The sequence below is a fragment of the Microbulbifer sp. NBRC 101763 genome (genome assembly GCF_040371615.1).
GTDB classification, from domain to species: domain Bacteria; phylum Pseudomonadota; class Gammaproteobacteria; order Pseudomonadales; family Cellvibrionaceae; genus Microbulbifer; species Microbulbifer variabilis.
This window is the reverse complement of the sequence record NZ_BAABQV010000002.1, coordinates 1-57,412: the sequence shown is the minus strand read 5'-3', so window position 1 is coordinate 57,412 and position 57,412 is coordinate 1. Positions and strand designations below refer to the sequence as shown.

At 51.8% G+C, this 57,412-nt stretch carries 56 protein-coding genes and 1 rRNA gene (1 of these 57 cut by a window edge); 32 read left to right on the top strand and 25 right to left on the bottom strand.

Annotated features, from left to right (window positions below; genetic code table 11):
• The 5 genes from ABWV76_RS05620 to ABWV76_RS05600 form a co-directional block, all read left to right on the top strand.
• On the top strand, positions 1-63 hold the final stretch of the coding sequence (locus ABWV76_RS05620; RefSeq protein WP_020414159.1) for a hypothetical protein. Its footprint begins 216 nt before the window's first position; the window shows 63 of its 279 coding nt (coding positions 217-279); the start codon falls outside the window, past its left edge; the stop codon is at positions 61-63.
• Positions 64-302: 239 nt separating this feature from the next.
• Positions 303-971 carry a MotA/TolQ/ExbB proton channel family protein gene (locus tag ABWV76_RS05615; protein WP_020414158.1) on the top strand — a complete coding sequence of 223 codons (669 nt, stop codon included), beginning with the start codon at positions 303-305 and terminating at the stop codon, positions 969-971.
• 11 nt (positions 972-982) lie between these two features.
• Positions 983-1,510, top strand: coding sequence for an ExbD/TolR family protein (locus tag ABWV76_RS05610; RefSeq protein ID WP_020414157.1), 528 nt, complete (start codon positions 983-985; stop codon positions 1,508-1,510).
• A 1-nt stretch (position 1,511) separates the two neighbouring features.
• Positions 1,512-2,033 (top strand): biopolymer transporter ExbD, encoded by a 522-nt coding sequence (locus tag ABWV76_RS05605; protein ID WP_020414156.1) that lies wholly within the window; start codon positions 1,512-1,514, stop codon positions 2,031-2,033.
• 1 nt (position 2,034) lies between these two features.
• Positions 2,035-3,033: an AgmX/PglI C-terminal domain-containing protein gene (locus tag ABWV76_RS05600; RefSeq protein WP_353375491.1), complete on the top strand. Its 999-nt coding sequence runs from the start codon at positions 2,035-2,037 to the stop codon at positions 3,031-3,033.
• Between the two features lie 83 nt (positions 3,034-3,116).
• On the opposite strand, the gene ABWV76_RS05595 is transcribed toward ABWV76_RS05600, so the two are convergent.
• Complete coding sequence (locus tag ABWV76_RS05595; protein WP_020414154.1) at positions 3,117-3,494, bottom strand: DUF2237 family protein; 378 nt, start codon at positions 3,492-3,494, stop codon at positions 3,117-3,119.
• Between the two features lie 2 nt (positions 3,495-3,496).
• A complete protein-coding gene (locus ABWV76_RS05590) occupies positions 3,497-4,114 on the bottom strand; it encodes a DUF2939 domain-containing protein (RefSeq protein WP_282952190.1) in 618 nt (205 codons plus the stop codon).
• Positions 4,115-4,280: 166 nt separating this feature from the next.
• On the opposite strand from ABWV76_RS05590, the gene ABWV76_RS05585 reads away from it, so the two are divergent.
• The 10 genes from ABWV76_RS05585 (at position 4,281) to ABWV76_RS05540 (ending at position 15,753) form a co-directional block, all read left to right on the top strand.
• Positions 4,281-5,027, top strand: a complete 747-nt coding sequence (locus tag ABWV76_RS05585; protein WP_020414152.1) for a hypothetical protein — start codon at positions 4,281-4,283, stop codon at positions 5,025-5,027.
• Between the two features lie 27 nt (positions 5,028-5,054).
• The gene (locus ABWV76_RS05580; RefSeq protein ID WP_282952188.1) at positions 5,055-5,738 is read left to right on the top strand and encodes an RDD family protein; all 684 of its coding nucleotides are present in this window, start codon (positions 5,055-5,057) and stop codon (positions 5,736-5,738) included.
• A gap of 6 nt (positions 5,739-5,744) precedes the next feature.
• Positions 5,745-6,716 carry a stage II sporulation protein M gene (locus ABWV76_RS05575; protein WP_353375490.1) on the top strand — a complete coding sequence of 324 codons (972 nt, stop codon included), beginning with the start codon at positions 5,745-5,747 and terminating at the stop codon, positions 6,714-6,716.
• Complete coding sequence (locus tag ABWV76_RS05570; RefSeq protein WP_353375489.1) at positions 6,706-8,283, top strand: DUF4129 domain-containing protein; 1,578 nt, start codon at positions 6,706-6,708, stop codon at positions 8,281-8,283. Before ABWV76_RS05575 ends, ABWV76_RS05570 begins: the two co-directional genes overlap by 11 nt.
• Positions 8,273-9,592 (top strand): DUF4350 domain-containing protein, encoded by a 1,320-nt coding sequence (locus tag ABWV76_RS05565; protein ID WP_353375488.1) that lies wholly within the window; start codon positions 8,273-8,275, stop codon positions 9,590-9,592. The genes ABWV76_RS05570 and ABWV76_RS05565 overlap by 11 nt, the downstream gene beginning before the upstream one ends.
• Entirely contained in the window at positions 9,589-10,593 is a 1,005-nt protein-coding gene (locus tag ABWV76_RS05560) for an AAA family ATPase (RefSeq protein ID WP_353375487.1), read from the top strand. The genes ABWV76_RS05565 and ABWV76_RS05560 overlap by 4 nt, the downstream gene beginning before the upstream one ends.
• Complete coding sequence (locus ABWV76_RS05555) at positions 10,590-11,987, top strand: DUF58 domain-containing protein (RefSeq protein WP_353375486.1); 1,398 nt, start codon at positions 10,590-10,592, stop codon at positions 11,985-11,987. Before ABWV76_RS05560 ends, ABWV76_RS05555 begins: the two co-directional genes overlap by 4 nt.
• Before the next feature lie 111 nt (positions 11,988-12,098).
• A complete protein-coding gene (locus ABWV76_RS05550) occupies positions 12,099-12,716 on the top strand; it encodes a 2OG-Fe(II) oxygenase (protein WP_353375485.1) in 618 nt (205 codons plus the stop codon).
• A gap of 166 nt (positions 12,717-12,882) precedes the next feature.
• Positions 12,883-13,341: a hypothetical protein gene (locus ABWV76_RS05545; protein WP_157533568.1), complete on the top strand. Its 459-nt coding sequence runs from the start codon at positions 12,883-12,885 to the stop codon at positions 13,339-13,341.
• Positions 13,342-13,560: 219 nt separating this feature from the next.
• Positions 13,561-15,753, top strand: coding sequence for a TonB-dependent copper receptor (locus tag ABWV76_RS05540; protein ID WP_282952182.1), 2,193 nt, complete (start codon positions 13,561-13,563; stop codon positions 15,751-15,753).
• Between the two features lie 150 nt (positions 15,754-15,903).
• Here ABWV76_RS05540 and ABWV76_RS05535 read toward each other — a convergent pair whose 3' ends face one another.
• The 5 genes from ABWV76_RS05535 to cysK all read right to left on the bottom strand — a co-directional run bounded on the left by ABWV76_RS05535 (position 15,904) and on the right by cysK (position 19,256).
• Positions 15,904-16,533 (bottom strand): outer membrane beta-barrel protein, encoded by a 630-nt coding sequence (locus ABWV76_RS05535; RefSeq protein WP_245556707.1) that lies wholly within the window; start codon positions 16,531-16,533, stop codon positions 15,904-15,906.
• 48 nt (positions 16,534-16,581) lie between these two features.
• Positions 16,582-16,839, bottom strand: a complete 258-nt coding sequence (locus tag ABWV76_RS05530; protein ID WP_020414141.1) for a type II toxin-antitoxin system HicB family antitoxin — start codon at positions 16,837-16,839, stop codon at positions 16,582-16,584.
• A 332-nt stretch (positions 16,840-17,171) separates the two neighbouring features.
• Positions 17,172-17,375, bottom strand: coding sequence for a hypothetical protein (locus tag ABWV76_RS05525; protein ID WP_353375484.1), 204 nt, complete (start codon positions 17,373-17,375; stop codon positions 17,172-17,174).
• A gap of 82 nt (positions 17,376-17,457) precedes the next feature.
• Positions 17,458-18,297 (bottom strand): 3'(2'),5'-bisphosphate nucleotidase CysQ, encoded by an 840-nt coding sequence (gene cysQ, locus ABWV76_RS05520; RefSeq protein WP_282952180.1) that lies wholly within the window; start codon positions 18,295-18,297, stop codon positions 17,458-17,460.
• Positions 18,298-18,338: 41 nt separating this feature from the next.
• Complete coding sequence (gene cysK / locus ABWV76_RS05515; protein ID WP_020414138.1) at positions 18,339-19,256, bottom strand: cysteine synthase A; 918 nt, start codon at positions 19,254-19,256, stop codon at positions 18,339-18,341.
• Between the two features lie 199 nt (positions 19,257-19,455).
• On the opposite strand from cysK, the gene ABWV76_RS05510 reads away from it, so the two are divergent.
• The 10 genes from ABWV76_RS05510 to ABWV76_RS05465 all read left to right on the top strand — a co-directional run bounded on the left by ABWV76_RS05510 (position 19,456) and on the right by ABWV76_RS05465 (position 28,989).
• A complete protein-coding gene (locus tag ABWV76_RS05510; protein WP_353375483.1) occupies positions 19,456-20,118 on the top strand; it encodes a lysoplasmalogenase in 663 nt (220 codons plus the stop codon).
• Between the two features lie 80 nt (positions 20,119-20,198).
• Positions 20,199-20,882 carry a GMP/IMP nucleotidase gene (gene yrfG, locus ABWV76_RS05505; protein ID WP_020414136.1) on the top strand — a complete coding sequence of 228 codons (684 nt, stop codon included), beginning with the start codon at positions 20,199-20,201 and terminating at the stop codon, positions 20,880-20,882.
• A gap of 41 nt (positions 20,883-20,923) precedes the next feature.
• Positions 20,924-21,301, top strand: coding sequence for an RNA-binding S4 domain-containing protein (locus tag ABWV76_RS05500; protein WP_020414135.1), 378 nt, complete (start codon positions 20,924-20,926; stop codon positions 21,299-21,301).
• Between the two features lie 85 nt (positions 21,302-21,386).
• Positions 21,387-22,880: a S1C family serine protease gene (locus ABWV76_RS05495; RefSeq protein WP_020414134.1), complete on the top strand. Its 1,494-nt coding sequence runs from the start codon at positions 21,387-21,389 to the stop codon at positions 22,878-22,880.
• Positions 22,881-22,907: 27 nt separating this feature from the next.
• Positions 22,908-23,360 carry a DUF4124 domain-containing protein gene (locus ABWV76_RS05490; RefSeq protein ID WP_353375482.1) on the top strand — a complete coding sequence of 151 codons (453 nt, stop codon included), beginning with the start codon at positions 22,908-22,910 and terminating at the stop codon, positions 23,358-23,360.
• A 126-nt stretch (positions 23,361-23,486) separates the two neighbouring features.
• Positions 23,487-24,365 carry an Hsp33 family molecular chaperone HslO gene (hslO, locus tag ABWV76_RS05485; protein ID WP_353375481.1) on the top strand — a complete coding sequence of 293 codons (879 nt, stop codon included), beginning with the start codon at positions 23,487-23,489 and terminating at the stop codon, positions 24,363-24,365.
• Between the two features lie 291 nt (positions 24,366-24,656).
• Entirely contained in the window at positions 24,657-26,204 is a 1,548-nt protein-coding gene (locus ABWV76_RS05480; RefSeq protein ID WP_020414131.1) for a phosphoenolpyruvate carboxykinase, read from the top strand.
• A gap of 226 nt (positions 26,205-26,430) precedes the next feature.
• On the top strand, positions 26,431-27,111 hold the full coding sequence (locus ABWV76_RS05475; protein WP_020414130.1) for a hypothetical protein: 681 nt from the start codon (positions 26,431-26,433) through the stop codon (positions 27,109-27,111).
• A 15-nt stretch (positions 27,112-27,126) separates the two neighbouring features.
• Positions 27,127-27,828, top strand: coding sequence for a D-Ala-D-Ala carboxypeptidase family metallohydrolase (locus tag ABWV76_RS05470; protein ID WP_020414129.1), 702 nt, complete (start codon positions 27,127-27,129; stop codon positions 27,826-27,828).
• An 81-nt stretch (positions 27,829-27,909) separates the two neighbouring features.
• Complete coding sequence (locus tag ABWV76_RS05465) at positions 27,910-28,989, top strand: AI-2E family transporter (RefSeq protein ID WP_353375480.1); 1,080 nt, start codon at positions 27,910-27,912, stop codon at positions 28,987-28,989.
• 16 nt (positions 28,990-29,005) lie between these two features.
• On the opposite strand, the gene ABWV76_RS05460 is transcribed toward ABWV76_RS05465, so the two are convergent.
• Positions 29,006-29,821 carry a bestrophin-like domain gene (locus tag ABWV76_RS05460; RefSeq protein WP_020414127.1) on the bottom strand — a complete coding sequence of 272 codons (816 nt, stop codon included), beginning with the start codon at positions 29,819-29,821 and terminating at the stop codon, positions 29,006-29,008.
• 166 nt (positions 29,822-29,987) lie between these two features.
• Here ABWV76_RS05460 and ABWV76_RS05455 point away from each other — a divergent pair, with 166 nt between their 5' ends.
• Positions 29,988-30,509 carry a peroxiredoxin gene (locus tag ABWV76_RS05455; RefSeq protein ID WP_020414126.1) on the top strand — a complete coding sequence of 174 codons (522 nt, stop codon included), beginning with the start codon at positions 29,988-29,990 and terminating at the stop codon, positions 30,507-30,509.
• Between the two features lie 67 nt (positions 30,510-30,576).
• Here ABWV76_RS05455 and ABWV76_RS05450 read toward each other — a convergent pair whose 3' ends face one another.
• From ABWV76_RS05450 to glnA, 5 genes are all read right to left on the bottom strand, one after another.
• Positions 30,577-30,909 (bottom strand): PAS domain-containing protein, encoded by a 333-nt coding sequence (locus ABWV76_RS05450; protein ID WP_282952170.1) that lies wholly within the window; start codon positions 30,907-30,909, stop codon positions 30,577-30,579.
• A 158-nt stretch (positions 30,910-31,067) separates the two neighbouring features.
• The gene (ntrC, locus tag ABWV76_RS05445; RefSeq protein ID WP_020414124.1) at positions 31,068-32,474 is read right to left on the bottom strand and encodes a nitrogen regulation protein NR(I); all 1,407 of its coding nucleotides are present in this window, start codon (positions 32,472-32,474) and stop codon (positions 31,068-31,070) included.
• A 3-nt stretch (positions 32,475-32,477) separates the two neighbouring features.
• On the bottom strand, positions 32,478-33,560 hold the full coding sequence (gene glnL / locus ABWV76_RS05440; RefSeq protein ID WP_282952169.1) for a nitrogen regulation protein NR(II): 1,083 nt from the start codon (positions 33,558-33,560) through the stop codon (positions 32,478-32,480).
• A 331-nt stretch (positions 33,561-33,891) separates the two neighbouring features.
• Positions 33,892-34,542, bottom strand: coding sequence for a DUF4124 domain-containing protein (locus ABWV76_RS05435; RefSeq protein ID WP_353375479.1), 651 nt, complete (start codon positions 34,540-34,542; stop codon positions 33,892-33,894).
• 211 nt (positions 34,543-34,753) lie between these two features.
• A complete protein-coding gene (gene glnA, locus ABWV76_RS05430) occupies positions 34,754-36,160 on the bottom strand; it encodes a glutamate--ammonia ligase (protein WP_020414121.1) in 1,407 nt (468 codons plus the stop codon).
• 320 nt (positions 36,161-36,480) lie between these two features.
• On the opposite strand from glnA, the gene thiI reads away from it, so the two are divergent.
• The 3 genes from thiI (at position 36,481) to ABWV76_RS05415 (ending at position 40,708) form a co-directional block, all read left to right on the top strand.
• Entirely contained in the window at positions 36,481-37,965 is a 1,485-nt protein-coding gene (gene thiI / locus ABWV76_RS05425; protein ID WP_020414120.1) for a tRNA uracil 4-sulfurtransferase ThiI, read from the top strand.
• A 208-nt stretch (positions 37,966-38,173) separates the two neighbouring features.
• Positions 38,174-39,982: a translational GTPase TypA gene (gene typA / locus ABWV76_RS05420; protein WP_020414119.1), complete on the top strand. Its 1,809-nt coding sequence runs from the start codon at positions 38,174-38,176 to the stop codon at positions 39,980-39,982.
• A gap of 546 nt (positions 39,983-40,528) precedes the next feature.
• Positions 40,529-40,708 (top strand): hypothetical protein, encoded by a 180-nt coding sequence (locus tag ABWV76_RS05415; protein ID WP_353375478.1) that lies wholly within the window; start codon positions 40,529-40,531, stop codon positions 40,706-40,708.
• Between the two features lie 782 nt (positions 40,709-41,490).
• Here the strand turns inward: ABWV76_RS05415 and ABWV76_RS05410 are convergent.
• Positions 41,491-42,465, bottom strand: a complete 975-nt coding sequence (locus ABWV76_RS05410) for a phenylacetaldoxime dehydratase family protein (RefSeq protein WP_353375477.1) — start codon at positions 42,463-42,465, stop codon at positions 41,491-41,493.
• Between the two features lie 254 nt (positions 42,466-42,719).
• Positions 42,720-43,238, bottom strand: coding sequence for a macro domain-containing protein (locus ABWV76_RS05405; protein WP_282952166.1), 519 nt, complete (start codon positions 43,236-43,238; stop codon positions 42,720-42,722).
• Positions 43,239-43,407: 169 nt separating this feature from the next.
• Here ABWV76_RS05405 and ABWV76_RS05400 point away from each other — a divergent pair, with 169 nt between their 5' ends.
• Positions 43,408-44,490, top strand: coding sequence for a GGDEF domain-containing protein (locus ABWV76_RS05400; protein WP_020414114.1), 1,083 nt, complete (start codon positions 43,408-43,410; stop codon positions 44,488-44,490).
• A gap of 12 nt (positions 44,491-44,502) precedes the next feature.
• Here the strand turns inward: ABWV76_RS05400 and ABWV76_RS05395 are convergent, their stop codons facing one another.
• The 8 genes from ABWV76_RS05395 to ABWV76_RS05360 all read right to left on the bottom strand — a co-directional run bounded on the left by ABWV76_RS05395 (position 44,503) and on the right by ABWV76_RS05360 (position 53,847).
• Complete coding sequence (locus tag ABWV76_RS05395; protein ID WP_353375476.1) at positions 44,503-45,270, bottom strand: VIT1/CCC1 transporter family protein; 768 nt, start codon at positions 45,268-45,270, stop codon at positions 44,503-44,505.
• Between the two features lie 27 nt (positions 45,271-45,297).
• A complete protein-coding gene (locus ABWV76_RS05390; RefSeq protein WP_282952163.1) occupies positions 45,298-46,065 on the bottom strand; it encodes a hypothetical protein in 768 nt (255 codons plus the stop codon).
• A gap of 13 nt (positions 46,066-46,078) precedes the next feature.
• Complete coding sequence (locus ABWV76_RS05385) at positions 46,079-46,660, bottom strand: hypothetical protein (protein WP_020414111.1); 582 nt, start codon at positions 46,658-46,660, stop codon at positions 46,079-46,081.
• 128 nt (positions 46,661-46,788) lie between these two features.
• Positions 46,789-48,681 (bottom strand): DUF885 domain-containing protein, encoded by a 1,893-nt coding sequence (locus ABWV76_RS05380; RefSeq protein WP_353375475.1) that lies wholly within the window; start codon positions 48,679-48,681, stop codon positions 46,789-46,791.
• Between the two features lie 144 nt (positions 48,682-48,825).
• Entirely contained in the window at positions 48,826-49,692 is an 867-nt protein-coding gene (locus tag ABWV76_RS05375; protein ID WP_353375474.1) for a mechanosensitive ion channel family protein, read from the bottom strand.
• Between the two features lie 49 nt (positions 49,693-49,741).
• Positions 49,742-50,335, bottom strand: coding sequence for a DNA-3-methyladenine glycosylase I (locus ABWV76_RS05370; RefSeq protein ID WP_020414108.1), 594 nt, complete (start codon positions 50,333-50,335; stop codon positions 49,742-49,744).
• A 182-nt stretch (positions 50,336-50,517) separates the two neighbouring features.
• Positions 50,518-51,507, bottom strand: a complete 990-nt coding sequence (locus ABWV76_RS05365; RefSeq protein ID WP_020414106.1) for an SDR family oxidoreductase — start codon at positions 51,505-51,507, stop codon at positions 50,518-50,520.
• Between the two features lie 228 nt (positions 51,508-51,735).
• Positions 51,736-53,847 carry a prolyl oligopeptidase family serine peptidase gene (locus ABWV76_RS05360; protein ID WP_282952157.1) on the bottom strand — a complete coding sequence of 704 codons (2,112 nt, stop codon included), beginning with the start codon at positions 53,845-53,847 and terminating at the stop codon, positions 51,736-51,738.
• 86 nt (positions 53,848-53,933) lie between these two features.
• Here ABWV76_RS05360 and dtd point away from each other — a divergent pair, with 86 nt between their 5' ends.
• Positions 53,934-54,371, top strand: a complete 438-nt coding sequence (gene dtd, locus ABWV76_RS05355) for a D-aminoacyl-tRNA deacylase (RefSeq protein WP_282952156.1) — start codon at positions 53,934-53,936, stop codon at positions 54,369-54,371.
• 288 nt (positions 54,372-54,659) lie between these two features.
• On the top strand, positions 54,660-55,181 hold the full coding sequence (locus ABWV76_RS05350; RefSeq protein ID WP_020414103.1) for a GNAT family N-acetyltransferase: 522 nt from the start codon (positions 54,660-54,662) through the stop codon (positions 55,179-55,181).
• A 67-nt stretch (positions 55,182-55,248) separates the two neighbouring features.
• On the opposite strand, the gene ABWV76_RS05345 is transcribed toward ABWV76_RS05350, so the two are convergent.
• Both ABWV76_RS05345 and rrf read right to left on the bottom strand, forming a co-directional pair.
• Entirely contained in the window at positions 55,249-56,244 is a 996-nt protein-coding gene (locus ABWV76_RS05345) for a YncE family protein (RefSeq protein WP_353375473.1), read from the bottom strand.
• 904 nt (positions 56,245-57,148) lie between these two features.
• Positions 57,149-57,264: ribosomal RNA gene (rrf, locus tag ABWV76_RS05340) — 5S ribosomal RNA — on the bottom strand.
• Between the last annotated feature and the right edge of the window lie 148 nt (positions 57,265-57,412).

Sequence of the window (57,412 nt, the reverse complement as noted above, 5' to 3'; positions counted from 1 at the left end):
GAATTGAAACGGGAAATTCAACTGCTCAGTGCCAAGCCGGTTATTGAAGCAAAAAATGAATAGAAAAAATAATAATACTCATCAAGCACCACAAACTAATGTAATCGTGCTTTTTTGCTGAAACTCAGCACTCCAGTGGAGCAGGGATAAGCCACCACAGGTATTTCACTTATCAGGAGATGATTGTCGAGCCCTCATCAGGCCCCACAATATTCATCAGTATCATGTCCGATGTCCATGGAATGGCCGTTTGGCAAAAAAATATCGCTAATTAAACACTTTCTTCTGTGGAGACACTCATCATGGAATTTACTCAGGCGTTATTGCGCTTTTTCCAGACTGGCGGCCCTTTTATGTACCCTATTGCCCTGGTGCTGGTTATCGGCCTCGTCATGGTAGTGGAACGCTGGATTTTTCTTTCCCGCGCTAAGAGCGCCAATCGCCGCGCTTATCTGCAGGTATTACCACTGCTACAAAAACGCAGTTACCAGAATGTATTACAACTGGCCCGGGACAACGATGCTGCGATGGGTCGCATTGCCGCCGCCGGTATTAATACCCTGCAATTCGCCAAGCGCGAGGAAAATATTGCATTGGCAATCGAAGAGGGCATCCTCGAAGCAGTACCGCGCCTGGAAAAGCGCACCAACTACCTGGCTACCCTGGCCAATATTGCTACCCTACTCGGTTTGTTAGGCACCATTATGGGCCTTATCGCAGCATTCACCGCTGTAGCCGCTGCCGACCCTGCGGAAAAAGCCACTATGTTGTCTACCAGTATCTCCGTAGCAATGAATACCACCGCATTCGGGCTTATCTCAGCAATTCCCCTTCTGCTATTTAATTCCATGCTACAAAACAAGACCAATGAAATTGTAGATAGCCTGCAGATGGCCGGAGTAAAGTTCCTAAACCTTTTGACTATGGGCCGCCCACAAAAAACGGAACAGCAGCGCGCAGTGAATGCCTGAGGGCTCTCGCCATGTTGAAATTAAATATTCGTCGCCGTGGACACGAGGAAGCAGAGCTGGACATCACCTCTTTTATGAGCCTGATGACTATCCTGGTTCCTGTACTACTGCTCAATATGGTGTTTTCCCATATTTCAGTTTTAAAACTCAATCTTCCTGGCATCAGTGATGGAAGCAGTAGTGCAACTGAACAGGAAAATCGACAGTTGGAACTGGTATTACGCACCGCACATGTTGATATCAATTACCCGGCCGGGCAACTAGTCAGGCGAGTGGAGAATACCGATGGTGAACCAGATATGGAAACTGTTTCCCTGATACTGCAGCAGATAAAGCGTAACTTAAGGGAAAAATCCATCGAGAAAGACGACTTGGTCATTCTTTCGGAAAAAGGTACATCCTATAAAACCCTGGTGGCAGCAATGGATACCGCACGCAGTTATCGAGCAGTAGTTGCCGCATCAGTCGTCGATGCCGAGTTGTTCCCACAGATTTCCCTGGGCGATGCCCCCCAGCAAACAACCGTAGCGGGGAAATAAAATGATGCTTAACGCAGCCGCCAAATTACAGGAGCGGCGTCAGCGACAGAAACGACAGCAATCGAAGCTCAATCTGGTTTCTCTAATGGACATTTTCACCATCCTGGTATTTTTCCTGTTGGTGAACTCCACTAGCGATGTACAGGTTTTGCAAACAGACAAAACCATCAAGCTACCCAAGTCCACTTCCCAGCAAAAGCCGGAGGTCACTACGGTTGTGAGGGTCAATAACCAGCAACTATTCGTTGGTGATCGCATGATCGTGGGCATTAATAATATTGATGCTGGTAAGGAAAATATTGAACCCCTTTTGAAGGAACTGGAGTACCGCGCCGAACGCGCCGGTGAACTCAGCGACGAGCAAAAGCAAAGGGGACGCTCGGTCACCATTATGGGCGACGAGCAGGTTCCCTATGAGTTACTCAAACAGATTATGCAGACCTGCGCCCAGGCAGATTACCGCGATATCTCTTTTGCTGTAGAGCAGACAGCACCAATAGATCCTGCGGGGGTGGAAAGCTGATATGAGCACTGCAACCAGCCGCTATGCCCCTTGGCAACTACAGGAAACCCTGTTGCCCTGGTCTGCTTCCAACCAGGAAGACCAGCGCTTTGTAAAATTCCTGCGTGCAGGGCTTATTGTCTTCGCCGTTTGTGGTTCCGTCATTACCTTTGCTCCAGTGCCGGAGCTGACCAGAGAACAGGCAGAACGAGTGCCACCACAACTGGCCAAGGTTATCCTGGAGAAGAAGGAACTCCCTAAGCCCAAACCCAAGGCCAAACCCAAGCCTGAGGAAAAAAAGCCTGAGGCAGAGAAGCCCAAAGAAAAACCGGAACCAAAAAAAGTCGAGAAGGAAAAGCCGAAACCGGCTCCCAAACCCGAGCCCAGCAAAGTAGAGGCACCCCCTGTTGCCACTATACAAAAGGCGCGGGAAAAAGCGGCGAGCAGCGGCATCAACGCCCTGGCCGACGATCTATTGGATATGCGTGAGAGTTTTAACACGGGTGAGGTTACCCGCGGTCAGCTCAGTGCCGGTAACGCCACTGCCGCACAAACACAGCGCAATATGATCAGCGACAAATCCAAAACTTCGAGCGGCGGTGTCAGGGCCGGGAGCATCAGCACTGACACGGGAGGCGTCTCACTGGCGGGCCGACAAACCACTCGGGTTGAGCAGGCCCAAGCGAAGGGCTCCGCCAAGCAGGCAGCCAGGAGAGTCAGGGGTGAGAAGTTGGCGCGAACCGACAATGCCATTCGCGGCATAATGGAGGCCAACAAGGCGGCAATCAATGCGATCTACGATCGTGCCTTACGCCGTGATCCCACCCTGCAGGGTAAAATTACCGTGCAGCTGGTCATTGAAGCAAACGGCACTATTTCGTCCATCAAGTTGATAGAGAGTGAGCTGGACAACCCCGCCCTGGAGCGCAAGCTGCTGGCGAGAATCCGTATGATTAACTTTGGTGCTGCGGATGTTAAAGCCACAACCCGCAATTACTCTATCGACTTCCTGCCATCCTGATCAGGATTATGGATAAATGACATTGGCACAGCGCAGCAAACCTTTAAAGCTTGTCCGCTGTGCCAATTTCTCTTACGCACTGATTAATTCAAATCTGCAGCGTATTGTCGCAGTAGATGTAGAGGTACTATCTTCAGAGCTTTCACATGGGTACGCTGTAAAAAAACTCTCGGTGCCCTATCCTGCTGCTGGGCCTCCAACCAGCGGGCGGCGCACAGGCACCAGCGATCTCCCGGAGCCAATCCCGGAAACCCGTACTCCTCAATCGGTGTACTCAGGTCGTTGCCACGGCTGCGGGAAAACGCCAAGAACTCATCATTCACTTCCACACAAACCGTGTGGGAGCCTTGATCCTCTTTACAGGTGTTGCAGCAGCCATCGCGAAAAAAACCGGTCGTCGGCTCCAGGCTACAAGGAACTAAGGGGTCACCGAATACATTAACCGAGCTGTCCATTTCCATAATTAACCCTCCCGGCCCTGGTCACTGATTAGTTCGATATCCACCAACTGCCAGTGCAGCCCATTGCGCTGCATAAGCACACGTAATTCGGCGCGATCGTTCTCGCCATACTCGGCACTCAGGTGATTGATATCAGTAAAGCGCCAGCTCATGCGTTGCCAGCTACTATTGGAAGTGCCACCTGTTTCCTGGTCATTTTCCAGGACAGGGGCAGCCTCTTGCTGAGAATCCTGGGCGAACAGCTCCCGCTCAAAAGCCTGCAAGTCCTCACCACCACGCAGTAATCTGGCAACACCTTCCGGGGTAATAAACTGTTGCAGCAATGGCCCCATAAAGAAATTGGCCCCAGCAGTCACTAGTTCATCAAATTCCTGTGGTATCGAATTGCCAATGGAGGAGCGCAGCTGACTTTGCAGGCGAAGCTTTAAATTGTCACGTAATACCGGAAAATCCACATAGCGTTCCAAGGTATCAATACTCTCTCGCCTTGTCTCAGGCTCATCTGCCACAGCCATCTGAGCTGCCCGCTGCAGCTGTTCGAGCGCATAAAAGGGCAACATCACGTAACCCGCAATCAGCAGCACCAGTACCACAGCCCCAGACCACAGTGTTTTCTTCATTATCACCTTCCTCTCAACCTATAAGTCGATTTTATGCTGAGAAAGGTTCATCACCTAATCCGCCACTGTGCTGGCGTGGCATTGTTCCCACATCGCGCCTGTGAGATATTCGCATCCAAGACTCTGCACGCCTACAAAATAAACCTTTAATGAGGACAATATAAGGATGAGTGATATCTACAAAGCTCCCGAGGCCGAGCTTGCTGGAGAGGGTGGAACTGGCGACTCTGGATCACTTGAGAAAGGCATTGCCGGGGATTATTCATTTTCTATTGGTGAAGCCATCAGCGAGGGCTGGCAGCTATCGAAAGGCAAGAAGCGCACAGTATGGTTTGCCATTATCCTCTATGTCATCGCGATTGCTGCAATCAGTTTTGTTGCCGGCCTTCTTACTGGTTACCCGGCATTTGATCCAGTAGAGGCCGGCAACGCTTCTCTCTCATCAACAATCATTTATAACCTGATCACTGCAATCGTAGGGGTTCCTCTGGTTGTGGGGATGATGATGGTGGGCATCAAGATCGCTCGTAAAGAAGAGACCTCTGGTACCGAAGTCTTCGCCCACTTCGACAAAATAGTGCCCTTGTGTGTGACTTACATCATCATGAGTATCCTGATGGCTATAGGTTTCCTTTTGCTGGTGATTCCGGGAATTTATCTGGCTGTTGCCTACATGATGGCTCTCCCCCTGGTAATAGATCAAAATCTGGGGCCCTGGAAAGCTCTGGAAGCCTCCCGCAAAGCCATTACTAAAAACTGGTTTGCTTTTTTAGGTTTCTTTATCGTATTGCTTCTTATCTACCTTGCGGGTGGTCTGGCACTGTTGATAGGTCTGATCTGGGCTATACCGCTGGCTTCTATTGCATACGGCGTCGCCTATCGCAAAGTCTTTGGCGGCCCCCAAGGGACATAATCCATTCGACCTGACAGGAGCGGTGGCTTGCTGGATACCACCTACAACGTCGAAACCCCCGAGGGAATCGACTTGCGTGCACGGGCCGCGGGGCCCGTGCCGCGAATTCTCGCCTTTGCGGTGGATTTGTTTTATCGCACATTGATACTGGCTGGGCTCGGTATAGCCCTGGCCTTTGCCGATACGGCAGGCATTGGTATCTGGCTCGTTTGCTCCTTCCTGTTGGAGTGGTTCTACCCGGTATTTTTTGAAGTGCTGCGCGGCGGTCAGACACCGGGGAAAAAAGCCTTTGGTCTGATAGTGGTAAACGACAACCTGACCCCTATTTCCTGGGGCGCCTCCATAGTGCGCAACCTGCTGCGCTTTGCTGATTTTCTCCCCTTTGCCTATGCTACCGGTGTTATCGCCATGACGATTGGGCGACACTTCCAACGCCTCGGCGACTTGGCTGCGGGCACCCTGGTTGTCTACCGGGAAGAGGACAAGGCACCCATAGCCCTGCCGGACAGCTCACCTGTGCCGCCACCACGCAACCTAAAACAACAAGATCAACGGGCCCTGGTCAGCCTGTTGGAACGCCACAATGACCTCAGTGAAGCCCGCCAACAGGAGCTCGCCAATTTACTCGAACCCATTACCCATAAGAGGGATGGCGCCGCGCTGGGTTATCTGCGCTCAGTAGGCAGTTGGCTATTGGGTGGCAGGGGCTAACGATTTATGCGACAGAGAGACTTCGAAAACCGCTATCGCGATAGCTGGGTGCAATTGGAAACCTGGTTAAAAAGCAGTGGCAAAAATACTGATGCAGCCACACTGGACCTACCCGCAGCCTATCGCGATTTATGCCAACAGCTGGCGGTGGCCAAGGAGCGACAATACTCCAACCGTCTAATTGACCACCTCAACCAGCTGGTAATGGCAGCCCATCACCAGGTCTACCGCCAGCAGACCCTGCGTCGCAAAGGCTGGCTGCACTACTTACTGTCGGGCTTCCCCCAGGCAGTGCGCGCCAACGGCCGAGTCGTAGCACTGGCCAGTGCCCTGTTCCTGCTGCCAGCACTGGTAATGGGCATCGGCACCTACAATAACGACGCACTGATTTATGCAGTGATGTCACCGGGGGACGTGTTATCCCTGGAGTCCATGTACGATCCAGGCAACCGCGTGCTGGGTCGCGAGCGTGGCTCCGACACCGATCTGGCCATGTTCGGTTTTTATATCAAGAACAATATCGGTATTGCTTTCCGCACTTTTGCCGGTGGCATCCTGTTCGGCCTCGGCTCCATTTTTTTCCTGGTTTTCAACGGTGTCTATCTCGGCGCGGTTTTCGGCCACATAACGCGGGTCGGCTTTGTCTCCACTTTTTATCCTTTTGTGATCGGCCACGGCGCCTTTGAACTAACCGCCATAGTCCTGGCCGGTGCCGCCGGTCTGCTTCTCGGCCGATCGCTGGTAGACCCAGGGCAACACCGTCGTGCTGTAGCCCTGCGCCTGGCCAGTATCGAGGCAATGAAAATCATGTATGGCACCTTCTTGATGCTGGTCATTGCCGCCTTCCTCGAGGCCTTTTGGTCATCCAGTACGGCGACTCCGATCAGTATCAAGCTGGGTGTCGGCGGCCTGCTGTGGTTACTGGTTTTTGCTTACTTCACCCTGGCTGGGCGCAGGGAGGAAAACAATGCAGGTTAAAAACCTGGCTGTGCAGGCGCGCCTACGGTCTCAGTGGGAATCCATCGACCTGGGGACGGCGCTGGCGAGAAAATATTGGCTGCCTTTATTCCTGGTGTGGCTGCTACCGGCCGCCCTGTTAATGGGTGCACTGGCAATGCTATTTCCCGGTGCTCCCGGTTGGTCGATGTTTGCTGTGTGGTGGCTTAAACCGGTTTTCGATCGCCTGCCTTTGTTTATGATCAGCCGCGCCCTATTCGGCTCACCGATATCGGCCTCGGCCGCTCTCAAACAGTTTTTCACGCAGAACCGTCACGACTGGCTGCTTTGGATTACCCTGCGCCGCCTGAGCCCAACCCGCTCTTTTGATCTGCCAGTCACCGTATTAGAGCAATCCAGTGGCAAAGCGCGCAGCACCCGTATCAGCATGTTGCACCGCAAGCATTCCAGCGCCGCCACCTGGCTGACGTTGACTGGTGTCCACCTGGAGGGGTTCTTCCTGGTGGCTGCATTTATCCTAATCTACCTGTTTATTCCCGAGCAGATAGCGGCCAACATCGATTGGCAGCCGATATTTAGAGGCGAAACTCTGGGGCTGGAGTGGATCTCTAACGTGCTCTACCTGTTTATCATGGCAGCGGTAGCTCCGTTTTACATCGTCTCGGGTTTCTGTCTTTATATAGGCCGGCGTATTGAACTTGAGGGCTGGGATATTGAAATCCAGTTCCGCGATTTGGTTCAGCGCCACCAGCGCGAACATCGGCCGCGTCAACGCGGCATTACCGGAAACTCGGCCGCATTACTCCTGGTTTTTACGCTCTCCTTCGGCTTCCTGGCTTCAGCACCGGATATAAAGGCAGACGCATTGGAGACACCTCAGCAAGCGCAACAGCACATCGATGAGATTCTCGCAGGCGAGGATTTTCACCGGGTGGAGGAGATCAGTGGCTGGCGCCTGAAGGAGAGGGAAAGCAGGGAACAGAAAATTCCCGAGTGGCTGATTGAATTTATTGAGTGGTTGTTAAACCGCTCTCCTGATGACGACAATGCCTCCACTTCCAGCTGGGGCCCTACTATTGCCCGTATCATCGAGATCCTGTTATGGATTGGTGTAATCGCAGGGGTGATCTACCTGGGCTGGCGCCATCACGACACCATCCTGAAGAATCTGCGCTGGCAGCGCAAACCCAAGCCAAAAGCCGCCGTGCCAGAAACCCTGTTCGGACTCGATGTACGCCAGTCGAGCCTGCCCGACGATGTGTGCGCAGAAGTGCTGCGCCTGTGGCAGACAGGGGAACAGCGAGCTGGCCTCGGTCTACTGTATCGAGCCACCCTGTCCCACTTGATTGAGGATTTCCAGTTTCACTTTGGCGATCATCTCACCGAAGCAGAATGTGCCCAGCTGGTACACCGGCGCCAGAGCGAGCCCGCGGAAGACCTGCCTTCAGTGACGGCTCCACTGAGCCAGTTTGTACAACAGCTCACCAGCGATTGGCAGCAACTGGCCTATGCCCACCGTAGTCCGGTCGATGCTCGGATGAGCGCATTGTGCCAGGAATGGCAAGAGGTATTCCGCAATGACAGTTAAACGTCTGTTGATCGGTATCCCACTGCTACTCTGTGCGCTGATGGTATGGGGGTTTTTAACGCTTTTTGAGCGCTACACCGAAGAGCGGGACCGCGGTTGGGCCCCGGAGGCGAGGCGCAACTGGTTCCTGGCAGCGGAGCAGTACCTGGCAGCTTTAGGATTGGAGCCTCGCCAGGCGGAAAACATTTCCGTATTGAATGAACTCTCCCCGGACGCCACCCTATTTATCTCCGATTCATCCCAGGTATACAACCCACAACGAGTGGATGAGCTGCTGGATTGGGTGAGTAGTGGCGGCCATGCCATTGTAGTGGCACGCACGGAGGGTTTTGATTTTGAGGAGCAGCGCAGCGAGGAGCGCGACTGGCTACTGGAGGCATTGGATGTCTCCATCATGGAGGGGCATGGGGAGTACTTCTTCGACAACCCTCTACAACAGCTGCTCGGAGAGGACGCAGAGCTGAGCCCTGAACAGAGCCCTGGCGAAGCCATGCGCGAATACAACCGCAGAATTGACGAAGGCGATTTCCCAGAAGAGAAAAAAGCTGAGACCAGTGGAAAGAAACCCCGCAATCCGGATGTAGGGCCGGAAGACCTGGTCAATCTACCCACAGATAATAGTGGCGAGATCCAATTGCATTTTAATGCCAGCCACCTGCTCTATCACCCAGGGCTGGACGACAATACTGTCGCGGGGGCACCGGTATTCTGGGCCAGGGTGTGGCGCGACGACGAGGCTGTGCCCTTTATACAATTCGAGCGTGGCCGCGGAGTTATTACCCTGCTGACTGACAGCGAAATCTGGCAATCTCACCGTATAGGACACTTCGATCACGCCTATTTCCTACAACTGTTAGCAGGTAATGGGGAATTTGTCTTCCTGACCCGCCCGCGCTTTGATTCTCTCAGTTACCTGGCGCGCAAGTATGCCGCAGAGTTTTTCCTCGCCGGTGCCCTGGCCCTGCTCGGTTGGCTGTTATTGCGCGCGCGCCGCTTTGGCCCCCTGCAACCGGCACCGGAAACCGCGCGTCGGTCCCTGCTGGAACATATCTCTGCCTGTGGCCACTATTACTGGCGCCATGATCGCTGCGAACAGCTATTGCGCGGTCGGCGCGCTGAACTTTTACGCCTCCTAAGGGCCACTGATGCCGATTCCACGGACCGGCACAAACTGGCTGTGAGACTCAGTGCCGCTACGGACCTAAGCGAACACAAAATCATCGCCAGCCTGTGGGGCTCACCGGCTACCAGCGAAGAAATTTTTACTGAACAAATGCGCAATCTGCAGCGAATCGAGGCAGCCCTATGAGCGATACTACCCTTCAACCAGAACAGCAAACCCACCGCGACACGCCTGACTGGCAGGCCGCCTCAGCCCAACTGCAGTTACTGCGCAACAATATCAATCGCCTGCTGATTGGCCAGGAACAAGTCGTTGACCAGGTATTGGTGGCCCTGCTGGCTTCCGGCCATGTACTGTTGGAGGGCGTGCCCGGCCTCGGTAAAACCCTATTGGTACGTACCCTGGCCAACTGTTTTGGCGGCAGTTTCCGCCGTATTCAGTTCACCCCAGACCTGATGCCAGCGGACGTCACCGGCCACGCCATGTACAACATGGGCGAGAGTCGCTTCGAAGTGCGCCGCGGCCCGGTCTTCACCAATCTGCTGCTGGCAGACGAAATCAACCGCGCGCCGGCCAAAACCCAGGCGGCTCTGCTCGAGGTGATGCAGGAGAAACAGGTCACTATCGACGGCACAGCGCTGCCTGTCCCCAGCGCCTTTATGGTGCTCGCCACACAGAACCCTATCGAGCAGGAGGGCACCTACCCTCTGCCAGAGGCGGAACTCGACCGTTTTCTGCTCAAGGTCCTGATCGATTACCCCAGCCTGGAGGCGGAGCTGCGACTGGCTGCTGCTGCCAGTAGTGGGCGTATAGAACAGCGCCTGCAGGAAAAGCCGACCGGTGAAATAACCATCGAGCAGCTGCAGCAACTACAAACACTGGTCCCCCAGATAGCCTTGGACCAGCAAGTACTGGACTATGCAGTGCGGTTGGTTCGTGCCACACGGGAGGCCACCCAGCTGCGCAGCCCAGCGGGCCCAAGAGCGAGCATTGGCTTGTTACAAGCGGCCCGCGCCAGCGCCCTGTTGCAGGGACGCGAGTTCGTTCTGCCCGACGATATCAAGGCGATGGCAATTCCGGTAATGCGCCACCGTGTCAGCTTATCCCCGGATATGGAGATCGATGGTGAAACCGCTGACAGCGCCCTGACGCAGATTGTCGATAGTGTCGAGGCGCCTCGGCTGTGACCCAAAGTGCTGCCGCCACAGAGGCACAAACTGCCCCAATTCAGCATGGTCATCCGGGACCCAGCCAACGCCTGGTGAAACTCCTCAGTTACTGGTGCCTGGCCGCTCTGGTGATCAGTATTGCGCGCATCTGGATACCCGCAGCAGTGGCACTTATCGAGACAGCTTGGTGGACAGGCGGGACCCTGCTGATCGGTGCTGCACTTTTGGACTTCCTTACCGGCCGCAGAATCACCGGGCTTGAGGGCGAACGCCGGCTGCCAAATAACCTGGCCCTTGGCGTGCGCAACAGCGCACGCTTGAAATTGCGCAACAACGGCCCGCGTACTTTACAACTCTCCGTCTGTGACAGCGTGCCACAACAACTGGCAACTACTGGTCTACCGCGGAGGGCAAAGTTACAGCCGGAACAGGAGGTCTCTGTTGAATACTCCCTGGTACCGCATCGCCGTGGTAGTGCCAATTTCGGTCGGATAGAGATCCTCGCTGATTCCCCTTGGGGCCTGTGGCAAACCCGACTATGGCTGGGTCGAGAGCAGTCAGTAAAGGTTTACCCCAACTTTCTCGGTATCTCCTCATTGCAGGCCCTTTCCACAGAGCAGACCCTGCGTATGCTCGGTTTGCACCAGCAACAGCGCCGTGGAGAGGGCATGGACTTTCGCCAATTGCGTGAATACCGCCAGGGTGACAGCCAACGCCAGGTGGATTGGCGGGCCAGCTCACGCCTGCGCAAGTTGATCAGTCGCGAATATCAGGACGAACGCGACCAGGAAATTATCTATATGCTCGACTGCGGTCGACGTATGCGCGCCAAAGACGGGGGGCTGAGTCATTTCGACCACGCATTGAACGGTTTATTATTGTCCGCCTATGTGGCAATTAAGCAGGGAGATGCTGTTGGTCTGCACGCCTTCGCCGCAGGCCAAGACAGCTCTGGGGGGCAGCTGCCACCAGTCAAAGGGGAAAACGCGATCAATCTGCTGCTGAATAATGTCTACGATCTGCACTCCGGAACCGGTAGTGCCGACTACAGCGGCGCAGCCCAACAGCTCCTGACCAAACACAAGCGTCGCTCACTGGTTATCCTGATCACCAACTTGCGCGATGAAGACAGTGTGGAGCTACTCGCCGCAGTGCGGCTTCTCACCCGTAATCACCTTGTGATGGTGGCAAGTTTAAGGGAAACCGCTGTGGACCGCCTTGCCCAAAAACCTATCGAAGACTTTTCCGGAGCTATAAAAGGGGCCGCTGCACAGGATTTCTTGCACCGACGCGCTCGCCTGCTTCAACAGTTACAGGCCTGCAATGTACTGGTTGTAGATTCACGCCCGGAGCTTCTCCACCAAGCCTTGGTGGAAGCCTACTGGTGCCTTAAGCGTAGCGGCAAAATCTAATCGGTAACCCTTTGGGGAAATTTTCCGGCCTGAGACAAGTAGCGCCAGTTAAGGGATAATAGCGATGTACTAAAAACAACAATTCCCAAACGCAGGGAGCGTAACACAAACATGTCCCGGCTCACTATCGACCAACTCGACCGCGCAGAGGTAAAAACCTCCCCTTATCCTCATTTCTACCTGGAGCGATCTCTGGCCTCTGACGATGCTACTGCTCTTATCAAAGAGTTCCCATCATTACAAAAGGGCGGTAGCTTCAATATCGCAGATGTGGAGGCCTCGGATCGCCTGCGCCATTTTATCCAACAGTTCGACAGCGCCAAGATACGAAAAATACTTGGGGAAAAGTTCGATCTGGATCTTTCTGATAAACCCATGATGGCAACTCTGCGAGGATATTCCCGAGCAAAGGACGGACGGATTCATACAGATTCGAAGAGTAAATTAATTACTGTGCTTATTTACCTTAACGAGGAATGGCCATCGCCCACCGGGCGACTGCGTATTCTACGCAATGGGGATGATATGGAGGACTATACCGATGAGCTGATCCCTGGCCCGGGTTCTCTACTGGCTTTCAAGGTGACCGACAATTGCTGGCACGGCTACCCAAGCTTTGAGGGCAAGCGGCAGTCAATCCAAATCAACTTCCTTACCGGCGATAGAGCAAAAAACAAGCACCAGTTTTTCCATGGAATCAGTGCAAAATTGAAATCCATATTTCGCTAATTTAGCAAAAACATTTTTATGAACTGATAAATATCAAGTCAAAGGATAAAAACGGCGATAACATTATTTATCCGGTGATGGAATTTCCCTTTCCAGCAGGAAAACCTGTTGCCACTTGGCACCGGGAAACTAAAATAGATCCCGGCAAATCACAGATCCGCTATTTATGAGCCGTAAGCGCACCCTTCAAAGCTGTCCGCGCCTGTCCCGATGGCAGACGTTGTTGCTTTTATTGGTATTTCTCAGCGTTCGCGGCTTGGTACCGGCTGGATTTATGCCAGCTGCTTTTGCAGCTGGTACGCCCTATGGCCTGTGCCATGGAGATAGTCGCAGCGCCTTGCTTTTAAATGCGCTGGCTACCCCACCTACCCTTGAGCACCATCACAATCACCAGGCTGAACACAGTAGTGGCCATAATCACGATGCGTTGACCGCGCATTCGTTTGCCGACAATCACTGTAATTTTTCTGCCGCTGCTACTGTTGCCAGTGTCCCAGTAGCAGACTTGGATTTGTTTTCTGAAGGGCAAACACCTCGCACTTCAACCCCCGGCTTCAACTTAGTTTCTGCTGTCGCCTACACTTTACCCCTTATTCGCGCCCCTCCCCGACCATCCATTATTTAAATATTTTTCGACTGTTTATGTCGTAATTTCCTGAGGCTCCGTAATTCATAACCACTGCTTGTCAGTATGTGGCTTTGACCTGCGTCCGCACATATAGCCTCAGAGGAAAAGGAGCTCCAGCTGGCCCTATTTGCCAGCAGGGAGAAACCCGCGCTCACCTGAAAAATGGGTGCGCCAATGCCTGTGCTCACGATGCAGGCAAATGATGGATAGATCAGAATGCAAAAAGTGATTAAAACCAAGCCTCTCAAGAAAAAAACTGCAGAGAAATTATCCGATGGATTTCACCTGCCCACTCCGCTCGCACTTGCGATTTTTGCCAGTTGTGCCTACCCAAGCAGCCTGTTTGCCAGTGAGACAACTGAGAGCAAGGATGAGGAAATGGAGCAGATGGTTGTTACTGGGGTAAAAACTGAGCTGCCCTTAAACCTGGTGACAGATCCGAAAAAACCGCGTCAGCCATTACCTGCTAATGATGGTGCCGATTATCTAAAAACCATTCCCGGATTTACTGTAGTGCGCAAAGGCGGAACCAGTGGCGATCCATTGCTTCGCGGCATGGGTGGCTCAAGACTGGGGATGCTATTGGATGGTGAATCCATGATGGGAGGCTGCCCTGGCCGTATGGACCCCCCTACTGCTTATATATTTCCCGAGAGTCTCGATGAAATCGAAGTAGTAAAGGGACCACAAACTGTCTTACACGGTCCCGGTAACTCCGCGGGGGTAGTGCTGTTCAAGCAATTGCAGGAACGCCCCACAAAAAATGAATGGGATATGCACGCGAGTCTGCTCGCCGGCAATGCTGAGAGAAAGGATGGGCTACTCGATATCGCCTATAAAACTCCACAGTTCTCTCTACGTGGGTCAAGCTCTTCAGCCTCTGCTGACGATTATGAAGATGGCGATGGTAACAAAGTGCATTCCAATTATGAGCGATGGAGCGGCATGGTAAACCTTGCCTGGACTCCTGATGACGATACCCGCCTGGAATTTGACAGCGCTTTCAGCGATGCCGAGGCGGCCTATGCCGACCGTGGCGTGGATGGCAGTAAATTTGCGCGTGAAAATTATAAAGCCAAATACCGCCACAGTAATATCGGCGATCTGTTGAATGCCGTCGAAGTGCAGGTGTATTACAACTATATCGACCACATAATGGATAATTACAGTCTGCGTGAACCCTCGGGAATGACTGCTAACCCCATCGCGATGAATTTAGACAGCGAAACACTGGGAGGCAAAGTAAGCCTACAACTTACCCCTGTAGATAATATCGAACTGGCTACTGGGCTGGACATGTGGAAAAACCGTCACCGTGGTCGTATGAGCATGAACCAGGCGAGGCTCGATTACCGCCAACTCAACTGGGATGCGGATGCGGAATTTTCCCAGCTGGGCATTTTTTCCGAAGCCAGTTGGCAGTTTGCTCCCGATCAGCGCTGGATCGCCGGTGCCAGACTGGATGATTGGGAAGTGAAAGATCTACGAGAGACCATCTCGGTCTCTATGATGTCCAAAGTAGATAACCCGACCGCTGGAGAGAGTCGCTCCGAGCAGCTACATAGCGGTTTTATACGCTACGAATTGGCGCTGCCGAGTGCCCCCAACAGTTCTACCACTCTTTATGCCGGACTCGGATACAGTGAGCGTTTCCCGGATTACTGGGAAATATTCGCCCGAGAAGGAGAAAACTCCTACAGTGCGCTCGATATTAATTCGGAAAAAACCACCCAATTGGATATCGGATATATTTATCGTAGCGAAAAGCTATCCGCCAGTATATCTACCTTCACCAGTGACATTCGAGATTATCTACTGGTCCAAAACGATTATCAGAAAGCAGCTGTACCCATGGGGATGGGTGACATGACTTCTATGAGCAGTGATATGGACATGGGGGAAAGCACAGATATCCGTACCACTGCTGTAGTCCGTAATGTGCAAGCCCGCACCTGGGGGCTGGAGCTGGATGCCAGTTACCAGCTGAGTGAAAACTGGCGCACGGAGTTAACCCTTACATCTGTACGCGGCGCCAACGACACAGACAAAACCACCCTGGCCCAACTTCCACCATTGGAAACCCGCCTGGGCCTGCATTATGAGCAGCCCCAATGGTCTGCTGGCGTATTGTGGCGGGCCATATCCAGTCAGGATCGCGTGGATATCGGCAAAGGCAATATTATCGGCCAGGATTTTGGCACAACGGATTCTGCCGATGTTCTCTCTATTAATGCAGGATGGCGGCCCGGTAACAGTTTGCTGATCACTACCGGTATCGACAACCTACTGGACGAAACCTACGCGGAGCATGTCAGCCGTGCCGGTGCAGAAATTCCCAACTTTCCACAGATATCAAGGGTAAATGAGCCCGGTCGTACTTTTTGGCTAAAGGCAGTTTATCGAATCTGAGATTCGGGGCTCCTTGTGAGCCCCATCTCTCTACCTGATGTTTGCAAAGCCAGTCACATGATTACGACTTAATACAGGTGGAAAAGAGGAAAATAGCAGCCGGCATTAAGTTATTGATAAGGTATTGCAAAAACGAATAAATTTATTGTTTTAAAAACGATAGGAAAAGTTCAAAGTCAACGTGCGCAGGTGTCCTAAATTTACTCTGTAAACAGAACCAATATCGTTATAGTTGTACTCCAGTGAAGTATCAAAATCCTGGGTCCACATAAAACGGTAACCAACCCCTAGATTCCAGAAGGTATCACTGCCACTGGCATCGATGACATGATAATAATAACCATCGTAATACCATTCATCATACCGATCCCCAAAGTGCCATTTGTCTTCATGGTGATACCAGTAACCATATTTGCGCACATCATTTAGATCAATATCTGCATAATTCCAGCCCGCCATCCAATAGAGGCATTGCACATAGCAGTTCAGGGTGAAATCAATCTTAAAATTAAGCCCAATTTGGCTGATATCCACATGGTTATCATCGAAGCGTGAGGCACGTAGTTCTACCTGCCATACCCCCACTGCCGGAGTAATACCAACGCTGGCATATCCAAAGAAATCCCTGTCACTATTGAGTTGCAGCTCTCCAGAGCCCAGTCCCAAGGTGCCAATAACCCGGTACTCCCCAGATTCAATTCCATCGAAGGGGTTGTTCCACTCTACCGCACTGGCTAAAGGGGCAAGCAGCATGGATAGAAAACACAGAACCACTCTCATTACCACCATCCTTGTAAGGCATCCCCGATACAAGCGCATAGTAAAAATCTATGCACTTTCGACATCAATAATGGCCCAAATGCCACCGGCAAAAGCCGGGTTTTCCTTCAGACTGTCCATCTCCTGAGGCTTGGGCACCGGTTCTCCTGCTCGACGCAGCTCCTCAAGGCGCTGAAAGATGGTCTCCGCCATTTTCTGCAAAGCGCCATCAAGAGTTTCGGCATAGCAATGACAATGCGGAAGGTCTGGCGCTATGGCACCAAAGCCGGCGTATTCAATATTGTGAAGCACAACCGGATAGCGCATTGGAAATTACTCTTATGCATTAACTTTCCAAAGCGTAGACGGGTTTCTATTGCCTGGAGTTTTTTTGGTAATAGAAATCAACGATTTTTTCAGAAAAATTTCTGGCTGTTTTTCCGTACAAAAACTGAGAGGAATAAGGAAATAATTCCACTATCAAGCCTCCATGAAACCCCTTACAGGAAAAATAAAACAGGATTTCCAGAAATCTATCCAGTACTTTTTTATGACTACCAAGGGAGTTTATAAAGGGGAAACTATTGATAAATATTGTCCGGTCGAAAGTGCAAATATGTCACTAAGGGGATTTTAGCAGTTTGAAATCAACGTAATATTCAACGGGGCATACGCCCCAGTAAGGCTCGGCGGGAAAAAACCATGCCATTGTAGGTTCGTTTCAGTAAATCCTGAGTTTCAGAAAATCCATCCTCAAGTGTTTCTGAGCGACGCTGTAACCAATCAATTTCCTGCTCCAGTTGCCGTCGTAGACAGCGTATATCATTGATTTGGCTAACCGCCGATTTCACCTGGTTGGACATGATGACGGCCTTTTTGAAATTGCGCACTTACGCATAAATATTCTGGAAGCGCCCCGCTACAGAAACGCGGGGCAAAGCAAGATTAGTTCACCGAGGATTCACTCGCGAGTAGTTCCTGCCAGTCAAAAGATTTATCTCCAATGACATAAAAGAACGGGTTAAGCAGGGAGTCCTTGCTGTTGTAGCGCAAAAGCTGAAATTGCTCGTCAATCACAGTGCCACCAGCGGCCTCAACTACAGCCTGCGCCGCTGCGGTATCCCACTCACAAGTTGGAGCCAGACGCGGATAGAGGTCCGCTGCGCCCTCTGCCACTAGGCACAATTTCAGGGAGCTGCCCATATTTTTGCAAGCCACTGTTCCCAGCTTGGCCTCTATACGCTCCACTAACTGATCCACGGCGCCAGCACCATGGCTGCGACTGGCAACCAGTTCAACTGCCTCACCAGCATCCAGGCGCGGTTTCAGCGGCCGTACATGGATTTCTGATTCGCCCGACTCGGTGCGTTTGAAGGCTCCCGAATCCTTGCAACCGGCATAGGTAATTTCCAAAACCGGCACGTGCACCACCCCCAGAATTGGCTCACCATTTTCAATTAAAGCCACATTTACCGTGAATTCTCCAGTACGGCGAATAAACTCTTTGGTGCCATCCAGAGGGTCGACAATCCAGTAACGTTGCCATTGGCTGCGCTCTGCAAAAGAAGGCATTTCCTGTTCTTCAGATAGTACTGGCACACCCTCGATCAGCTCTGCCAATGCCGGGGCCAGTATTTTGTGCGCAGCGAGATCAGCTGCAGTAACCGGTGAATCATCCGCCTTGGTGTCGATCTCCAGTTCAGCATTGCTGTGGTAAACCTCTAAAATCGCCTCACCGGCGCGTTTGCAGCTTTCAATCACCTGCTCCAATAATGCCTTATTCATTAAAAAAACTTCCTATTTTCAGTGACCGCCATAATAGGGTTTCAGGCGGAAAACAAATCTTTTACTGAAAGGTAGCGCTCCCCGCTATCGTAACTGAACACCAGTACCCGGCTACCCGGAGCAAACTCGCCCTCACGCTTTTTCACTGCGGCCAGGCTGGCGCCGGAAGAAATACCAATGAAAATTCCTTCCTTCACCGCACATTGACGCGCCATTTCAAAGCTGTCTTCCTCACTCACGAGAACAGTGCCATCGAGTACTTCGGTATTGAGCACCTCCGGAATAAAACCAGCGCCAATGCCCTGCAAGCGGTGTAAACCTTTCTCGCCACCGCTGATTACCGGTGACTTTTCCGGTTCGACCGCAAAAACCTGCAATTTGGGGAAACTCTCCTTCAGGACTTCACCACAACCGGTAATATGACCACCAGTACCAACACCGGTAATCAGGTAATCCAAACCTTCGGGAAAGTCTTCCAGGATTTCTTTCGCAGTGGTACTCCTGTGCACCTGAGCATTTGCGCGGTTGCGGAATTGCTGTGGCATCCAGCTATGTTGATGCTGGGATAAAAGCTCCTCAGCTTTGGCAATAGCGCCTCCCATACCCTGCTCCTTGGGCGTCAGGACCAGCTCAGCCCCCATCGCTTTCATTACCTGGCGGCGCTCCAAAGACATGGACTCAGGCATGGTAAGGATCAGACGATACCCTTTTACTGCTGCCACCATCGCGAGACCTATACCGGTATTGCCTGAAGTGGGTTCGATAATAACGCCGCCAGGCTGCAAAATACCGCGGCGTTCTGCATCCTCAATCATCGCCAGGGCAATACGATCCTTAATACTGCTCCCCGGATTAAAGCGCTCCACTTTCATCCACACCTCAATATCGGGGCGGAACATATGGTTAATTCTTACATGTGGGGTATTGCCGATGGTTTCCAGAATATTGGCTGCCTTCATCGATGAAGCTCTCCGTTAATGACGTCCACGGCATACAAACCAACCTGCCGGGACAATAAATGTCAGTTCGCGAATATTAACCCAGATGCTGCGCATCCTGAGATTTCACAGGTAAAAATCCAAGACTGCTGAGAAAGCTGTTAGATTCCCTCCGGGGATTACATCGGATAACAATAAACAGATCTCAAAGAGTACCGCTATGACCATCAATGCCACTACCACCTCACCGTCAGAGTATCTGTCTCCGGCCACATTCATCCTTTGCGCAGCCCTCTTTATGCTGCTAGAAGGTTTAGGGGTTCAGGGCCTGTGGATGGCTTCGCTGAAAGCCCTGCCTATTGCGATACTCGGTCTCATGGCACTGCGCCATCTGGGTGGGCTCACCCGCCGTCTAACCCTCGTGGCCCTGTCCTTTTCCGCCCTGGGCGATGTGCTGCTGGAAATGGATTTTCTTAATCAGTTTGTCTTTGGCCTTGGGGCTTTCTTATTAGCGCAACTGGTCTATGCCGCAAACTTCCTGCGCTTTGCGAACTTCCGTAACAGGCGCAGCCTGCTGCGTATTGTGCCAGTAATCCTTGCAGCGGTATTGTTGGCACAACTGATTCTTCCAGCTACGGGAGAGCTGGCGCCGGCGGTATTGGTTTATTTGCTTGCAATCGTCGCTATGGCTCTCGCAGCCGCAGCTCACCGTGGGCACTCTGGCCTGCTGTTCACTGGGGCACTTGTTTTTCTGTTGTCCGATACACTGATCGCCCTGAATAAGTTCATCACGCCGCTACCCTTTGCCGATACGGCAATCATGCTTACCTATTACAGTGCGCAACTTGCCATCCTGTACGGAGTCCGTCGGGCGCAGGCATAATAGGCCCTGTCATTGGGAGGAGACGCAAGCCAGCTACACTTTGGCTTCCCGCCCTCACCATAAGGAGGTAGACAGGCCGCATGCTCGACTGGCGAAGTATCAATACCGTATTACTGGATATGGACGGCACCCTGCTGGATTTGCACTACGATAACCACTTTTGGCTCGACCATCTGCCAAAGCGCTATGCGCAGGTACACGGTCTGGACCCAAAGCAGGCACAGCTAAAGCTTGAGAAGGAGATCGATGCACGCCGCGGCACTCTCGAGTGGTACTGCCTGGACTTCTGGGCTGAAGCGTTGCAGCTGGATATCCTGGCCATACTGCGTGAGATTGAAGGACGTATTGCCCTGCGCCCTCACACAGAGGCCTTCCTACAGGGCCTGCAACAGCTTCAAAAACCCACCTTCCTCGTCACCAATGCGCACCGCCTGGGGCTCGACCATAAGCTGGAGATCACCGGAATCGGCCGCTGGTTTGACGATATTATTTCCTCCCATGACTATGGACATGCCAAGGAAAGCGAGCACTTTTGGCACGCCCTGCGCAAAGAGGTGGGATTTGATCCCGAGCGCACTCTCTTCGTGGACGATAACCAAAGTGTGTTGGCTGCGGCACAGGATTATGGCATCGCCAACCTGCTATGCATTCGCCAGCCGGATAGCCGGGGCCCCAGGCGGGAAGTAACCGACTTCCCGGCCATCCATCACTTCGATGAAATAATGGCCCTGGAGACAGGCGCCACTCATACCGGCCAGGGATAAAGCAACACCCTGGCAACGCACTCAGTAAAATTTCGGATTAAATGGAAAAAGTACGTATCGACAAGTGGCTCTGGGCCGCACGTTTCTTCAAGACCCGCAGTATCGCCAAGCAAGCTATCGATGGGGGCAAGGTGCACGCCGATGGCCAGCGAGTCAAAGCCAGTAAGGAAGTCTCCGTTGGAGCCGTCCTGAGTATTCGCCAGGGCTGGGACCAGCTTGAGGTCGAAGTTATCGCACTATCCGACCAGCGTCGCAGCGCCGACATCGCCCGCACCCTTTACCGCGAGACCGATGAAAGTATCGACCGACGTGAACGCGAGCGCAGCGAGCGCCAGGCAGCCAATGCGGGTATCCAGCGTGAACGCCCCAATAAGAAGCAGCGCCGCCAGATTCACCGTTTCCTGCGTGAGCAGAAGTAGGCCCAAATAATCAATGTGGTGAAAATTCCGCCATCATTTTTTATAGCTGCTACACTGGCCCAACTTAACCCGATAGAAAACAGCCATGATGAAACGACTGATCGCCATCTCCCTGCTGCTTCTGCTCGGTATGCAGACCGCTGCCGCAGACAGCCGCGAACACGAACAACTAAAACGCTCAATCATCAAGATTTACACCACTGCCGCTGCCCCGGATTACTTTAATCCCTGGGCCCTGTTAAACCCCAAGCAGCTATCCGGTTCCGGTGCAGTTATCCGCGATCAACAGATCCTCACTAACGCCCATGTCGTGGCCAATGGCAGTTTTATCCAGGTGCAGCGCCATGGGGATGCGAAGAAATTCCGCGCACGAGTAAAGTTTGTCTCCCACGACGCCGATCTTGCACTGCTGACAGTGGACGATGAAAGCTTCTTTACCGATACCCGCCCCCTAACACTGGGCAAGCTGCCAGATCTGCAGGAGGAAGTGACTGCCTATGGTTATCCCATCGGTGGTAAATCCCTATCGATTACCCGCGGTGTGCTATCCAGGGTAGAGCACCAGTATTACGCCCACGCAGAAAGTTACCTGATGGCCGGCCAGATCGATGCCGCCATCAACCCCGGCAATAGCGGCGGTCCAGTCATTTCCAATGGCCGTATTGTCGGTGTGGCCATGCAGACCAACCAAAGCGCCGAAAACCTGGGCTACTTCGTACCCCCAAGCGTGATTGCCCATGTGCTCGAAGATGCGAAAGATGGCGTTCATCAGGGCTTTCCAGAGCTGGGAGTAGTTACCCAAAGCCTCGAGAGCCCCTCCATGAAAAAAGCCGCCGGTCTCAGTGAAGATCAGGATGGCGCCATGGTAGTAAAAGTATTCAGTGATGCCCCGGTGGCGGAAGTGTTGAAACCTGGCGATGTGCTGCTGGAAGTGGATGGCTTCAAGGTGGCCGCCGATCGCACAGTAGAGTGGCGTGAAAATCAGCGCACCAACTACCACTATGCCGTAGACCGTCACCACGTGGGAGACGCACTGCCTGTGCGCTTTTCCCGAAACGGCGAGGAGCAAACCGCTCAAGTGACTCTGGCGGCTGCCCCCCCTTCCCGTGCACTGGTACTCAGTGAGCAATTCGACCAACAGCCGCGCTACTACATTTTTGGTGGTGTGGTATTCGTGCCCCTTAATATGAATTTGATCAAGCGCTGGGGGAACAACTGGCACTCCAAGGCCCCTATTGATTACCTTTATGCGCGCAACCAATGGAGCGAGGAAAACCGTCGCGAGCTGGTGGTAGCCCTTAAGGTACTGCCCGCTAATGTCAATTTGGGTTACCACGACTGGAAGAACTGGATTATTGACTCGGTGAATGGTCACAGCGTCGCTGACTTCGACGAATTCGCCCAATTAATGGAAACCAATAAATCCGACTTCGTGGAGCTGCGAGATCGCTCCGGCTACCGCATGGTACTGGATGCCGCAGAGGCCCAGGAACAAGAGCCGCTGATCCTACAGACCTATCATATCCCCCAGCGACACTCGCAAGGGCTGTTCAGCCAGCTGGCCAATAAAGAAAAATAAGGCCCTTACCTGGGCCAGGGAGATACAGTGAAGCCGCTAAGAGGAACCTTTCTATTTACTGTCTGGCTCGGCGGCATGCTAATAGCTGCCGCTGTGAGCTCTGCAGAACTCTACCGCTGGGTAGATGAGGATGGGCGAGTGCACTTCAGTGACCGTCCCCCCACAGCGGGCAAGGCCGAGAATATCTCCGGTAAACTGGGGCCCATCAACTCAGCCGAAGCCACACGGAAACGGGAAAGTCTGTTCAACCCCAGTTCAGCCAGTATTGACCGGGAGTACGAACAGCGCCAACAGAAGGAACAGCAAGCCCGCCAGCAGGAAATGGAGCAGCTTTGCGCCAAGGCGCGCCAGCGCCTGGCGACCCTCAACGGACGAGTTGCCTTTATTGACAAAAATGGTAAAGAAGTACACGTTACGGGGCTCGAGCGCCAGGAAATGGCCAAAAAGCTCCAGCGCCAGATCGCCAGTCGTTGTGGCTGAGCACTTTTCAGGCTATCGCATTCAGCCGGTATTCCCTGTACCGGCGCCATAATTGCCCAGGCCAGCTACCATTTAGGGATATCCACCTCTAAAATCCCGCGGTTTAAACACCGAGGCACTCGATCTATGTCCGATCAGCTGGAACGCTTTATCTTCTCCAAACACGATATTCGCGGGCAGATGGTGACCCTAACTGAATCCTATCGCGAAGTGCTGGAGCACAACCCCCTACCGGCACCGGTAGCGCGTCTGCTGGGTGAATTCCTGGCCGCAGCCTGCCTGCTTTCAACCACTCTTAAATTCGATGGTGTACTCAGCATACAAGCCCGTGGAGAAGGGGATTTACCTTTGATCATGGCTGAATGTACCCACCACAGCGACTTGCGGGGTATCGCCCGAGTGGCCGAAGATGCACAGATTGACGATGACGCAACCCTGGGCCAAATGATCGGCAGCCGCGGCGCGCTCGCTATTACTCTGGAACCTAAACGGGGTGAACGCTACCAGGGCGTAGTGCCCATGGAAAAAGAGAACCTGGCTGGGTGCCTGGAAGACTACTTTACCCAGTCGGAACAACTGGATACCCGCTTCTGGCTGGAATGCGATGGCAGCAGTGTTGGCGGCATTATGCTGCAGGTGTTGCCAGGCAATAATGCCGCTAGTGCAGAGGAAAACCGCGATGCCTGGGAAACCGCTCTGCACCTTGCCGATACGGTAACTGATAAAGAGCTGTTTACAGTTCCCCACGAGGAACTGATTCACCGCCTGTTTCATCAGTTGGAGCCGGCCACCCTGGGTACCGACAGCATCCGCTTCAAGTGCAGCTGTTCACGGGAGCGCAGCGCGAGGGCATTGATGTCCCTGGGTGCCGAGGACGTTTTCAAACTATTGGATGAGCAGAACGGCGAGATTGTTTCAGATTGTCAGTTTTGCAATGCCCAATACCGCTTCGATCGCGACCAGATTGAATCCCTTCTAAACGCCCCCCCCCACACTCTGCACTGAGTGGGCTGCCCGGGCGGGGGCTCCATCCCCCGCCAATTACTATCTACAAAATAGGGTTATTAGCATCACCATTATTCACAAAACAAATTCTACAAGAATAACCCATACATAAAACTGATGAATGATTGCTAAATTTATGGTGACAGCGCTGTCAAAGAGCAAAAAATGACCGTCTTTGCTATCCGCTTATTTTGAATTTTGCCATAATGCGCCCCCCAAATTTTGCCTGGCTGCCTAATACTTGGGCAGCCCTAATATTTTTACTATCCAACATTCACGGGTAATCGACGAATGGCACAGATCGACGACACCGCGCTGGTTTTCAAGAACCTATCACCAGCACAATTGGTAGAGCAGGCTCTTACGCGCGGCGAGGGCAAATTATCTGACACAGGCGCGCTGGTCACTGAAACCGGCGCCCGTACCGGCCGTTCCCCAGCGGACCGCTTCGTTGTGGAAGAGCCCTCCACCGCCGACAGCATCGCCTGGGGCAATGTGAACCGCCCCTTTCCGCAGGATAAATTCGATGCCCTGTGGGACCGTGTAGAGGCATTTGTCTCCGGTGGTGACAGCTTCGTGCAACAGCTCCATGTTGGCCAGGACGAAGATCACTACCTGCCGGTTGTCGTAACCACCCAGACCGCGTGGCACAACCTGTTCGGCCGCAACATGTTTATCCGCGCTGAGAAGTACAACCCCAAGGGCAAGGAAGAATGGCGCATCCTGCACGCACCGAACTTCGTGTGTGAGCCTGAGCGCGACGGCACCAACTCCGAGGGCTGTGTAATTATCAACTTTGGCCAGCGCAAAGTTCTGCTGGCTGGCATGCGCTACGCCGGTGAAATGAAGAAGGCAATGTTCTCCGTTCAGAACTTCCTCCTGCCGGAAAAAGACGTAATGCCCATGCACTGCGCTGCCAACGTTGGTGAAGACGGCGACACCTGCCTGTTCTTTGGCCTGTCCGGCACCGGTAAGACCACCCTATCCGCCGACCCGGAACGCTACCTGATTGGCGACGATGAGCACGGCTGGACCAAGGGTGCAGTATTCAATATGGAAGGTGGTTGCTACGCGAAAACCATCGACCTGAGCCAGAAGAATGAGCCGGTAATCTGGGATGCCATTCGTTTCGGGGCCATCGTTGAGAACGTGGTAACCAACGAACACGGCACTGCTGACTACTGCGACACCAGCCTCACCGAAAATGGCCGCTGCTCCTACCCACTGGAACACGTGGAAATGCGCCAGCTGGAGAACCGCGCCGGAGAGCCGAAAAATGTAATCTTCCTCACCTGTGACGTATCCGGTGTATTGCCCCCGGTATCCATCCTCTCCAAAGAGGCTGCGGCATACCACTTCCTATCTGGTTACACAGCGCGCGTGGGCTCTACCGAGCTAGGTGCAGAAGCCGGTATTCACCCGACCTTCTCCACCTGCTTCGGCGCACCTTTTATGCCGCGCGCTCCTCGCGAGTACGCCGACCTGCTGATGAAGCGCATTGAGGACTTCGGCTCCAAGGTTTACCTGGTCAATACTGGCTGGACTGGTGGTTCAGGCAATAATGGCAAACGTTTCCCGATCCCAGTAACCCGCGCAGTAGTTGCCGCTATCCAGAACGGCGCGCTACAAGGCACCGCCACCGAGCACCTGGAAACCCTGAACCTGGACATTCCTTTAGAAGTACCGGGTGTAGACAAAGCCTACCTGAACCCACGCGAAGCCTGGGATGACAAGGCAGCCTACGACGACCAGGCCGGCAAGCTGGCCAAACTTTTTGCCGAAAACATTGAGAAATTCAATGTGAACGATGAAGTGAAGAACGCCGGTCCCAAGGCCTAAGTTCCACTTCCCAGAACACTCCACAACGATATCAAATCGCTGAGGAGTCTAAAAAGCCCCAAGGCCGCAAGGCCTCGGGGCTTTTTTATGCACAGTTCAGCCCACCCTACGCAACTGCCCCGCCGAATTTTGCGGCTATAGTGTTTAAACAAACGCCGACGATTTGGGCGCCTGCGGATCGAAGCCCCGCTTCGCAGTACAGCTCCAGGAGCAGAAGTCTCAGCTCATGTCCGCTGACAAATTTTTGATACGTTTCAACATACTGTACCCATACCGGCCGCCCGGTCGCAGGGTTAACCGGGTGGTGGTTGTATTCCTGACACTGCTGCTGGCTTCAATATTGCTGATACTGTGGCTTTTTCTCTACCAAAAGTCCCTGGATAAGCCCTATGTGGAGATAAGGGGCCATCGTGTTGCCAGCGCAGATAATTTTGATGGATTCCTGCGCTACGGCGACAACCGGGAACGGGTACAGGCTCTCAGTCGCTACCTGGCGAGCCGGGGTATAGCAAATGTTGTCCCGGTAAGTAGCTTGCTACGCCAGGGCGGCGGATGGATAGAATTGAGAGAACCTCCTTTTGCTATTCCACCCCAAAGCGAGTGGCACAACATAGTCAAAACTTTGACACTACTGCGGGATCAGATCATTCCTCTAATTGGCTCTGTAGATGTGGTCGCAGGATTTCGCAGTGACGCTTATAACCGCAAGCTGGAACACAGTGACAAGGCCCATCATCGAGACTTTTGTGCCCTGGACCTGATCCCCAAATCGAATATCAGTCACCGGGAGCTAGTGGAGGAATTGCGCGCCCTTCACGCGCGCCTCGGCCCGGAGAGTAATTTCGGCCTCGGCCTCAGCGATGGAGTGCGCTTCCATATCGACACCTGCGGCTATCGCATCTGGTAATTGGCGGAGATGCCCATGGATATTCAAGACAACAAAGCTACCGAAACCAATAGCCCGCGTCGCCGATTACTGCTGCTTGCTGCCATTCTCATCGCAGCCATTATTACCGTATTACTTTTTACTTCAGAGAAAACACGGGAGCTCGGCGAGCGTTTAATCAGCCCCATCGATTTACTACCATTACCAGAAATCCCCGATATTTATGATATTCAGGGGTATCCAGCGGCATCTGAGCGGCTCTTCAGCCGCTTTCTTAAACAGGAAGACAACAATATCCTGTTTTCCAAGCTGAAAGATTTCCTGCGCATTAATCAGGTAGACCAGGTTGTGCCCCCGTTTGAATTGTTGCGCCAAGGCAGCGATTGGCAGGATCTGGATGAACCGCCATTTGCCATTCCCCCGGTAGGAAACTGGGGAACCATGGTATACACCCTGCGGGCAGTGCAGCGTGAAATCGTTCCAATTATCGGCCCCGTCACCGTAGTCTCCGGTTGGCGCACCACCAGCTATAACAGTAAGGCCGGCGGCTCCAGGGGCAGCAAGCACCTGCACTTTTGTGGACTGGATATAGTTCCGCAGAAAAAGTTCTCTCGCGAGCAACTGGTACCGGTACTGAAGAATATCCATAAGTACAACGGCCAACAGTGGAATATGGGCCTGGGCATCTATAAAGGTATTCGCTTTCATGTGGACACCTGCGGTTACAGGCGCTGGTAAATCCCTCTTGCTTCTGCTTAGATAGAGCGCAAGTAAGGCGCCCGATACCACAGGGCTTTTGCAGAAGCAGAGGAAGTTCCCGTGCAGGAAAAATTGGAAAGGCGCTCGTTTATCCTTTCACTTCTATTGGTTTCAGTAGCCTTCCTGCTACTTGTAAAACCTTTTTTCACACCGATTTTCTGGGCTTGTGCCATCGCCCTGATCTTTTACCCGGTATACCGCGTTCTGATGCAGCGTTTTCCAAACTCGCCCAATTCCATGGCGCTGCTGACCCTGTTCATGTGTATTGTGCTGCTGGTGATACCGGTACTGGTGGTGGCCACTTCTTTTATCAATGAGGCGGTAACGCTTTATCACAAAGTACAAAACGGTGAGATTGATATTTCCAAATCTCTGGAGCAGGTGCGCAGCGCCTTCCCACGGGTCAACGATATGCTTGAGAGCATAGGAGTAGACATTGAGGAGGCCAAGCAGCGCCTACTCGGCGGAGTAATGAATGCGGGCAGCTTTGTCGCCAGAAATGCTATCGAGGTGGGCCAAAACACTGTTAACTTTTTTGTCATGCTGGGTCTGATGCTCTATCTCACCTTCTTTTTAATCCGCGATGGTGAGCGACTAGTTAACCTGATAATACACGCGCTTCCCCTCGGCGATGAGCGCGAGCACCTGCTTCTGGCCAAGTTTGCCGAGGTCACCCGTGCAACCATCAAGGGCAACCTGGTGGTCGCCATTACCCAAGGCACCCTGGGCGGTATTATTTTCTGGGTCCTAGACCTACCTGCACCGCTTTTGTGGGGGGTCCTGATGACACTGTTATCACTGCTACCAGCAGTAGGTGCAGCATTGATCTGGTTCCCCGCATCCATTTACCTATACGGGGTAGGAGAACCCATTAAAGCCACTATATTGCTCGCCTACGGATTTACTGTGATCAGCCTGGTAGACAATATACTGCGCCCGATTTTAGTTGGGCGGGATACCAAGCTGCCAGACTATCTGGTGCTGTTTTCCACTGTGGGCGGCCTGTTTATGTTTGGTGTCAGCGGCTTTGCCATAGGCCCGCTACTCGCCGCGCTGTTCATCGCCTTTTGGGAAATTTTTATGCGGGAGTTTGTGCACCCGGAAGATATGCTGATGCCACCCAGACCTGATAGCGAGTAAAACTCACCTGGACTCTTTAACGCTCTGTGGGAGCCTGAGACTCCCTTTGACGTAGCGCTTTCAGGCGCTGGTTGAGATCACTCATCGGCGCCTGGTCAACCAGTAACACCCCCTGGTTGGCCCTGTCTAAATCGGCGATCAGCAAAATCACCGTGGCAAAGGTGAGAGCCAGTGCCAGTACAACCTGCACCGAACCACCGCGGCTGATCCCCAGCTGGTAACCAATCGCCAGCATGGCCAGTATTGTCATAAAGTACAGCGCCAGCCACAGGGGGGCGGGAATACGATACTGCAGGCCCACCACCACCCTTGCGCGATGCAAGTCCATCAGGGTGTTTACCGGATCGGAAAATTGGCGCAGGTAATCCGCATTGTAACCCTGGGCAATATGGCTCTGTACCAGTTGCCACAGCTGCCGCTGAATTTCCTCACTGCGTTTGATATCAGCAGAGCTTACCGGTGTAGAGGGATCAAAATCACGCAGATCCACATATTCCGCAAGCAATCCACGGGCGCGCTCACGTTTCGTTTTCTCAAGAAAGTCCGCATTCAGGTAGGCCGCCAGGATAGTATTAACCTCCTGCAACAACAGAGCCTTGCGCTCATTAAAGCGGTCCGCGGTCATATTGAAGGTAAACGCTAAAACAAATGCCACCAAACCAAGCGTTGCCGCAACAGCACTGCCAATCGACGACTCACCAGCAACGCTCTCTCTTCTCTGGCGCCTATGCCCCCAGAATACCCCTAACGCCAAAGCGCAGAGAACCAGTGCCACTGTAATCAGATATATCAGGGGCAATGGCAGCAAATAGAAAATATTACCCGAGTGCATAAGAGTCCCCACAGACTGAGGAAAGTCTGGCCCAGCTGGGTATCACTGGCCAGTTTTTCCAGGCTCTCTGCAGGGCTAAAGAAGTGGCGTATTTATAATGAACCTACTAGTTTGTACCATATGGCAGCGGTAGCATAGGCGCAACATATCCGAGAGCAAACATACTATGAAATACTGGATTACCCTGGTTTTAACTACGCTGATCAGCCTGCCATTGATGGCCCTTGAGGTTGGTGACAGAGCACCGGACTTCTCTCTTCAAGGATCAGACGGCAATACACACAGACTCGCTGAACACAAAAATAGAAATGCAGTAGTAATCGCCTGGTATCCACGTGCCTTTACCAAGGGCTGCACGATAGAGTGCAAATCACTGGCAAAAAATGGACACAAGATTCGCAAGTTCAATGCTGCCTACTTTATGGCAAGCACCGATGATATTGATGAAAACACACGCTTCGCTAAGCACAATGAAGCCGACTTCCCTCTCCTAAGCGATCCTTCAGGTGAAGTCGCCAAGGCTTACGGTGTGCTAGTTCCAATGATCAATATTGCCCGGCGTATTACTGTCTATATCGGTAAGGATGGGAAAGTCCTGAAAATTGATAAAGACGTTAACCCTGCCACCAGTGCAGAGGATATTGCCAGAAACCTGGCCAAACTAGGCATAGAAAAGAGTGAGCCCTAAAAATATTAATAAATCTGGCCCGAAGCACTCAGGGCCAGATTTATCCGACTCAACTTAATTTATGACATCATTCTATTACGAAAGAAATGCCAAAGCAGCACTTCTCCCCCTCAAACTCCCCAAGCCACTTGCAAACACTTAACGTAGCCTCACCTCGACTGGATTTAATTACGTGCTCTAGTAAATAATCCGGCTCACCGGAAGCAAAGACGCGCTTATCCGCCTCTCGCAGAGCTTGAGCATTTTCCGCCCAAGTTAGTTGAGCGTCGGTTTTTCCCACTACATCCTCACCGGCCAACTCGCAAATTTTGCGATTACCCCAAATATATTTTTCATCTTGATCTTTCACCCAAAAAAGAAACGGCACATTATCAACAACCCTAAGCTCTTCAGCGTTCATAGAACTCCATCTCCAGCCACTACATTCATATTTGAACTGCATTAATAAATGCAAGTGTAAAAGCCAAAGGAGGTTTTGCCTTTATCATTCATTGAGTATTAACATAAAAATTCTTATTTCATCTTTGTCAGAAATAGCCGGAGGCACAAAAATAGTTCTTAATTGCCACTAATCTCCAGCTCTTTTAATTTTCTTGTCAGGGTATTTCGTCCCCAACCAAGTAAATCTGCGGCATCACGCTTGCGCCCGGCCGTATGCTTTAAAGCAATCTCGATCAGGGCACGCTCAAATGCGGGAACTGCCTCACTGAGTATTTCGCGCCGCCCGGATGACAGGGCCTGATCAGCCCAAATACGTAGGGCTTTTTGCCAGTCCAGTGGGGTTTCGCTCTCCTGCCCTTGTTGGTGCAGTTCCTGGGGCAAGTCTTCGATATGTACTTCACGGCCAGAGGCCATAACGGTAATCCAGCGACAAGTATTTTCGAGCTGCCGTACATTTCCAGGCCAATCCAAACCTGACAGGTAACCCTCTGTTTCCTTAGTCAGGATTTTTGGTTCCACCCCGAGGTCTTTTGCGGCAGCATTGAAGAAGTGACGCACCAGCCTTGGGATATCTTCACGGCGATCGGCCAACCTTGGAATATGAATGCGGATTACATTCAAGCGATGAAATAGGTCTTCGCGGAATTTATGCTGCAGTACCAGCTCCTCAAGGTTTTGATGGGTGGCGGCAATAATCCGCACATCCACTTTTACCGGAGTGTGTCCGCCAACCCGATAAAACTCCCCATCCGCCAATACTCGCAGAAGCCGCGTCTGGGTTTCTGCCGGCATATCACCAATTTCATCCAGGAAAAGGGTACCGCCATTGGCCTGCTCAAAACGCCCGGCACGCTGGGAGCTGGCCCCGGTAAAAGCGCCTTTCTCATGCCCAAACAATTCAGACTCCATCAAGTCTTTCGGAATCGCGGCCATATTCAGGGCGATAAAGGGTTTTTCCCTTCGTGGACTGTGATTGTGCAACGCCTGAGCCACCAGTTCCTTACCAGTGCCAGACTCACCATTGATTAATACAGTGATATTTGAGTGAGAGAGCCTGCCGATCGCACGGAAAACTTCCTGCATCGCCGGCGCTTCACCAATGATTTCTTTATTCTCGGTGCCATTATCCTGTTCAATGCGCTCTTCCTGCGCCTGCTCACTGGCGTGCACCAGGGCACGGCGTGTAACCGCTACAGCCTCATCAATATCAAAAGGCTTAGGCAGATATTCAAAGGCACCGCCCTGATAGGCGGCGACAGCACTATCCAGATCCGAGTGAGCAGTCATAATAATTATCGGCATGTTTGGACGTTCCGCCTGGAAGCGCTGAAGCAACTTGAATCCATCGGAGCCCGGCATACGAATATCGCTAATCACCACGTCCGGTGAATCGCTGTAAAAATCATCCAGGGCACGATCGCCACTCTCGTAGCATTGGGTTTCTATCCCCTCCCGAGAAAGCGCCCGCTCCAGCACCCAGCGGATAGATCTGTCGTCGTCAATTATCCAAACGCGATTACTCATTCTCTAGGTTCCTGTATTGGCTAATTCGATAGTCAACGGCAAATAGATCTGGAATACCGTGCGACCGGGACGGCTGTCACACTTAATTAGGCCGCGATGCTGACTGATAATGTTCTGTGATATGGATAGCCCTAAACCGGAGCCCTCCGCGCGCCCTGATATCATCGGGAAGAAGATCCGCTCACGGATCTCCTCGGGAATACCGGGACCGTTATCTTCAATTTCGATACGGCATACCAGTGGACAATTGCGACGACCAATTGTGAATTGGCGCTGGACCCGTGTGCGCAATACCATCTCCCCACTGGCGAGACCGATACTCTCATTTATCGATTGCATCGCATTGCGGGCGATGTTCAGCAGTGCCTGGATCAACTGTTCGCGATCCGCTGGTACATCCGGGATAGAGGGGTCGTAATCCCTGCGGATACTCAGTTCACCATCACATTCCACCTCTAGAAGCTGTGCCACTCGCTCCAGGATTTCATGGACATTGGTCTCCGCCAGTTTCACCGGCTGACGCGGTCCCAACAAGCGGTCCACCAAATTGCGCAGGCGGTCCACCTCCTCAATGATGATCTGTGTGTACTCTTCCAGAGAGGCATCTGGTAACTCTCTCTGAAGTAGTTGTGCCGCACCGCGGATACCGCCGAGGGGGTTCTTCACTTCATGTGCCATGCCCCGCACCAGGTTACGCGCAGTTTCCTGGGTACTGAGCAATGCATCTTCACGTGCAATGCGCAGCAGGCGATCCATAGGTTGCACCTCAAGCAGCAAAACACCTAGCTCTGGGACAGGACTCACCGAGTAATCCACAGTGCGCGTATCCAGGTTGTGCAGACGCCAACGAGCGCGGCGCACCGTATATTTTTCACAACTGACCAGCGCATCACGCATGGCTTTTTGCGCAGCTGCAGATTCTCGCACGACCTCTTCCAACGGCAATCCGCTGACCCTTGCACTGGATGCCGCCAGCAAATCCTCGGCCGCATTGTTCAAGTAACAGAGTGATAACGTGTCATCCAGCACCATAACGGCTGAAGTGAGACTGTCTAACAGCTGGCGCAGCTGGCGATCATTGAGCATTCAGTGGTTTCCGGTTCTCTGCGGCGGCCGGGGTAGGGTTAGCACCCGGCGCGATAAGCCCTTGTATCTAGCCAGTGCAAAAAGCAAACCAAAATGGCGCACAGGGCTATTCAGGCCCACATTGGTTGCTTCTGATGAGCATTTACAGTGCGCAATCGATAGGATTTGCCTAATCACCCCCAAGAGCATTGGAGCTGCACAGCTCAGCCAGGAGAATGCACCACAATGGTGCGAAGGTCAAAATTTAATCAGCCTAGGGAGGGAAAGGCGGGCTGTGAATTGTTTGCGAAGACCCGCTGACGCCCTTGACGATAGCGGTAATACAAACCAATCAGGGCTGAGACTGGGCCAAACTGGGCCCAAGTGACACTTTGGTTGACTGAGGTGCCCGAAGGATAGAGCTATCCAATTGGGCAACGCTGGGGCGCTGCACATAAACAGTAATGACTTTTGATTGAGCCAGAATGCGCCCACTGGCATCGATAAGTACCGCCTGCACACTGTGACTACCGCGCTCCAGCGCTGAGATATCCAAGCTGGAGCCGGTTGAATTGCCGCGCCAGGGTTGACCATCCACCACCGCATAAAAGCTGGCACCCTTTGGATATGACGGTTGCACATCCACTTGTAGCGGAATAATACGCTGTCCCGGGGGGATAGTTGCGCCATCCAGGGGGCTCACAATCTGGATTGACATCGGCCCTGCGTAGCTCTCTTTGCCGCCGTCATCCTCTACATCATCTTTAGGGGATAGCTTGCGTGAAGGCAGAGGGCGAGGCAGGGTGATGGGCTGGACATTGATTGGGGCCAGCTCTACCTTTTGCGCCTCACCACTGGCTGGTGGAGTGTCACTGAAAGTCACGCGCCCGTCGGGGCCGACAGTCTTGTAGATAGCACCGGAGCTGCTGCCACCATCGGTACCGGCAAAAGCCATCAGGGGGGCGACAAGGAAAAGTGCCTGAAACGATCTCAAAAATCCCATAACGTGATCGACCGCGACGCGGACGCTCCTTTTCTCTTGCCCCAGTCGGGGCCTCAATTGAATGGGGCAACTGCTTCTCAAAGTACCAGATTCGCAGTCGGTAGAATCAACCTCCCCAATAGACAGTTTACCCGCAATAAAAAAGCCCGCACCAGGACGGCGCGGGCTTTTCGCGAACAACTCGGCGGCACCAGTGTGATGCCGTTCGCTATTACACGGAGTAGTACATGTCAAACTCAACCGGGTGAGTAGTCATGTTCAGGCGCTCTACTTCTTCGCGCTTCAATTCAATGTAAGCGTCGATTGCATCATTGGTGAAAACACCACCCTCGGTCAGGAAGTCACGATCCTTATCCAGGGCGTCCAACGCTCCTTCCAAACTGGCAGCTACGGTGGGGTACTCGGCCAGCTCTTCCGGGGGCAGATCGTACAGATCCTTATCGGCGGCATCTCCGGGATGAATCTTGTTCTTGATACCATCTAGACCTGCCATCAGCAAGGCAGCAAACGCCAGGTAAGGGTTGGCAGTCGGATCCGGGAAGCGCGTCTCGATACGCTTGCCTTTAGGCGATGTTACGTAAGGAATACGGATGGAAGCGGAGCGGTTGCGCGCAGAGTAGGCCAGGATAACCGGCGCCTCAAAGCCCGGTACCAGACGCTTATAGGAGTTAGTAGACGCGTTACAAATCGCGTTCAGGGCGCGTGCGTGCTTCACAATACCACCGATGTAGTAGAGAGCAGCCTCAGACAGACCCGCGTAAGCATCGCCGGCAAACTGGTTTACGCCATCCTTGGTGAAGGACTGGTGCACATGCATACCGGAGCCATTATCGCCAACAAGGGGCTTGGGCATAAAGGTTGCGGTCTTGCCGTAGGCGTGCGCTACATTATGTACGGCATACTTAAGAATCTGAACCTCATCCGCTTTCTTGGTCAGAGTGTTGGCTGCAACACCAATCTCACACTGACCGGCAGTGCCTACCTCGTGGTGATGTACTTCCACCTGTAGCCCCATTTGCTCCATAGCGGAACACATTGCGGCACGCACATCGTGAAGGGAATCAACCGGAGGAACGGGGAAATAGCCGCCCTTCACACCAGGGCGGTGGCCGATATTGCCCTCACTGAAGTTATGACCGGAGGACCAAGCCGCTTCTTCGGAATTGATTTTGTAAAAGGCGCCGCCCATTTCGGCACCCCAAGTGATATCGTCAAATACGAAGAACTCGGGCTCTGGGCCAAATAGCGCGGTGTCACCCAGACCTGTGGACTTCAGGTATTCCTCGGCGCGCATTGCGATGGAGCGCGGATCGCGCTCGTAGCCCTGACCGGTGACCGGGTCTACGATATTACAGCGAATAATAACGGTGCTCTCATCGGTGAAGGGATCGAGGAAAGCCGTCTCGTCATCCGGCATCAGGATCATGTCGGATTCATTAATGCCCTTCCAGCCGGCGATGGAGGAACCATCAAACATCTTGCCTTCTTCGAAGAACTCTCCGTCAATTTCCGATACGGGGATGGAAACGTGTTGCTCTTTACCCTTGGTATCGGTGAAGCGCAGGTCCACCCATTTTGCTTCACTCTCATTAATCAAACCGAGCGTTTTCGCTGACATTGCTGTCCTCCAGGTCTTGAAAAGTAATTGGTCGCTATGCCTTTGCTGCCGGCATTCACTCTTTACCTGGCGTGAAATAAAGCAAGGAGTGTGCCAAATTAGGGCAACTGCATCGCTGCGGCGGTTGGCGCCGGTGCGGTCGACAGCTTTGGGCCGACTGGGGCAGGATAAATGCATTGTGGCCGAGCGGCCACAGAAAAGCGCACCATAATGACGCAACTTTACCCCAGTATCGCCCGGTAACGGTGCACAACCAAGTTGCCTCCGGCTAGTTTATAATGCCGCACCTTCTATCAACATGCGGTACCCGACGGATTCCCATGCACTTTGTCGTCAAGTTTTTCCCCGAGATCACCATTAAGAGCAACCCTGTGCGCAAACGTATGTCGCGCCAGCTCAAGGACAACCTACAGCGCCTGCTGCGTCAGCTGGACGACCGTATCCAGGTGCGCAAGGACTGGGAAAAGATCGATGTGATCGCCCCGGACGCTGTAGCACACCTGGGCGACCGAATTGAGGAAGTTCTTTCCCACACCCCCGGTATCGCTAACTTCTCCCGTGTACGCCAGTTTCCACTGGGCGATCTGCACGATATGTATGAAAAGACTTTCTCTGTATGGGGCCCGGCCCTGAAGGGTAAGACTTTTTGTGTGCGGGTAAAACGCACCGGCAAGCACGATTTCCAGTCCCTGGATGTTGAGCAGTATGTGGGCGGTGGCCTCAACAAAAATACCGAAGCGGCTGGAGTGAAGCTGAAGAACCCCGATATCACGGTGAAATTGGAAATTCGCCACGACAAGCTCAATGTGATTGAGGAACAGCACCCCGGTCTCGGCGGCTTCCCCCTGGGAACCCAGGACCCAGTCCTTTCATTGGTATCCGGTGGCTTCGATTCCACCGTGGCCAGCTACCTGACCATGAAGCGTGGTATCCGCACCCACTTCCTGTTCTTCAACCTCGGCGGACGCCAGCACGAGCTGGGCGTTAAGGAAGTCGCCTATTACCTGTGGAATAAATATGGCGCATCCCACCGGGTGCGCTTTGTCACTGTGCCATTCGACGAGGTGGTAGCGGAAATCCTCGAACGCGTCGACGATTCCCATATGGGTGTAATCCTCAAACGCATGATGCTGCGCGCTGCCAGTGTAATCGCCAAGGAACTGGAGGTGGACGCGGTGGTGACTGGTGAAGCTATTGCCCAGGTATCCAGCCAGACCCTGAAAAACCTGGCAGTAATCGATAGCGTCACCGATACCCTGGTGCTGCGCCCACTGATCACCTCCGATAAAACCGACATTATCCGCACCTCTCGGGAGATCGGCACAGAGGAATTTGCCGCGAATATGCCCGAATACTGCGGTGTGATTTCAGTAAAACCCACCACACGCGCAAAAATCGAGAAAGTGGAATCCGAAGAGAACCGCTTTGATTTTACCGTCCTTGATCGTGCTATCAGCAATCGCTCTATTCAAAATATCGATGAAGTGATTGAAGAAGTAGACGGACAGGCACCTGAAGTTGAGATTCGCGAAGAGCCCGGTAATGCGGTGATAATCGATATTCGCCACCCGGATGAAGAGGAAATGGACCCGCTGGAACTTGAGGGCTGTGAAGTACAGACTATCCCCTTCTACCGTCTGAATAACGGCTTCGCTCAACTGGACCAGGAGCGCGAATACCTGCTCTACTGCGCCCGTGGTGTCATGAGCCGCTTGCACGCCTCCCACCTGATGGATGAGGGATACCGCAACGTGGGCGTGTTGCGCCCACAGATCCCCCACAGGCCGGAAAGCATCAAGAAATAATTCCCGGGCGCGGACAGCCCCGCTATCCGCGCTCCCCTCTTACCCCCTCAAGCCGACACTTCCACAGTGGGCGGTGATTTTTTACTCAAAATCACTCCCAATTGTCATGCGCCCCCCCTATAATCGCCGCCTTTGGCCGGAATGCTGCTGTAGAAACCCCGCAGGCCCCCGCCCCGATTTACCAAGATTTAACGCCCAGAGGCCCCCAGTGATAGAGAATCTGCGCAATATTGCGATTATCGCCCACGTAGACCACGGCAAAACCACCCTGGTGGACAAGCTGCTGTCCCAATCCGGCACTCTCGACCGTCGCGATGAAGGCGCCGAGCGGGTTATGGATTCCAACGACCAGGAAAAAGAACGCGGTATTACTATCCTCGCCAAGAACACCGCCATCCGGTGGAATGACTACCGCATCAACATCGTCGATACCCCAGGACACGCCGACTTTGGTGGTGAGGTAGAGCGTGTACTCTCTATGGTGGACTCGGTACTACTGCTGGTTGATGCAGTGGACGGCCCAATGCCACAGACACGCTTCGTAACCCAGAAAGCGTTCGAGCAGGGTCTGAACCCTATTGTCGTCATCAACAAAATTGACCGCCCTGGCGCGCGCCCCGACTGGGTGATGGACCAGGTATTCGACCTGTTCGACAGCCTTGGCGCCACCGATGAGCAGCTGGACTTCCCGGTTGTCTACGCCTCCGCCCTCAACGGTATTGCCGGCCTCGACGATACCGACCTGGCCGACGATATGACGCCGCTGTTCCAGATGATTGTGGACAAGGTAGAGCCGCCCAGGGTAGACCCCAAAGGCGCCTTCCAGATGCAGATTTCGGCCCTGGATTATTCCAGCTACGTGGGCGTTATCGGCGTAGGCCGCATTACCCGCGGCACTCTGACCCCCAACCAACAGATACTGGTACTGGACCGCGACGGCAACTCCCGCAAAGCCAAGGTTCTACAGGTTATGGGCTACCTGGGCCTGGAGCGCACAGAGGTTGAGCAGGCCAGTGCTGGCGACATCGTATGTATCACCGGTGTGGGCGAACTGAATATCTCCGATACCCTGTGCGACCCGGAAACCCCGGAAGCCCTACCCGCCCTGAGCGTGGATGAACCCACCGTGAGTATGACCTTCCAGGTGAATGACTCTCCCTTTGCCGGCCAGGACGGCAAGTTCGTCACCTCACGCAATATCAAGGAACGCCTGGACCAGGAACTGATCCACAATGTAGCCCTGCGCGTGGAACAAGGCGATTCCCCGGACAAATTCCGCGTATCCGGCCGCGGAGAATTGCACCTGTCAGTGCTGATCGAAACTATGCGCCGTGAAGGCTTCGAGCTGGGAGTCTCCCGCCCGGAAGTGGTTCAGAAAGAAGTAGACGGTGAAATCCATGAGCCCTACGAAGAAGTGGTGATCGACGTTGAAGACCAACACCAGGGTCCGATTATGGAAGAGCTGGGACTGCGCAAGGCTGAGCTCACCAATATGGAGCCGGACGGCAAAGGACGTGTGCGCCTGACCTTTATTGTACCTTCTCGCGGCATGATCGGTTTCCGCAACCAGTTCCTGACCCTGACCAGCGGCTCGGGCATCATGACCAGTATTTTCGACCACTACGGCCCGGTAAAACAGGGTGAAGTGGCCAAGCGCATCAACGGCGTACTGGTCTCCATGGTCAATGGCAAGACGCTGGCCTACGCCCTGTTTGCCCTGCAGGATCGCGGACGCCTGTTCCTCGGCCACGGCGAAGATATTTACGAAGGCCAGGTTATCGGTATCCACTCTCGCGGCAACGATCTGGTGGTCAACCCCACCAAAGGCAAGCAGCTCACCAATATCCGCGCTGCCGGCACCGATGAAGCCCTGACCCTGACTCCGCCCATTCGCCACACTCTGGAGCAGGCGCTGGAGTTTATCGAAGAGGATGAGCTAGTTGAGGTAACCCCCAACCATATCCGCATACGCAAAAAAATCCTTCAGGAAAATATGCGCAAGCGTGCGAAGAAATAACAGGTATTCTCTTCAGCGTAAAAAGGGCCCTGATAGGGCCCTTTTTATTTTTACTCTTGAAGACAAGCCTGCGCTGGAAATTTAAGCAACCTCGAAAAAATTCTTTATTCGGATAGGCAGTGTTTATTGCCATTTATTTTTCACCAGCACTTAAATTTTTACCTGGAAAATTGCCCCTGTGCATAACCCCAATCAATACTATTGTTATTTTTTTGCTCACATCATAAAAATTAATTCTTGAATCATTTTAAGAGCTCACCATATTGCCCTCAATCTCGTAGAAACTGATTTTATCTTGAAATAAGTAGTTTACTTTTTTGTTTATTCACTTTCCTTGCACAAATTATCGAGAAAAATTATCTAATTTCAGCGCTTTTCCTAGCTTCATTCGGAACTTTTATCCCCCAATTTTTTCCAATTTTCTCAACTATAAAGTTCACTTCTAAAATACTTGGTTTCATCATCACCAAGGCTCTTGGGAGGTCATTGTCATGTTTTCTTCTCTGCAATCTCAGGAACGAATAGGGATATTGGAGGGATGTCGCAATGCTTAAAAAAGTAGTAACGCTTGCCACGGCACTCACTTTAACCGTCAATATCAATGCTCAGGAGATCAAACGTATTTCGGCCTATTGGGCCAACTGGGAGTATTGGGCCGATTCCTCCTTCACCCACGACAATGTGGATTTCTCCAAACTGGCCCATGTGCAATACGCCTTTGCCTAGAATGACGAAGAAGGCACCATCTACTTCACAGATCCCCATGTCTTCTACGGACTGGGGGCCCAGTCTTTCTCCAGCGGTGCAGGCAATGGATGTACCTCATATAGACAAAAACTCCAAGTAAGCCACCCATGAAAGCTTTCGTTACCACAGCTCTCCAACTACGGTATATCAGATATTCACTGTTTTGCAGCGTAATACCTAATCTCCATGCCTTTGTACCTGAAGGATCTAAACATCACATACTCACCTTAATTTGTTTCACATATCAGCAAGCAGTATTTACTTTGCATATCCAATTTAAGTCTAGACATATATCCTCGTCACTCATTTCTATCATATTTTTTACAAAGGCAAACTCATTAGTAAATTCCAATAATAAAAAATTTTAGAGCTTAAATTGAATATCTGCACTCCGATAGATAGGACTCATTATTCAGAAAGTAAAAATCTGAGAGTTTTTATTCTCGCTAAGATTCCATGCACTTTTAATGTGACCAGGGTCAAAATCTATTCCCAGATAAAAACTCGAGACGGCCTCCAGAATCTTAAGATGACGACAATTGCCACAACCGAACTCAATAAGCGCTGAGCGCTCTTCGACCGACTCTTGCAGGCAACGGTTTTCCTCATCAAGATATTCACCGAGGTTTAAGTATTTATACACTTTTTGAGCTATATCATCGATTTTATAGGGATCAATCTTAAGCCTTATAAAAAATCACATTGAGCACACCCCAGTCACCTTCTATCCCAAGCTACTAAGTTCAGCGTCAATTATTTTATTACCTTAAAAAACGTCGCAACCCTGTATCGGGATGACAATCCTTGTAAGCGGCCCGCCCCTTACCAGGAGGCACTACGGCTACTTCGTGGCTCAGCAGCAATTGCATTCCAGGAGAAAATCGATTCGCATATTGCTGTGCGGAGGCGTAGATAGCCTTATGAGTGGAGTGATGGTGCACCCAGTTTTCAAGGTCTTTTAAGGAGGCAAACCAGGCAATTGTTTCAGTATCTGGTCTACCCGGTGCCGGCTGCTCATCACTTAACAGTCGAGCACTGAGACAACGCGACTGAACCGGATGTTTATTCAAGTAGTTTACTCCCTGTTCATATTTCTGACGCAGAGATTTTTGGTAGGCATTCCGTTCTTCAGGGCTGGCAGCAGAATAGCCCTGTACCGTGCGAATCATACATAAATTACCGGGAAGGAATATTTCCTTGTCCGATCGCTCTGCGGCAGGTAGCAACTGTAAGCTTTGTAATTGGCCTGGAAGCCCACTATTTTCTGCAGCGCTTATTCGATCCCGCATCGCACCCCAGTAGGCATGATCATGCTGATCACAAGTATCAAAGTGGCGAAAGATCCCCCAGTCAGCTTCAGGTGTAGAGGCAGAAACCTCGAAATGAGTACGTGGAGCCGTCAATGCCTCATACCATGATCCCGATTTGCCCCGAACTACCCCCTGCAAATCAGTAAAACCTTCCCTCAACCAAGTCATCATGGACTCTTCACAGGACCAGTAGGCAATCGCAATATCGTTATACGCACCCCAAGCATCAATGTGACCTGCCCGCTCATAGTGCATTAGGCCTCGGGTATTGGACAGAGATTCAGTCAATAGCTGAAATAGTGAATCGTCCCGATGGCCACCAACAAACTGTAAGGCAACTTGGCACTGTACATATCGGGAAGTCAGCGGAAGATTCAGTTCCCAGGCTGGATATGGAGGCACAAAATTTTTTGGACGATTTTTCAAACTGACAGATCCCTTTCACAATTTCTCTGTGAATGAAAAATCCCTGTGGATGAGCTTTCCTACTGTCATATTCCAGATTCGTTTTATCAGTAAGAGAAATATGCCCTCCCCAGGCGACATTTCAATACCTTTACTTACAACCATAAAAGCGATGAAAAGTATACTTAGGAGCTGAGGCCTCTTTCATCGTTTTCAGCGAATACTCTAGCCACCTGCTTACTGGCACCATCGTACATTAATAATGTTTGATTAATTCACACGGTGAAGAAACGCCGCTCAACCCGTTTCCACTCTCCGAGGGCAGCGGGAGAGTGCAGGCAAACAGTAAGTTGATCAAACTGACTGGAATATTCATTAAGAACTTCCAGGGCTTCATGCGCGGCAATTGCATGGGGAAAACGGTTGGTGCCGGCACCCAATGCCGGAAAGAGAATATGTTTTAAACCTTTTTTCCCCGCCAAGCTCAATACACTTTCATAACAGTAGCGGAGCTGCTTAATCGCTTGAGCCCCCCATTGATCACCACTGCTCCACTGTGGAGTAACAGTGTGAAGCAAATAATCTACCGGCATATGGAAAGCATCGGTGATACGCGCCTCCCCCACTGTACATTCCGGTTGTTTTTTACACTGCAGCTCGAGATCTTTACCTCCCAGAGCAAAAACCTGGGCAGAGAGCCCTCGACCGCAAATAAGATGTTTATGTGCAGGACACACAAGTGCATCCCCGCGCAATGTCAGAATATCGCCCCAAGTCAGAATAATTTGTGTCACAGTTTCTCAGTTCTAAAGTTTGGTTTACAGATACTGTAGCTTGCTACTTTGGTCGGTGAACGAATCCTCCTATACTCAGCGCTGCTTCACTCCCCGATGAATATAGTGACGCTACCTGGCGCTTTATCGCCAGCAGAAAGCCTCAGCCTGAAGAGCAATCGAGATAATTATGATTCCAGGGTATAACCAACATAATCCCGCACTGGTCTCACCGGTGGAGGAATTGGAACGTATAGATTTGCGTCGTCGTATCATGGCATCTTCCTATATGCTGATATTTGCCATGGCAGTAACGGGAGCCATGGCAGTCATTGCACTGACAGCAGCCGATATCCTTCAGGCCATCACCCTCTCTGCAGCGGCAGTAGTAATCCTGTTTTCCTATGTGACAATCAATGTAATGGGTCCCAGTGAGAAGACGCCTCTCCTGGTAGGTATCCTGTTGTTAGTACTCTATTTTTATTTGCTGTTATCCGGCGGAGTAAATAATACCGGTTTGATGTGGGCGGTAATGCTGGTACCTGGCTTTATCAATCTATACGGTTACAAGACCGGTACCGCCGCACTCATCGCCATTGGCATAGTTACAGCCACTGTCCTTTTCTACCCAGATTTTCCAGGCCTTACCGCCAAATATGATACCGCCTACCGCGCGCGCTTTATCGCCGTTTTTGGTGCTCTCACGGCACTGACAGCACTACTCGACAGCAGTCGCCATCACACCCAACAATTGCTGGAAAAATTAACCGGGGAGCTGGAGAAAAACGCCTCCACCGATACCCTAACCGGCCTCGCCAATCGCCGTGAGGCCTATCGTGCTATCCATGATATGGAGCGCCGTAACAAGGAGTTGCGTGACCGGTATGTGATCCTGATTGGCGATCTGGACAACTTTAAAGCGATTAACGATACCCATGGACATGCTTTTGGCGATCGTATTTTACAGGATGTAGCCAAGATCCTTCGGGACAATACTCGTACAGAGGATATTGTGGCACGCTGGGGGGGTGAGGAGTTCCTGCTGCTGCTACCCAATACCGACGTACGTGGTGGCAGCGTATTGGCGGAAAAATTGCGGCGAAAGGTAGAGGCCCTTAGCCGTCGCTATGTACAGTCAGTGAAAGTCTCTATCAGCTTCGGCCTGGTTGAAGGCAGCAGTACTGGCAGCCCTCACAACCAATTACTGGCTGAAGCCGATAAACGCATGTATCGAGCCAAGAACAGTGGCCGCAACCGGGTAGTGGCCGCCTGAGAACGATACCTCTCAGCTGATGATATCTCGCAGGAAAAAACCGACTGCCAGGGCTAGCAGGGCCGCACCCCCACCAAACACCAGTGTCTTGACGCCCGCTGCCAGTACCCGCTGTGAGAACACCAGCCCCTTACAAAGGCCTATGGCAAAAAAAGTGCAAGCAGCCAAAGCGGCACTGCTATAGAACTGCTCAGAGGTTTCCAGCGGACGGATAAGATAGGGAAGTAACGGGACTGCGCCCACACCAATAAAGGCCAGAAAGGTCACTATCGCAGAGCCAAGGGGCCTTCGTGCCGAGCGACTAATGCCGTACTCTTCCGCCAACATGGTATCAATCCACAGCTGGCGATTGGCAGTGATAGTTGCGACAACCTCATCCAACACCTGCCCTTGGAAGCCCTTGCGCTGAAAAATCTGGCGGATCTCCTCTCGCTCTCCCTCCGGCACCAAATCAATATGTTGGCGTTCCGTGCGGGCAGCCGCCGCTGCCTGATCCCGCTCTACACTCACTGCCTCGTAGTTACTAACCGCCATACTAAATCCATCAGCGATCAGATTGGCAAAGCCCATTACCAACACCACCGACTCAGTGAATCCAGCACCAAAAGCGCCTGCAACTATCGCAAAGGTGGTAACACAACCATCGATAGCCCCGAGGACAAAATCCGACACTCTCTGGGACCTGGGCTCCTTACCCAGGCGGGCGTGAATTCGCTCGGGGCGGTGTTCTTCGAGCAGTGCGCGACGGGATTGTTTAGATTTCTCCTCCCTGCCTTTCATACTCGTAGCGCCTCCCTACCAATTGCTTTATTTCACGATAAAACTACTCCTATCGACACCGGTATTCCCGGTCCTTGCATCATAGGCGTAAACCAATATTTCGTAGGCGCCGGGTAAATCGGTGGGAAAAGGCGCACTGAAGGTATTCATGGTGTCCTGGATTTTCAGCGGAACTGTAGCGAATTTCCGACCATCCCTCTTTACCAGGGCAGTAACCTCTATCTTGCTACCATCCCACAGACCACCATCCGTAAGGGAGCAGCCGCACATCATCACTACATTAGCGCGTATTTCGAATGGGCTCTTATCCAGGCCGGTATAGAGGTGAGTCTGTGGACTGAGCAAGTCCACTACCATACCCGGTATCTCCACGACCAAGCCTTCACCGCTGATAGGTTTGCCTGGCACAAGCCAAGTCTGTGTTTGTGCTACCACACGAGCCTGCTTCTTAATGTAAGGGGCCAGTACTTCTACAGTAAGAAATACCGGTTCACTGATATCCAGCGCAGCAGTAAAATGCGCAGCTCCCCCGGCGATAGGAGCATAACGTTCGCGTGGTGTCTTCATGATCTTGCCGGTATCACCGGTACTGCCCTGGGTAAGCCCCTTGGCCAGGATTTCTCCGGTATCCGCCTCACGGATAATCACCATAGCCCCCCCGATTGAGGAGCCAATAAATTTGGCATCTTTGGCCTTGGCTCGCACAGTAATTTCAGTTGAGGTCACTTCGGCCCACAGATTAGTGGTAAAAAACTGCACTACTAAGGCACACACTAAAATAACGATTCTTCTCACCTCTAAACTCCTTTTATTCGCCACTGATGACAATGTAAGCTCCAAAAACCACTATGGCCCACAATAAGGCCCCTACTCCTAACCACAAAAAATTCAACGGCGTTAGTTTTGCATTTACTTTGCCCGAGATATCACCACTGAGAGTATTTGCTGCCTTCTGTCCCTCAAAGAGAGGCCAAACCGTCAGAGGCAATAACGCCGGACTAAAAATATCAATCAAAGAGAATTCATCAGAAAGATACGAAATTCTATCGATAATTGAGCCCAGAATCGCAAGAACTATATAAATCGCAGCCATCAGTTTAGGGCGCCATTTATATTCTATTTCTGCCTCTTCTAAGTGGCTCTGTATTTTAATAAAAAGTGAATGGGTAAAAAATATTGAAAAAATCGCACGCATAACAGGCCATAAGCTTTCACCACTTGCGCGCTTGTATTCCCTCCATTGTCGATAAAACCAGTAGACAGAATACAGCCCCATAGTGCCAAGGTTCATCACCCAAAATTTAGCGCTGGACACTACGTAGAAATCAAATTCCTCCGTGAACTCTGTATGTAATTCAGCCTCTGGTGCGCTGTAAATATTTGTATCCATTAAAAACTCCCCAAACCCCAAACGAAGGAAAACTAAGGTTTACCCCCTTCCATTAGTAAACGATTATCAGATGAGAACACACAAAAAAGCCGGGCATAGCCCGGCTTTTTTGCTGCTAGCAGTATCTATTAAGCGCGCTTAACTGACTCCACCCAGGCAGCTACACGGCTTTCCAGAACCGGTACCGGTAAGGCGCCGCCACTCAGAACGGTATCGTGGAAACCGCGGATATCGAACTTATCGCCCAATTGCTCTTCAGCCTGCTTACGCAACTCCTGGATCTTCAACATACCAATTTTGTAAGCGGTAGCCTGGCCTGGCCATACCAGATAGCGACGCACTTCAGAGCGTACAGCTGTTTCGGGTATTGCGGAGTTTTCCAGGAAATACTCTACAGCTTGCTCTTCGCTCCAGCCCTTGGCGTGCATACCGGTATCCACTACCAGTCGGATAGCGCGCCACATCTCGGCGGTCAGGTGGCCAAACAGGTTGTAGGGGTCCTCGAAAGCACCCATTTCCTTGGCCAACTTCTCTGAGTAAAGCGCCCAGCCCTCTACGTATACAGTAAAGTGCGCCTGGGTGCGGAACTGTGGGATACCCTCAAGCTCTTGGGCGATGGAGATCTGCATGTGATGGCCGGGGTTGCCCTCATGGTATGCCACCGTCTCCATATCGGTGGTAGAGTAGGCACTCATATCGGAAAGGTGCGCATAGTAGATGCCCGGACGTGAGCCGTCTGGAGTGCCCGGGTAATAGTGCTGAGCACCACCATCCTGCTCTCGGAAGGATTCCACCCGCTTAACCACCAGCTCGGCCTTAGGCAGCAAGCCGAAGTATTCCGGCAGTTTCTTGGTGATTTTGTCGAGAAAAGCCGTGGAGTCATCCAGGTAACCCTGGCGGCCTTCGTCGGTATTAGGGTAGTAAAACTGACCATCTTCACGGATAAAGGTGAAGAATTCCTGCAGGTTGCCCTCGAAGCCCACCTGCTTCTTGATGGTCTCCATCTCGCTGCGGATGCGCGCTACTTCCTTGAGGCCAATACTGTGGATTTCATCGGCGGTCAGGCTGGTAGTGGTGGTATTTGCCAGACGCTGGTTGTAGTAGGCCATACCGTTCGGCAGGCTGCTGGCACCCTGGGGCTCCGCGGAAGCCTTCTGCACATCTTTCTTCAACCAGGCGATCAGATTTTCATAAGCGGGCAGGAACTCACTTTCCAAAGCCTTGCGAGCATTGTCCGTCAGCTTATCAGCCTGCTTCTGGTCAATCTTACCGGCTTCGAGCAACTCAGCAATCTTGCCCTTGGCACCGGCCCACAGGGGGGCGTCCTCACCATCGGAGAAGGGGGCACCGTCGATCAGCTTGCTGGACTGCTCTATCGCACCCTCGTAAGCGAAGCGCGGCGGACGGATACCCTCTTTAGAGGACTGTTCTGCGCGCTCACGTAACTGGTTGATAGCGCGGGAAATGCCGCCGATACGGGCGATATACGCCTGCATGTCCTCAATATTGTCCACCTTGTGGAAGTTCAGCAGGAAGTTTGGCAGTTGGGACTGTACGCCGCCCATCTGTTCAAAAATATAACCGTGGCGCTTAAAGGGCTCGGCGGCTTTGGCCTGCTCGAACTGGTAGATCCAGATATCGTAGGAAGTTTTCCCCTCCTGGCTGAGCTTTTCGTAGTCAAAATTCTTCTTGAGTTCCGCAACGGCCTTTTCCTTCCAGGCCAGCTGGCGCGCCTCGGCGGCTTCGCTCATATCGTCGATCTGGTCGTACTGCTCCTTGCGGCCGAGATAGGATAGCTGCATGGGACTGAACTGCAGCTGCTCTTCATAGCGCGCATCCAGCCACTCCGTCAGGCGCTTGGTCTCAGCCACCGCATCAACGGCTACAGGGGCTTCGGCAACGGCACTTTGAGCTTTGTCGGCATTCGCTCCTGCCTGAGCGGCCTTATCGCCCTGACAGCCCGCGAGGATAGCGACAGCCATCAGGCTGGGGATCAAAGGGTTGTTCAGCTTAATCGGCATTTTCCTATCTCGGTCAAAAGTTGTACAAAAAAACGCCGCTAACTTTGACACGAAATCTTTGAACTGTCGATTCTGGCTCTTTCAAACGCCATATCTGTGCGTTGAGCCGTGGGAGAAGAGGTTATTTCACCCCAGTAAAAGGCGTTATCCAGGTCCCGTGTTAGCGCCCCGCGAATTCGCGGGACGACTCTTGCTCCTGGACATATCCTCTCGCAGTATTCGCAGCTCTCTCTGGGGAAAGGGAATTGTTAATCCAGCCTCTTCCAGCGCCGGCTTAAGGCGCTCCATCAGCTCCCAGTAAACACTCCAGTACTGGTCAGTTCCAGTCCAGGCTCGCAACTGCAGGTCCACAGAACTATCGGCCAATGCACGCACCATATAACTGGGTTCCGGTTTAGCGAGAATTCGAGGCTCCTGCTCTACCAGCTTACGCAACACTTCCAAACCCGCCTCTATATCATCCCCATAAGCGATACTCGCCACTATCTCAATACGGCGGGTCTTGTTATGGCTGAAGTTAGTAAGTACCCGCCCCCAGATCACGCTGTTGGGCACACTGACATGCAGGCCGTCTGGGGTATCCAGCTCGGTAGTGAAGAAGCCTACCTCACGCACGGTACCCAGAGTCTGCTCGAATTGAATGACATCACCCACACGGAATGGACGGAGCCCCAACAGGATAAATCCTGCGGCAATATTCTGAAGGGTATCTTTTAGCGCAAATCCCACTGCCAACCCAGTGGCGCCGAGCAGGGCGATTAGGCTGGTGGTGTTGATACCAAAGATATCCAGTACCACCAGCGCTCCAACAATATAAATCGCCCAGGTGGTGATATTTCGCAACACCGGCACCAGGGTGGCATCGAGGCGACTGGGGAGGCGCTCAATGGCACGGCGGACCAAGTGCACCGCAACCAGAGTCAACGCAATCACCAATAAAGCGGCCCCCAGGCGCAGAAGGCCGGTGATCGCCAGGGGCCAGTATTCTGTAACCAGATTATCCGGATTCATGGGCGCCTTCCTGGTGAGCGTGGCGCACTCACCCCCTGCTGTTATCCCCCTACAAAAGCCCCGCACCCTCCGCCTCGTTTACACAGCGTTGGTGGGCGGGGCAGGATTGCAGGTGATCGTTCACCATTCCTGTTGCCTGCATATGGGCATACATAATGGTAGAGCCTACGAAACTGAAACCGGCTTTTTTTAGCGCTTTGCTCATAGCATCAGATTCTACCGTACTGGCAGGTACCTGCTTGAGGGAGGCCGGACGATTCACTATGACGCGGCCATCAGTAAATTGCCACAGGAACTCCGATAGGGATTGCCCCTTTTCTCGCAAAGCCAGGGTGGCGCGAGCATTTTTTACTGCGGACTCCACTTTCAGGCGATTGCGAATAATGCCCGGATCCAGTAGTAACTTTTCCACTTTTTTGGGTGTATAGCGCGCGATTTTTCCCACATCGAAATCATCAAACAAGCGGCGGTAATTTTCCCTTTTATTCAAAACTGTAATCCAGGAAAGTCCGGCCTGGGCACCTTCCAACAATAGGAATTCGAACAGGGTTTTATCATCTGTAACCGGACGCCCCCACTCCTCGTCATGGTATTGCTGATACAATGGCGTTGACAGACACCAACCGCAGCGCTTCTCCTCCATTATCGACTCCTAAAAAATTGCCATTAATACAAAAAAACCAAAAATCGGGAGATAAATCATTGGATACTGGCGTTTGGTAGATACAGAGGTGGGGCGCTAATGGGCGCCCGAGAAAAAGTAATACTGAATTAATTGCAGAACCAGTAATAAGGCGACCAAAATAAAAATAATATTACCGCGATTCACTTTGACTCCAATAAATTTTGCTGTACTAACCAATCACGACATTCGCATAACATAGTATCCAATGCCACCTGTGATTGATAATCGAGTTCGCGTTCTGCCTTGGAGCTGCTGGCTACAACCCGGCGTGTAACCAGGGTAGCCTTTTCCGGGGTAATGACCGGCTCATTGCCGCTCACTCGCGACCAGAGATCAGAAAACCAGGCAATAGACTGAATAACAAAGGCGGGAGTAGTACGCTTGGGCACAGGCTTGTGTAACAACTCGGCTATTTTTCCGAAAAATTCCAGGAAGCTCGCGTCAGTACCAGCGAGAATATAATTTTCTCCGCAGCGACCCTTTTCCACTGCATTAATATGTGCCCGCGCTACAGCGCCAGCATGGCAAAAAGAACCCCAACCAGGAGGCACTCCCGGTAACTGGTTTTTATCTATCAGAAAAAAAGTCTGAGCCCAACTGGAAGTATCGTATTTACCCACAATTGCACAGGGGTTGAGAAATACCGCATCAAGCCCCTGATCAATTTCCTTGCGTACGGCAATTTCCTCTCGCTTCTTGGTATATAAGTAATGATGACGAGGATCATCGGCCAGTTTTGCACTCTCCTCCGTGATCTTATCTTTGTGGTAGCCGTAGGCAGAAATAGAGCTGGTGACTACCATACGCCCTACATTTTTTTCCCTAGCCACTTTAGCAATATTTGCTGAACCCTCGACATTGTCTCTCCATTGCTGGACATTGCCACCGCGCCACATACTGGTGTTAGCAGCCATATGGAACAGAGCATCGACACTGTCCGGGATAGCCGAGCGAAGAGAGTCGAGGTCTTCCAACGAGGCCTCTACCAATTCCGCCCCCATAGAGCGCAACATATCCGTATTTGAGGTTCGCCGGTGCATGGCGGTCACCCGCCAGCCATCGTCAACCAGCTGCTCCACCAGGTTGGCACCGAGGAAGCCACTGCCCCCGGTTACAAACGCATGTTTCATAAATCCACCGGATGATTAGTTATCGTTATTCATACCCAGTGATGTTCTCTGCCGAAACCGCCACCCTCCGGAAGGGCAAACCGGCTGGCGGTACCGCTGCTCCGGCAGAGCGGGCCGCACACCCAATCCTTCAGTGATACGACCCCAGAAATTCATCCAACTTTTCTTTAATACCGGGAGCCTCAATAAATGGCCTCGGTATCGTTTATGTCGGATTAATTGGAAAGATTACTCGATTTTCATACCGAGCTGGTAGGCGAGGAAGCTCCACTGATTAGCAAAGTCTTCCACCTGCATCCATATCGGTTTGCCTGCGCCGTGCCCCGCCCGGGTCTCCACCGCGAGCCATACAGGTTTATTACAGCCCTGGTCCCTCTGCAGGGCGGCAGCAAACTTGTAGCTATGCCAGGGCACCACTCGATCATCGCGATCGGCAGTGGTAATCAGAGTGGCTGGATAGCAGGTACCCCTGCGGGTATTGTGCACTGGAGAGTAAGCGTGCAACGCTTTAAATTCCTCACGATTTTCACTCAAGCCATAGTCGCTTGACCACTGACGCGCATTGGCGGAAGCCGTATGATAGCGCAGCATATCGAGTACACCCACCACAGGTAGTGCCGCAGCAAACAGGTCTGGGCGCTGCACTAGAGTCGCACCCGCAAGCAGTCCACCGTTGGAGCGGCCACTGATACCCAGTTTCTCTGGAGAGGTAACTTTTTCCTCAATCAGCCACTCAGCTGCGGCAATAAAGTCATCGAATACATTTTGCTTTTGGGTTTTGGTGCCCGCTTGATGCCAGGCATTGCCGTACTCACTACCACCGCGCAAGTTGGCCAGTGCCAGGGTACCGCCCATATCCAGCCAGCCCACAAAGCGATTGTAGAAGCGTGGCAACTGAGCGGAGTTGAAACCACCATAACCATACAGCAGCGTAGGGTTGGAGCCATCGCGTTTCATGCCCTTCTTATGCACCAGGAATAAAGGTACGCGGGTGCCGTCTTTGCTCTTATAGAAATGCTGGCTCACGGTTAAGCCAGAGAAATCTGTCGCGTATTTCGGCCGCTTGAACAGCTTGGTTTCACCAGTCTGCACATTCAGGTGGTAAATGCTCGGCGGGGTTATAAAATTGGAGAAGGAATAAAAGGTCTCCACTTCATCCGGCTCGCCGTAAAAGCCCTTCACGGAACCCACACCGGGTAGCTTCAGCTCGTACTGTTTCTTGCCGTTGGTATCGGTCACCAATACCCGCGACTTGGCGTCTTCCAGGTAATGAAGTACGAAGCGATCGCCGATATAGCTGGCACTCTGCAGGGCACTGTTTGTTTCCGGCACCAGGTCACGCCAGTTCTTGCGTTGCGGCCTATTCAGGTCGATAGCGATCACACGCCCCAGTGGTGCTCCCGCGCTGGTCTCAAAAAAGAAAGTGCTCCCCTTATTGCCAAGATACTGGTACAGACCATCCCAGTCATCCAGCAGCTTGACGACCTTGCCACTTTTATCGCGCAAGTCGCGATAGTAGAAGCCGTTGGAGTCATAGCCATCGAAGATACCGAATAACAGGTAGTTCCCATCGTCACTTACCGCTGCTCCAGGGTTGCGGGTGGGATGATCCGTAATTTGGTATATCAACTGGTCTTGCTTCTGAGCATCCCCCAGGCGGTGAAAATAGACTGCTACCTGCTTGCTATCATCTGCAGTGCCATCCTTGTTGAACGGGTAGCGGCTATAGTAAAAACCAGACTCATCCGGAGCCCAACTGGTATCACTAAACTTGATACCGGTCAGCTGCTCCTCCAAGTCCTTGCCTGTCTCAAGATCGCGAATACGATAGTCGGTCCAGTCAGTCCCACCATCAGAGATACCGTAAGCCAGGTATCGGCCCTTTGGACTGACTTTGAGGCGTTTGGCTGCAATAGTGCCATCCTCGCTCAGGCTGCGCGGGTCCAGCATTGGCTTGCCGTCCTGGGCAAGCTCTGGGGTGCGGTAGAAAATATTCTGGTCCCAGTCACCGTTGTTATAGTCGTAATAGTAACTGTCACCTTTCTTATAGGGCACGCCATATCGCTCATAGCGCCACAGTTCCGTAAGGCGGTCATTGATCTTCTGCCAACCAGGTAAATCCTTCAGACGCGGCAGAGCATGCTCATTTTGGGCCTTAACCCACTCTTTAACCTCTTTGTTGGACATGTCCTCCATCCACCGATAGGGGTCTGCCACCTCGATACTGAAGTATTCATCCACATGTTCGACGGCTTTACTCTTTGGGTAATTGTCTGCCGCCTGCACACTAGCCGCTGTGGTCAAGGCTCCAGCCAGGAGCGCTATTAACTGTTTCCTCATACCGTATTCTCGGTTTCTCTACGTTAGCCAGTCCGCTAATCTAGGCCATTTACTCACAGGGTTCCAGAGAGACAAAGAGTTCTGAGATGAAAGGATTGATCCAGCGGGTTAGCCACGCCCGTGTAAATGTGGCTGGAAAGTCAGTGGGAGCTATCGACAATGGATTGCTGCTTCTGTTGGGCATAGAGGAAAAAGATGGTCATGAGAGCGCGGACAAATTACTGAATAAGGTACTGAATTACCGAGTTTTTTCTGATGAAAATGGACGTATGAACCTGAATGTCCAGCAGGCCGGTGGTGGTTTACTGGTTGTCAGTCAATTTACCCTGGTGGCCGAAACTGACCGCGGCTTGCGTCCCAGCTTCAGCCGAGGCGCCAGCCCCCAGCAAGCCGAGGCTCTGTATGATTACTTCGTCAAACGCGCAAAGTCCCAGTTTTCTCCTGTAGCCAGCGGTGTTTTCGCCGCAGATATGCAGGTTTCCCTGCTGAATGACGGCCCGGTTACTTTTATGCTGGAAATATAATTTGCAGCATCACCACTGGGTTTCCTGCAATTACCAGCCTGTAAATTATCGATTACCTAATTGATTCCAGGGCTGTAGTGGAACTTGTTTTGATTCACATTTAGGGAAAAGATTAAATCTCTTATCATTACGGTGGTATAAATCATAACCTGGGGAGAAATTTTCGTATGCTTTTGAAGAGAATGCGTATTCTCTTTATCATCGCGCCTGACAGCAGGGCCTGGGTGAATTTACCTAACCGCTTATCAAAGTAGGTAAATTCAGCTTATTTAGTTAAAGTTGGTAACTATGCAAATCTCTGTAACAAAAAATATTCTCCTCAAACCCCTCACAGATGGAGATGCGCAGGAAATCCATTTACTTATTGAACAAAATCGTTCCCTGTTGGCGAAATATCTCTACTGGGTAGAGTCAATAAAGGATCTATCCAGCACCAGGGAATATCTTCGTCAACGTATTTACAGTAATAATACCGGAGCTGCCTGGTATAAAATTATCGTTGAAGGAAAAATTTCAGGCATTTTTGGTATTAAAGAGGTAAACCCCCAAAAGCAATACGCCGAAATCGGATACTGGCTCTCCGCCCACTGCCAGGGCCGAGGCGTTATGACGAGAGTAGTAGAAAAAATATGTGCGCATCTAAAAAATAGTCAGGGTATTCAGCAGCTGGGTATTCAGTGCCTCTCTGAAAATAAAGCGAGCATCGCCATAGCTAAGCGGGCTGGCGGGATCCACACTGATACAGTTGCCAACTATTATACTATTGATGGCAAAGTCCAAGATCTCAAAATCTATACTGTAGCCCTTTAGGCAACACTTAAGGGGAAAGCTCTAAGACAGCAGGCCCAGAACAAACTAAGTATTTGCGCCGCTAGTCTTATTGCGACTTGGTCTTTACCGGGCTCCACTCCAAACCATCCGCTCCCTGCCCGGCCCTGAATATCCTTCCAACAGACCAATCCTCAGTGTCTATCTCTACTACCTTGCCATCTCTTTGAGATCCCGCAAATAGGAATTTCCCATCTGGAGAAAATAGTAGAGAAGCGGGCTCACGGGCACCTACAGCACCCACGTCAATTGCCTTGATCTCTTTCCGTGTCGCAGCATCATAGATCAGTATCCTATGTCCCTGTAGGTCAGCCACAGCGACTAACTTCCCATCCGGATTAAAGCGGATCCGAATAGGTAAATAGCCTACATCCAAGGTCTCCTTCCTCTTGAGGCTACCAGTGTCGTAGATAAAAATATTTTCCGACTGATTGTTTCCTATCCATAACTCCTTACCATCGGGGCTGACCCAAACTGCCTCTGGTCCCTCACCGGCAGGAAGAGTGGTTTTCAGGTTCATTGACTCTGTATCGATAACACTAAAAGTATCAGAGCCGCGACTGGTGACATAAGCGGTTTTGCTATCCGGTGATAGAGCCAATAAATGGCTGCCTATCTGATCTGTTGAAACAGATCCAATTACTTTTCCCGATGAAACATCAACTTTAATAACATCATTGGTTTCTTCTGTTGTGACAATCACATTGTTACTTTCGCCCAACCAGGCAATACCATGGGGACCCATATGCGGGCTTATTTTGATGACACTAATGCGCCTGCCCGTTGCCACATCAAAAACATTTAATTCCTCACCTACATAGCCGTCCTCAAGATAGGAAACCACTACTGCCTTGCTCTTATCGGGAGAAAGAATCATTTCATGAGGTGCGCCCCCCGTTTCCCGCCGTTTTATTTCCTGGCCATTCTCTAGGTCTATAAAGCTGACTGTACCTTCATATTTATTGCCTACAATCAGCGTACTTGCATTAGAGGCTCCAACCCCTGCAAATAGACTAGCCAGCAAACAAGCGAATACTATTTTCATCAAGAGACCTCAAACTTTAACGAGCCCAGAACTCGGCAAACCAAAATTATCCGCTTCGAAGAACTATAAATATGATTATCTTGAACAAGGACACAAACGAGTCTCTAGTGGCGTCAACTTCCTTTAAGGATAGGCGTTAACTTCAGTACCAAATAAAGACAAAATCTAGAACTATTCTTCATAAAAAATCTTACCAACAGAATCCATGGATAGACCTGTGCATAACTCCGGGATATCCACTTTCAGGCCTTTGTTTCCATAGGGGGTCTTTTAATGGGTAAAAAAACACCACTGATTCTAGGGTGATTTCCACAGGTCGGCCGTTATTAACAGAATGGCTGGATAGACTTGTGTATAACTGTGGTATATCCGCTGCCAGCCTTACAGTTGTGTGACATTGCGCGAGCGCACAAAAAATCACCGGCTTTTTCGTTGGTATTTTTGTGTCACTTTTATCCCTGTCAGGCCCTTTTTTACAGCGGAGATAATTTCTTTATTGGGAAGATTTTTTCCGGGAAGACTACTAGTAGTACTGCGGTAAATTATTTGGGAATGCCATTCCAGGGAAGGTTGCAGTAAAAAATAGCTGGGCGCTCAATTTTTTTCAGGAGAGAAAGCCGCGAGGAGAACTCTTTATTTACAGCCGCGTAAACGTGTTCGACTTTTTAGCGGGGTTTTTCCTGTTTAAATTTTTCAAGGGGTTTCTTTGTCACATTATTTTCTTAGTTTTTATTTTTAGCTTTTCTTTTTTAATTTTTCTTTGTTTCATCTTTACTTTTTTATTTTTAACTTCTTTTTATTTTTAACTTCCAAGTTTTTGCTTTTCTTCTTTACGGCTCTTCACGGGTATTTTTTTTACACATAAAAAAAGGGCCACCCATTGGGTGGCCCTTTCGGATTAGAAGCCTGACGATGACCTACTCTCACATGGGGAAGCCCCACACTACCATCGGCGATGTTGCGTTTCACTTCTGAGTTCGGCAAGGGATCAGGTGGTTCCACAACTCTATTGTCGTCAGGCAAACTGGCTTGGGTTGGCGCTGGTCTTATAAGCAATGTGCTTGGCCTGCCGTGTTATCGCTGTTTGCCTCGGTCATGTTGTTGACCGGCGATAACCCCAAATAAGTCGGTAAAACAATCTGTAGTAATACACCGCAAGCGATCGTAT

What these genes read in the sequence shown, in the direction of transcription:
- ABWV76_RS05395 (WP_353375476.1), bottom strand. Translation starts at nt 45,270, where the DNA reads ATGAAAGGCAGGGAGGAGAAATCTAAACAATCCCGTCGCGCACTGCTC.
- cysQ (WP_282952180.1), bottom strand. Translation starts at nt 18,297, where the DNA reads ATGAATAAGGCATTATTGGAGCAGGTGATTGAAAGCTGCAAACGCGCC.
- ntrC (WP_020414124.1), bottom strand. Translation starts at nt 32,474, where the DNA reads ATGAGTAATCGCGTTTGGATAATTGACGACGACAGATCTATCCGCTGG.
- ABWV76_RS05570 (WP_353375489.1), top strand. Translation starts at nt 6,706, where the DNA reads ATGCAGGTTAAAAACCTGGCTGTGCAGGCGCGCCTACGGTCTCAGTGG.
- ABWV76_RS05380 (WP_353375475.1), bottom strand. Translation starts at nt 48,681, where the DNA reads ATGCCGATTAAGCTGAACAACCCTTTGATCCCCAGCCTGATGGCTGTC.
- ABWV76_RS05595 (WP_020414154.1), bottom strand. Translation starts at nt 3,494, where the DNA reads ATGGAAATGGACAGCTCGGTTAATGTATTCGGTGACCCCTTAGTTCCT.
- ABWV76_RS05345 (WP_353375473.1), bottom strand. Translation starts at nt 56,244, where the DNA reads ATGAAAATAGTATTCGCTTGTTTGCTGGCTAGTCTATTTGCAGGGGTT.
- ABWV76_RS05480 (WP_020414131.1), top strand. Translation starts at nt 24,657, where the DNA reads ATGGCACAGATCGACGACACCGCGCTGGTTTTCAAGAACCTATCACCA.
- glnA (WP_020414121.1), bottom strand. Translation starts at nt 36,160, where the DNA reads ATGTCAGCGAAAACGCTCGGTTTGATTAATGAGAGTGAAGCAAAATGG.
- ABWV76_RS05435 (WP_353375479.1), bottom strand. Translation starts at nt 34,542, where the DNA reads ATGGGATTTTTGAGATCGTTTCAGGCACTTTTCCTTGTCGCCCCCCTG.
- ABWV76_RS05500 (WP_020414135.1), top strand. Translation starts at nt 20,924, where the DNA reads ATGGAAAAAGTACGTATCGACAAGTGGCTCTGGGCCGCACGTTTCTTC.
- dtd (WP_282952156.1), top strand. Translation starts at nt 53,934, where the DNA reads ATGAAAGGATTGATCCAGCGGGTTAGCCACGCCCGTGTAAATGTGGCT.
- hslO (WP_353375481.1), top strand. Translation starts at nt 23,487, where the DNA reads ATGTCCGATCAGCTGGAACGCTTTATCTTCTCCAAACACGATATTCGC.
- ABWV76_RS05540 (WP_282952182.1), top strand. Translation starts at nt 13,561, where the DNA reads ATGCAAAAAGTGATTAAAACCAAGCCTCTCAAGAAAAAAACTGCAGAG.
- glnL (WP_282952169.1), bottom strand. Translation starts at nt 33,560, where the DNA reads ATGCTCAATGATCGCCAGCTGCGCCAGCTGTTAGACAGTCTCACTTCA.
- ABWV76_RS05545 (WP_157533568.1), top strand. Translation starts at nt 12,883, where the DNA reads ATGAGCCGTAAGCGCACCCTTCAAAGCTGTCCGCGCCTGTCCCGATGG.
- ABWV76_RS05590 (WP_282952190.1), bottom strand. Translation starts at nt 4,114, where the DNA reads ATGAAGAAAACACTGTGGTCTGGGGCTGTGGTACTGGTGCTGCTGATT.
- ABWV76_RS05375 (WP_353375474.1), bottom strand. Translation starts at nt 49,692, where the DNA reads ATGAATCCGGATAATCTGGTTACAGAATACTGGCCCCTGGCGATCACC.
- cysK (WP_020414138.1), bottom strand. Translation starts at nt 19,256, where the DNA reads ATGAAGGCAGCCAATATTCTGGAAACCATCGGCAATACCCCACATGTA.
- ABWV76_RS05550 (WP_353375485.1), top strand. Translation starts at nt 12,099, where the DNA reads ATGTCCCGGCTCACTATCGACCAACTCGACCGCGCAGAGGTAAAAACC.
- ABWV76_RS05455 (WP_020414126.1), top strand. Translation starts at nt 29,988, where the DNA reads ATGAAATACTGGATTACCCTGGTTTTAACTACGCTGATCAGCCTGCCA.
- ABWV76_RS05610 (WP_020414157.1), top strand. Translation starts at nt 983, where the DNA reads ATGTTGAAATTAAATATTCGTCGCCGTGGACACGAGGAAGCAGAGCTG.
- ABWV76_RS05385 (WP_020414111.1), bottom strand. Translation starts at nt 46,660, where the DNA reads ATGGATACAAATATTTACAGCGCACCAGAGGCTGAATTACATACAGAG.
- ABWV76_RS05350 (WP_020414103.1), top strand. Translation starts at nt 54,660, where the DNA reads ATGCAAATCTCTGTAACAAAAAATATTCTCCTCAAACCCCTCACAGAT.
- ABWV76_RS05415 (WP_353375478.1), top strand. Translation starts at nt 40,529, where the DNA reads ATGCTTAAAAAAGTAGTAACGCTTGCCACGGCACTCACTTTAACCGTC.
- ABWV76_RS05475 (WP_020414130.1), top strand. Translation starts at nt 26,431, where the DNA reads ATGTCCGCTGACAAATTTTTGATACGTTTCAACATACTGTACCCATAC.
- ABWV76_RS05605 (WP_020414156.1), top strand. Translation starts at nt 1,512, where the DNA reads ATGATGCTTAACGCAGCCGCCAAATTACAGGAGCGGCGTCAGCGACAG.
- ABWV76_RS05365 (WP_020414106.1), bottom strand. Translation starts at nt 51,507, where the DNA reads ATGAAACATGCGTTTGTAACCGGGGGCAGTGGCTTCCTCGGTGCCAAC.
- ABWV76_RS05510 (WP_353375483.1), top strand. Translation starts at nt 19,456, where the DNA reads ATGACCATCAATGCCACTACCACCTCACCGTCAGAGTATCTGTCTCCG.
- ABWV76_RS05525 (WP_353375484.1), bottom strand. Translation starts at nt 17,375, where the DNA reads ATGTCCAACCAGGTGAAATCGGCGGTTAGCCAAATCAATGATATACGC.
- ABWV76_RS05565 (WP_353375488.1), top strand. Translation starts at nt 8,273, where the DNA reads ATGACAGTTAAACGTCTGTTGATCGGTATCCCACTGCTACTCTGTGCG.
- ABWV76_RS05495 (WP_020414134.1), top strand. Translation starts at nt 21,387, where the DNA reads ATGATGAAACGACTGATCGCCATCTCCCTGCTGCTTCTGCTCGGTATG.
- ABWV76_RS05530 (WP_020414141.1), bottom strand. Translation starts at nt 16,839, where the DNA reads ATGCGCTATCCGGTTGTGCTTCACAATATTGAATACGCCGGCTTTGGT.
- ABWV76_RS05470 (WP_020414129.1), top strand. Translation starts at nt 27,127, where the DNA reads ATGGATATTCAAGACAACAAAGCTACCGAAACCAATAGCCCGCGTCGC.
- ABWV76_RS05600 (WP_353375491.1), top strand. Translation starts at nt 2,035, where the DNA reads ATGAGCACTGCAACCAGCCGCTATGCCCCTTGGCAACTACAGGAAACC.
- ABWV76_RS05450 (WP_282952170.1), bottom strand. Translation starts at nt 30,909, where the DNA reads ATGAACGCTGAAGAGCTTAGGGTTGTTGATAATGTGCCGTTTCTTTTT.
- ABWV76_RS05535 (WP_245556707.1), bottom strand. Translation starts at nt 16,533, where the DNA reads ATGAGAGTGGTTCTGTGTTTTCTATCCATGCTGCTTGCCCCTTTAGCC.
- ABWV76_RS05615 (WP_020414158.1), top strand. Translation starts at nt 303, where the DNA reads ATGGAATTTACTCAGGCGTTATTGCGCTTTTTCCAGACTGGCGGCCCT.
- yrfG (WP_020414136.1), top strand. Translation starts at nt 20,199, where the DNA reads ATGCTCGACTGGCGAAGTATCAATACCGTATTACTGGATATGGACGGC.
- ABWV76_RS05370 (WP_020414108.1), bottom strand. Translation starts at nt 50,335, where the DNA reads ATGGAGGAGAAGCGCTGCGGTTGGTGTCTGTCAACGCCATTGTATCAG.
- ABWV76_RS05585 (WP_020414152.1), top strand. Translation starts at nt 4,281, where the DNA reads ATGAGTGATATCTACAAAGCTCCCGAGGCCGAGCTTGCTGGAGAGGGT.
- ABWV76_RS05360 (WP_282952157.1), bottom strand. Translation starts at nt 53,847, where the DNA reads ATGAGGAAACAGTTAATAGCGCTCCTGGCTGGAGCCTTGACCACAGCG.
- ABWV76_RS05400 (WP_020414114.1), top strand. Translation starts at nt 43,408, where the DNA reads ATGATTCCAGGGTATAACCAACATAATCCCGCACTGGTCTCACCGGTG.
- ABWV76_RS05575 (WP_353375490.1), top strand. Translation starts at nt 5,745, where the DNA reads ATGCGACAGAGAGACTTCGAAAACCGCTATCGCGATAGCTGGGTGCAA.
- ABWV76_RS05460 (WP_020414127.1), bottom strand. Translation starts at nt 29,821, where the DNA reads ATGCACTCGGGTAATATTTTCTATTTGCTGCCATTGCCCCTGATATAT.
- thiI (WP_020414120.1), top strand. Translation starts at nt 36,481, where the DNA reads ATGCACTTTGTCGTCAAGTTTTTCCCCGAGATCACCATTAAGAGCAAC.
- ABWV76_RS05560 (WP_353375487.1), top strand. Translation starts at nt 9,589, where the DNA reads ATGAGCGATACTACCCTTCAACCAGAACAGCAAACCCACCGCGACACG.